The following is a 57,671-nucleotide window of genomic DNA, read 5'->3' as shown; positions in this document are numbered from 1 at the left end:
CACACCTTTTATCTCGTTTTTCGTAGCAGCGGCTATATGCCGCGACATGGGTGAGGTAGGAGAGATACGAGAATAAAACGCGATGTAAAATCGCTGCTACATGCTCGCATCTCGCTTCTCGAAACTTTACTCTCTCTAACTTTCCCCTCGCAACTCGTATCTTTCCCCTCGTAACTCGTACCTTTTTACTCAAACCCTTCCAATACCAGCTTTCCGCGAGCCTTATGAGACTCTAAAATCCTATGGGCTTTAATAAGGTTTGCTACGTTTATCTTACCTAAATGTTCACCCAATGTTGTTTTGATTGTGCCGTTATCAACTAAGGTGGCTAGCTCTGAAAGAAGCTGATGCTGGGCAATCATATCATCGGTTTGGAACATTGAGCGGGTATACATAAACTCCCAATGCAACGAAATACTTTTACGCTTTAACTTTAAAATATCAAAGCTTGCAGGGTCGTCGATCAGTGCCAATTTACCTTGTGGCTTGATCACTTCCATAATGCTATCAAGGTGTTGGTCGGTGTGCGTTAAGCTAATTACATAATCAAATTCACTAAGTTCAGCTTCAAGGCGTTGCTGGTTAAGGTTTTTGCTATGATCAAGCACATGATCAACACCTAAATCTTTAAGCCAGTTGGCGCTTTCTTCTCGTGCGGCGGTACCAACAACTGTTAAATTGGTAAGCTGTTTGGCAAGTTGCACTAAAATTGAGCCTACACCACCTGCGGCACCGATCACTAATACAGAGGCTGGTTTATTGTTCTTAGATTTTTCAATCTGTAAGCGATCAAACAATAACTCCCATGCCGTGATACTGGTTAATGGCAGGGCGGCTGCTTCACTATTGCTGAGGCTTCTTGGTGCAAGACCGACAATGCGCTCATCAACAAGTTGCAGCTCAGCATTACTGCCTTGGCGCGTTAAGTCGCCAGCATAAAACACACGGTCACCCACATTAAATAACGATACTTTGTCGCCTATAGCTTTAATCGTACCCACAGCGTCCCAGCCAATAACCTTATAGCCACTCTCGGGTGACACATTAGCGCGAATTTTAGTATCAACTGGGTTTACTGAAATTGCTTCTACGGTTACAAGAATATCGTGACCTGTGGCAACTGGATCAGGTAATTCAATCGCTTGTAGTGATGAGTCAGATAACGTTGGGGTTGCTGTGGTGTATCCAAATGCTTTCATGATGGTGTCCGTATTGATGAGTTTTGAACACTATAGCGCATAGAATTATATTAAAAAGAGTTGTAATCCAAATTCACTTTCAAATAATTTTTGTTAATTAAGGTCACCATTTACTAAATCGAGTAACTCAATCAGTTGCAACGCTTGTTGATCGTTAATGCTTGGGAAGCGACAACGAATTTTCGACGGTATCTCAGCGGCTTGATCTTGCATCGCTTTGCCTTTGGCTTCGAGCTGAACGAGTCGTTTGCGTTTATCTTGGCTATCTTTGATGATCGATAATAATGCTTTGTCGCTCATTTTTTTTAAAATTTGCGTCATCGCACCGCCATCAATGGCGGTTTTTTCAAGTAGTTCAGCAATGCTGATCTGATCTTTTTCCCACAGCGCCATCATCACTACGTATTGCGGGTAGGTTAAATCTAATTGATTGAGAGAATCTCGATACGCACGGGCAATCCCATTCGATGCCATATATAAGCGATGGCATAGCTGGTTATCTAATTTTAGTTGTGGGTATTTCATACTCGATCCTCAAAACTTAATAAGAGTATTTTAATTTGCATGCAAAATATTTGCAATCCCGAAAAAGCTGATCTAATATATTTTGCATGCAAAATATATTTCCACTTAATTAGGAGAGTAACCATGAAAGAACTACAAAGCGTCGCATACACAGCAAAAGCAACAGCTACGGGTGGTCGTGAAGGTACAGCAAAATCAGATGATGGCCGTTTAGATGTGGCACTATCAACACCTAAAGGGTTAGGTGGTGATGATGGTCAAGGTACAAACCCTGAGCAATTATTTGCAGCAGGTTATGCGGCGTGTTTTATCGGCGCATTAAAACTAGTTGCTGGCCAAGCAAAAATTAAATTACCAGCAGATACTCACATAAACTCAGAAGTATCAATTGGTCCTATCGAAGGCGGTTTTGGTATTGCCGTTAAGCTTGCGGTATCAGTGGGTGATCTTGATAAAGACACAGCCCTTGCTCTAGTTAATAAAGCACACGAAGTATGCCCATACTCAAACGCAACGCGCGGTAACATTGCTGTAGAACTATCAGTGATCTAATCATTGTTGATCAAATTAAGCCGTGCTTTAAGTACGGCTTTTTTGTTTTTCAGCAATCGATTTTGCTAAATCGCCTGAGTCAGTGAGCGCTGATACTAAGCCTTCGCGCGGCTCACTAAACTCTATTGGCTTAATCTTACTTGCTCGCTCTTTATCGAATATTGGTATTTGGCTCATCGCGTATTCAGATAAGGCGGTAATGGTTAATGATGGGTTTACCCCTAAATTACCCGGTATGATTGAACCGTCGATAACACGCAGGTTTTGATAGCCAAATACTTCCCCCGAGCTATCAACTACGCCGTTGGAAGCATCAGTACCCATAGCGACCCCACTCATGATATGTGCCGTCATCGGTACACCAAATAGCACTTCAGATAAGGCTGAGCCTGGCACACCGCCAAGTTTTTCGGCGTATAGTTTGGTCGCTTCTTCTGCTTTTGGAAAACTAACGCTAAGCGGCGTATCATTTTCTTTTTGCACTGCAGTTATGCTCTTTTTAAAGAAGCGATACCATTTGCGTCGCCACTCAAGGTGAATAAACGCCTCTGATTTTTGCATTACTAAAAATAGAATGGAGCTGCGGGCTTTGCCTTTTGGGCGCAGAACTCTGGCTGTTTTTATTGGATGGCGCAGTGTGTTAACTAAAAACTTAGTAATACGCTTTAGACCTTTTCCTGTCACCATGGGAACGTAAGGTAAATATAGCCATGTGCCATCGGCACCTTCTCTAAACCGGCAAATTTCAATGTTAGTGTCTTTGTCGACCGAAATAAATGAGCTGATGGCAACACCATCATCAACTTTTTTAGTGGTGTTGTTAGCGGTGGTGAGGGTTTCTGAGTTAGTGCGAATTTGCTTCCCAAGCCAAGCTGAAATATTGGGCAATGTTTTGTTTTTATCACGCATTTTTAAAAGCAACGGAACGGTGCCCATTACTCCTGCACTTAGCACAACCCCTCGTGTTGTCAGGGTATAAATATGGCTATTGCGATGACTGGTATCTTTAATTTTGATTTTGTATCCGGCGCTACCATCTGCACTGAGCGGGGTGATTTTTATTACTTCAGAGCTTGGTCTTATTTCTACGCCGTTGCGCTCGGCAAAGTAAAGATAGTTTTTCATTAAAGTGTTTTTAGCATTATGGCGACAACCAATCATACAGCTACCACAGTAATGACAGGTATTTCGCCTTGGACCATCACCGTTAAAGTAAGGATCCGGTAGCTCTTTGTTATAGGCTTCGCCGGGTTTTGCAAAAAGCACACCTGTGTTCACGGTTTTGAAGGAGTCACCTTGACCCATTTGCTCAGCAATGTCTTTAAGCGCGTGATCGGCAACATTGGTGTAAGTATTTTTGGCACTGCCTAACATGCGCTGTGCAAGACCATAGTAGGGCATTAGGGTTTCCTTCCAGTCTGATTTTATTCGTGTCCAAGCTGGAGATTGAAAGACTTCATCATCAGGAATAAGGTGCACATTGGCATAAATTTGTGAGCCACCCCCAACACCGACGCCATGCAGCACTGTGACTTTGCTGGTAAACGAAAATTGAATGCAGCCTTTTAGGCCAATTTCTGGCTGCCACATATAGTTTTTGATATCTAAATTGGTTTTTGGAAACTCTTTATCGTCGCGGCGCAGGCCTTTTTCGAGTACTAATACCCGGTTACCTTTCTCGCTTAGGCGTAGCGCACTAACAGAGCCACCAAATCCGGAGCCTATAATAATTTGGTCAAAATCAAATGTGTGTTGCTGCATTATTGTAACCTGTTGGTGTTACCTACTATTAAAGACTTGGATTAGTAGTGGTGGCATGTTTAATTTCTCTACCTGCAATGCTTTTTATTATTAGTACTTTTTTTGCAATTAATCTAATGTGATCAAACAAATGGTCTAAACTATTAGTTAATCAATGATAATAATAGCAGGAAGAATCAATGCGGCAGTTAGCATTAGCGAAAAAGTTGTTATGGCTCACCGTAGGCAGTATTTTTATTACGGTGTTTGTTTTATCAAGCATTTTATGGTGGCAGCTTTCAAGTAGTAATCAAGAGTTAGCTAAACAATCTGAAAAGCTGATTGTTGCTGAAGTGGAAGAGAAACTTTCCTCAAATGCAACAGCATATGGTGAACAAGTCGCCGGCTTTATCAATGAAGCATATCGAGTACCTTACTCATTCGCTGCTATTTTAGGCGACCCTGATGCTGCAGCGACTCTAACGCGCGATGCAGTGGTTGAACTTAATCGCTCTATACTGAATAAAAACACAATACTCTCATCTATTTACTCGCAATTCGAAGCAAATGCATTTGATGGTCGTGATGCTAACTTTATCAGTGGCTATGACCACTCTGTAGCCGGTGCTGGTACATTAGAAATCTATTTCACGCGCAATCGAGATGGTGTCATTGAGCAACAAGTTGTTGACGATGTCGCAGAAAAATATGTAGACACGTTAAATGAATTTGGACAGCGTGAAGCTGAGTGGTACTTGTGTGTAAAAGACACGAAAGTGCCATGCATTATGGAACCTTATCTATACGAAATCACCCCTGGTTACTCTGAAATGATGACGTCTTTAACGGTGCCAATTCTTCGAGGTAGCGAATTTATTGGTGTTGCTGGTGTTGATTTAACCCTGCCTGTGTTTCAAAGCATGACCGAAAAACTGTCAAAAGAGCTGTATAACGGTAAAGCTCGAGTCACTTTATTAAGCTCACTTGACTTAGTGGTAGGTAGCAGCCATTACAAAGATAAGCTTGGCAGGCCGCTAAAAGAGGCAGTGACTAAAAGCACTTTAGACAATTACGTAAAAGCGAAAAATCAAAGTGGCGTATTTAAAGTCGGCGATCAGTACTTAGTTAATTATCCAATTACAATTAAGCTTGCTAAAACACAGTGGAACTTGTTGATTGAAGTGCCTGCTGAGCTTGCTCTTGAAGGCCCTCAAGCACTTGCAAATAGCATGAGTGAAAATGCTAATACCTTAGGTGGTTTAATCTTGGTTACAGGTATTATTATTGCTGGTGCAGCCTTTGTTATTATGACTTTAGTGATCCGCACTATCGTGGCGCCATTACAACAAATTCAACAGCGTGTTGATAACCTCGCCAGTGCTGAGGGGGACCTAACACAAACTCTACATGTTGATACACATGCTGAATTAATCGCATTGGCAACAGGCTTTAATGCGTTTCTTACTAAATTACGCGACTTAATTGGTGAGCTTAAAAATGTATCGACACAAACTAAAGAGCAGGCTCATTTGGCGACAAGTGTTGCAGTTGATACTAAACATAACGTTCAAGCTCAGTTCCAAGAAATAGAGAGCGTAGTGACGGCAATGAACGAAATGAGCGCAACAGCGCTTGAAGTGGCAAGAGCCTCAGAGCAGTCAGCGCAACAAGCCGATGAAATAAACAGCCTAGTTGTGAGCAGTGAATCTAGCTTGTCGTCTGCGGTTACTCAAGTTAAAACCATGTCGGATGAAATCAAGGAGGCTAATCAAGCGGTTGAAAAAGTGGCGGCGCGAAGCAACGATATTACCCAAATTCTTGATGTGATCAGAACGATTGCAGAGCAAACTAACTTGCTTGCACTTAATGCGGCAATTGAAGCGGCAAGAGCCGGTGAGCAAGGCCGTGGTTTTGCGGTGGTTGCTGATGAGGTCAGGGCACTTGCTTCAAAAACACGCTCATCAACAGATGATATTAGTGGCCTTATAGATAGCTTACAGCTAGAAGTTGGTAATGCTTCTAAAGTCATTGAGCAAGGTGTAGTGCGCGCACAAACAGCAGTGGATGAAACCTCAGTTGCCTTCGATGCATTGCATGAAGTCGTGGTAAAAGTAGACGAAATAACGCAACAGATTACCCATATTGCAACGGCGGCGGAAGAGCAAAGTTCTGTCACAGAAGAGATAAACCGCAACCTGACGTTAATTTCAGATGCCGCATCGCAACTAGCTGAGCTATCGACACAGGCCGGAGATGGTAGCCAAACTCTCAGTGCACTCGTCGCGCAACAGGATGATGAGTTGAACAAGTTAAAGACGAAATAACTTTAAGCTGCTAGTTGCAAGAGTAAAGGAACTAGTTGTGAGATACGAGGTTCGAGAAAAAACGCGATGTAAAATCGCTGCTACATACTCGTACCTTTTTCTCGTAACTTTACTCTCGTAACTAGCAACTCGTAACTCTAACTACACTGCGCTTGATTGCGGCCTCGGTTTTTGGCTTGGTACAATGCTTTATCGGCGCGTTTTAACATCGACTCTATGTGCTGATCGTTTGCTTGCAAGGTGCTTACGCCAATACTCACAGTGAATTTAACGTGATTGTTGTCGACGATGATGTCTTGTTGTTCAATATCGACCCTGATCTTTTCTGCAATAGCAAATGCTGTGTGTTTGTTTGTCATGGGCAAAAATAATACAAACTCTTCACCACCAATTCGCCCCGCAATATCTGATGCTCTGCTATGTTGAATGAGTTTATGTGCTGTGGTTCGTATTACTTCGTCCCCAGTGGCATGGCCGTACTTGTCGTTTATGGCTTTAAATTGGTCTAAGTCCAATAGCAAGAGTGAACAGGCATTCTGATGGTTAATGTATTGCTCAAACTGTTTATTAACTGTTTCGAAAAAGCCCCGGCGATTATAAAGCTGTGTCAAATAATCTGTTAAAGATAACGCTAATGCTTCATGCTTTGCGCGCTCTAGTTCATAGGTTCGTTCTTCTACTTTTTGTTCGAGCATGGTGGTCAGCTTTTGTTGTTCTTTCTTGCGCTGAATAAACACGGCTTGAATAAGTAATACCGCTGAAAGAGTAAATAAAAAGAAAAACTGCATGGTCACTTCTGCTGTTTTAGGATGATGATAATAAAAATAGCCCCAGCCTTGATTACTTCCGACCCAAGCAGCAAAAAACACCAACATATTCATGCAGCTGGTGGCGGTTGGTGATAACCGCGTGGCAGCATAAAGAAGCGGAAACAACAGTAATGCAGGTTGTAAAAATGGTAATGTCATTGTTGTGTATGCGGGGCCAAAAATAAAATAACACAACAAAACCACGGTCAAAGTAAGCAACAGAAGCTTAGAAAATTCACTAAGGGTGACCGGATGCGGCCAATTTCGCCATAAAAAGTAAAGGGCAGGGGTGAATACAATCGCCGCTAGGGCATTGCTAATGCTCCAATTTAATATGCCTACATATAAGCCATCAAACCACTCAATACCTACAACTGAGTAGATGCCAACACCGAAAATCGCTGAGATTACCCCAATAGCAATACTGGCAAGAATAAATACTCTGGCTAGACTGGTGACGCTCGTCAGCAGCGTGTGTTGTTTAAGTTTTCGGTTAATTAGCCAAAATGCAGTTAAAGCAGCGAAAGTATTTCCTGTCGTTGTCGCGGCATTTATTGCTATGTGTTTAAAAGTGAGTGGATTTAAGCCGCTGAGATAAAAGTAGAAAAGCACGACTAAACAGGTGCCTGATGCAACGCCCAACCAGGCTTTGCGACCAAATAACATCAAGCCAGCCAATGCGACTCCTGCAGGTGGCCATACCGCCAGTGTTTTTAACACTTGCATGGTAAACAAGCCAAACAGCAGATAAACAGAGCAAACAATGATATTAAATTGCCAAGGTTTGAGCTGTGTGTTCATACATCCCTTTAAGTGCTTTTGTAATAAACCCATGAGAAAGGCGAGTTAGCATTATTTAAAGTACTAATAAATTAGTATATTAGCAGTTGGGAAATAGGCAAATTCGATTAATCTAAAAGTGGTTTTACATATCTGTTTGCTATTCATACAATTTATTAGACTAATAGTTAATGTGCTTAAAAAGTAAGCGAGCCTTACTCTTTATTGGCCTTTTTATTTTTAAAAACATTAAATATCAAAGTGTTAAAGTATTTTTTGAGACCCACTTTTTATTAAAAACCCCATTTTTATAAATTCATACCCTACCTTTTGCCTAATCGTGTTTTGCAGTTGGCTGCTTTACCCTAACTGCATAATAAAAACTCACACAATTTTTCAAGATAGGTAGTAGGAGAACTCATGAATACGAGGCAGCAATCAGCGTCTGCTGAACAAGGATCGGATGCTCATACCGACCAGCAAAGCTATCAAGCTCTTCATAAACCCAGCAGTGAATTTTCGAGTCGCGACGAATACCTTGAACACGAATTACAAATTATGCAGCCCAAGCGCTGGCGTCCTAACTTACCGTTCCGTGATTATCGGTTTGAATTAGAAGACTCTATCCCAGCCATGGCAGGCACCATAGGTAAGGTGGTCATGGTGGGTGCAATTGCGGCTACATTTGCAGCACCACTAGGCTTAGGTGAAGGCTTTATTCTAGAAAACGTGCGCTATGAACTGTTAATTGTATCGATTTTCATTTTACTATTTTCGGGCTTCTTTTTACCAACAGCAAATTTAGCGGGTACTCATGGACCGCTTATTCCTTTGATCCCGATTGTTGTTGCAGCGGGTGGTCACCCAATGGCCTTTGGTTTACTGATAGGGGCGTTTGGTCTGTTACTCGCGCTTAGTAAAGGGGGGAGTTTACTGGCGGGGCTAACCAGCCGAGGCGTGTGTGGCGGTTTATTGCTCTACCTTGGTTTTATTGGCACGATTTCGCAGGTTAAAAAGCTGTTTGCATGGGCTGAAGGCATTGATATGACCCATATCGCTTTTATTGTGATTTTATCGACAATCGTGTTGTATGCCTTACTTGAGCACTACAAAAAACGTTGGTTAGCTGTGCCATTAAGTTGCTTACTTGGCGGGTTAATCGCATTTTTACTGGGAGCACCGTTTGAGTTTAAAACAGCACCGGGCTTACCAAATATGAACCCGATGTATTGGTGGGGTGAAAATACTGGTTGGATGTTGGGTTTGCCTACACTTGAGAGCTTTGTGGTGGTATTACCATTTGCGGTGCTTGCGGTTGCGATGTGGTCACCCGACTTTTTAGGGCATCAAGTATTCCAAAAAATTAGTTACCCTGAGCGCACTGAAAAAGTACAAATGAACATTGACGATACTATGTTTAGCGCTTCAATCCGCCAGACTTTTGGTTCATTGTTAGGTGGCTCTAACTTTACCTCGTCATGGGGAACCTACATTGTACCTGCAGCCATTGCTAAGCGCCCAATTCCTGCAGGGGCGGTGTTAACTGCATTATTTTGTATCATTGCCAGTATTTGGGGCTACCCAATGGATTTAGCTATTTGGCAACCCGTATTATGTGTAGCCTTGATTGTTGGTGTGTTTATCCCACTTCTTGAAGCTGGCATGGAAATGACCCGCGAAGGTAAAACCACGCAATCGGCCGCTATTGTGGTATTTTCATCGACTTTAGTGAATCCTGCATTTGGTTGGTCATTAACTATGTTGCTAGACAATCTGGGCTTAATTGGTTGTAAAGAGCGAAGCTCTGAATTATCCCCAATGAGTCGTTGGATCATTCCATTAATAATGTTTATTATTTTAACAAGCGTGATGGCAATGGTAGGTATGCTGCCAGGTATCCCTGCGTTAATGGCAGACTTTAGGCATTAATATAGATTAGGGTAAGGTGATAAACACCTTACCCTTTTTTAAAGCTCTTATTTAAACTTAACTGTTTTTTCGCTGCGGGTGTAAGTACGGGTATCGGGTTTTGTCCATTGACCCTTTTTAAGGTAAGAGGTCGATACCACAAAGCTATTGTTTTTAAACTCGCTTGTCGATTTTACTTTAGTGATCCCTTCTTTGCTGCCTGTCACATTTTCATAAGCAACAAACCGAGTAGGGCTAAGTACATTCATTGTGCCTTGGGTATAAAAGCCTGCCGTAGTGAAGTAATAAAACACCAAAGACTGCTTTTTATTGTCCCAAAAAATCATCGATTCACCACCATATTCACCTTCATTGATAGAGTGAATGGTTTTAATGGCGGTGCCATTGAGCGCACGTTGCCAAGTGCTCACATCTTGCACCGCAGGTTTACCTGCTGCGACATTAAAGTCAGACTGCCACGTGCCTAAGTAAGGCTCAAACACTTTTAGCTTGTCATCAAGTTGTTGCTCTGCTGCCATAACAGAAAGCGAACATAGGCAGATTGATAGTAAAAGTGATTTGAGGTATGCCATAATAACGCCCCGATATAATTTAATTTATTTTGCAAAGTATAGGTGATAATTCTTTGATTAAGAAAACATTAGTTACATTTTCATTGTTGTTTTTAGCGTTATTATGGCTGATATCGTGGCAACTTAATATTACCTACTTTATTGCAGGCACTTACAGCGTAGCGAGCTTAATAAGCTTTTTGGTATATGGCTGGGATAAACGGTTAGCGATGCAACATGGCGAGCATGTGATAAGAGTGCCTGAGCGTACACTGCATATTTTAGGGTTAATCGGCGGCTGGCCAGGTTCATTAATTGCGCAGCAATGGCTAAGACACAAATCTAAAAAACGCAGTTTTATTGCTGTACTTTGGTTAACAGTTATTGTTAATTGCAGTGCACTGTCGTCACTGTATTACTTGCAGTTAATTTAAAAGTAGATTAAAAAAAGGAAAGCAGTTGCTTTCCTTTGGTGGGAAGTAATTTCACATTATTGCGTCGATTGATTAGACTTTATGCTGTCCAAGTCTACAGTCAATATTGTTTTTTTATCTATAACAATCCACTTGCGATAGGTCAAATAGCCAGGTTTTGTTACTTCAATATCGTATTTACCATTATCAAGTTCGATACCATCTTCGTACACAGGTTTAATATTCATAATACGAACACGGGCATCGTTAGGTGTAGTAACGACGGTTAATGAAGTTGCAGGCATTTCTTCTATCACTTCAGCTACAGGCTCTACAATAGGCTCTGGTTCTGGCGAAAGCTCAGTGGTTGATGAACAGCCTGCTAGTATCATTAATGCACAGGCAAGACTTAATTTTTTCATAATTACTCCATTAAATTACACTATTTATTAAACGTTAAAGAAAAAGAATGGCGTTCAAAAATATAATTGTGCAAATTCGTTCTTCCGTGACGTTTGATTATTTAAGTTTTGAGCTAAATTGTATTTTCTAGACTCTTTCTGATTTCTTCGCTACGTTCGACAAGTCTTTCGGCTGTTCTGTACATTTTTCGTTTCATTAAGCTACTCGCCATAGAAATATAAGTCGTTGCAATTTGATCTTTGATTAATAAAATGGGCTCAAAAGATTCGGGGAAAATTTCAGCTTCCTTACTAAATGATTCATCAAATTTCATAAGTTGTTTATAGTCAGAAACATTGGCAAGTTGAGTATTAAATCTTTCTAACTTTTCTTGATAAAATATTTTGGCATCATCGTCAGGGTAGCTTAAAGTCATCCCTTCACTTGTTTTTCTCTTATACTCAGCTAATGCAACCATGGCTGACTCTTTTTTCCGCAATGCCGTAACGAGTGGTTCAAGTTCTGAAATATTAGCAAAAACTAATTCACCTACATCAAGTAACGTTTTTTGTGTGACGAAATCTTCATTTTCAATAGACGTTAAAACGGCCAGTTTGAAATTATTTATATGTTCTTGGTTAGGTACATAGCTATAACTAGAGTCGATAATTTTTAATTGAGATACAAGGCCGTGAATATTGTTTTCTCCACTTTCATCATATCTAGACTGCGATAACAGTACATCTAAACGATAACTAAGATCAGAAAGGATCGACTGTCTTTCAGTAAGTAAACTTTCGAGTTTATTATTTAATGTTTCTGAATCGGGATAGATTTTTTTTGCTTCCTCATAAATATCAATAGCATCATCATAGGCCTTTGTATTTATGGCGGTTCTTGATAAACCTTCAACTTGTTCAGTAAACTTTTCCACAACTTTATTTTGATGAACAGCTAAAAGTCCTTCTTTCAATACTTTGTATTGTGGTGGAATTTCATTTAACCGTTGCGGTAAACCATCACTAGGCCAATTCATCCATGTTTCAAGCTGTTCTACTTTTGCGAGCGAGTTTTGATAGTTTGCTTCAATCAATTGCTGTTTATCACTTTGAGATAAAAACTGATACCCAGCACCAGCAATGAGTAACGTGTAGCAAGCAACATGGATCAATAGAGATGTTCTATTGTTGTTTAGTTCAGACCTAACTTCGAGCAATGATTTAGGGCGCATTGCGGCATCAAGTGAGAGGCATTTTTTGAGTTTAAGCCACACACTGAGTGAACAGTTGCTCGGTTTATTTACGCTTGTTTCTTTTGCTACTTGATTTGCAGCGACTCTATTGTATGGGTGCTTACTCGTTAATAACTCAAATGCGATACAGCCAAATGCAAATATATCGTCTTTAGCTGAAGATTTGTCCCCATTTAGTTGTTCAGGGCTCGCGTATGTGGGGGTGTAACCATTGCTATTTGGTAACTCATTGTTATCCGGCGCTGCATATTTATCTTCGTGAAGATTTGTTTTTGCAATCCCAAAATCCAAGATTTTTAAGTTTCCTTGCGAATCAAGAATAATATTTGAAGGTTTTAGGTCGCTATGAACGATTCCTTTTGTGTGCGCATAAGTAAGGGCATCAATTAATTGATTTAAAATTGGTTTAGCCCTTTTTTGAGATAAACCACTGGGCTTATTTCTTTTGATCAACTGTTCAAGAGTTTCACCTTCAATCCATTCCATTACAACGAAATGATAGTTGTCACTTGATGAAGCTGAAAACACTTTAATAATGTTAGGATGAGAAAGAGAGCGCGTTTTTATTGTTTCATCTTTTAGCAACAGTAGCGCATCTTCAGAGTCTGCCAGTTCTGGATGCAATACTTTGATAGCGACGATATCGTCTTGATTTGAATTTGTATTTAGATAGGTATCTCGCGCTCGATAAATATACCCCATTCCGCCTTCGCCAATTAATTCTTCAATTAAGTAGCGCTTTGCTAGATATTTACCAATTAAGAGAAGCTTGCTTTCTTTCGATACTGCATTTTTATTTTTTATTGAAGCAATACGTGTTTTATCATTTTCAGCAGTCATTATAATTCCTTTTATAAAAATCAATATCCTTTTGATTGGTGCCATATTTTACAAAAAATACATCAATAAGCAATCATTCAGTTTATATTAATGAGCTGGTACTTAAGGTTTAGTTTAATGTTTGATTATTGTTTTATCCTTTTTATTCTGTTTTTTGAAACTATTTTAAATTTTATTTTTGGGTATTTTTCCGCGTTGACTTTATTCCGTGAAGTATTTTATCCTAATAGAATGTTTGTATTTATGGGACTAACAATCAAATGGAAGTGATTCTAAATGTTACCAGTTATCACAGGCTCTCTCCTGAGATAGATGCGAAAAAAGTAGTAAAAAATGAATTAACTTTTGGTCGTTCAGAAGATTGCGATTGGTATTTACCTGATCCTGAAAAAGTAATATCAGGTCGCCATGGCAAAATCGTAAAAGAGACCGATGGATTCTATGTATATGACTACTCTACCAATGGATTGTTTATAAACTTTTCAGTTTCACCGTTAGGAAAAGAAAACAAACACCGTCTAAATGATGGTGACATTCTCACGATTGGTGATTTTCAAATAGAATCAACTCTACAGCAAGTTAACCAAGTTCAAGATTTTGAGCCACAAATCAATTCTTTCAACACCTCGCTTTCTGAAACGCCAAAAGATTCAAGCGATGATATTAAGGGGTTTGCTGAACAGCAAATGGCTTATGGCAGTGCAAACGAACTTGAAGAAGCAATGATTGCGCCTACTTTTCAGAAAACACCGAGTGATAATATTGACATATTTTCACAACAAAGTCTGAGTCAACCTATTCCTGAGGATTGGGATGAACTCGCACAACTATCAGCTAAGGTAGAAGAAAAAGAAAATAGCGTGCCTGTATTACCGCTAGAAGAGCCTGTAATTAGCACTCCAGCTGTTAATGATAGTAAGCCGTTTAATAATGGCAATAGAGCAATGGCTGCAAATAACGCCCCAGTTAGTGCACCTATAAAAGATAATCAAATTCCAAACTCATCGAAGTTAATCTCTTCATTTTTAAATGGTTTAAGTGTTAATGAAAAGCTATCAGTAGAGCTGCAAAATGAAGACACATGGCAGCGTATGGGTGAGTGCTTTAAGCTTTTCCTTGAAGGCTCGATGGATTTGATTCGCCAGCGAACAAATATTAAGAACCAACTTAAATTGAATCACACAACGTTTAAAGTTGAACAGAATAATCCACTTAAGTTTTCAGCAACCATTGATGATGTAATGCAGAATCTTTTTGTTCGCAATAGCGCAAGTTTTTTGCCAGCGAATGAAGCAGTTAAAGAAAGTTTTGTTGATACAAAACTTCACGAGCAAGGGTTATTAGCAGGTGCGACTGGGGCACTTAATGGTCTTTTAGAGCAATTATCACCCGATGGCATAAAAGCACAAAGCAATAATGGTGGGTTACTTAGCTCATTGCCTGCTTATGGTGGTGCTTCAAGCTGGCGTATATATAACGAATTGTATGCTGACATTACAGATGATGTTAAAGCTAAAGGAGTTTTAGCATTTTCTGATGATTTTCTGAAGGCTTACAATCGTGGAAATTAGCTGTATTACAATGAAGGAATAATGCAATGTTGAAGTTCAAGCTTACTTTTGTAGGTGCTTTATGGGTATTTTTAACAGCCTGTACAACAGTAAACAAGTTTGTGCCCCCATCTACTGATTTAAATATTTCAGTGGCCTCAGATGTGAACCCAGATATCTCTGGTCGTCCTTCACCTGTTGTTTATAAAGTGTTTGAACTGAGCTCTCGCACCATTTTTGATACGCAAGATTTCTTTAGCCTATATGAAAATCCTGAAGCAGTACTTGGTCCAGATCTACTTAAGAAAGATGAGCTTGAATTACAACCTTCGGCAAACATTGAATACAAAATGAACTTGAACAGAAACACACGTTTTGTTGGTGTTGTGGTCGCTTACAGAGATATTGAAAAGGCCCGTTGGCGAGCTGTTATAGAAGTTGACCCAACAGGCTATGATGACATTGACGTAAATGTTGAGTCGTTAGCTGTATATATGAAAGATTAAAGGAATAAACATGAGTGATTACACGCGGGTCGCATGGACAGAAGGAATGTTCTTAAGGCCTCAGCATTTTCAACAAGCAGATAAGCATGTTTCTAGTGTAATTAGAAGAGTTATAGAGGGCACTGTTGCTGATTCATGGGGAGTCATTGAACTCGAAATTGATAGCGAACTACTTGTAACCGGTCAATTTGCTATTGATAAATTGTCGGCTATTTCGCCAGATTTATGCCCAATTCAGATGCCAAGTGATGAGTTTCTTCCTGATCCCTTAGTGGTAGCGAAAAGTGCCTATGATGAAATTATATGCCTTGCAATTCCAGCCTTGAAGGGAAGTGGGATCAACATCTCTTCTAGTGAAGACGAATTAGTGACACGTTACAGGATTGCAGACTTATCAGTTAGTGATGACAGTTTAGGCTCTCAAGCTCAAGAAGTAATCCAAGTAGCAAAGCTTCATAGCCGATTGATGTTAATGTCTGATGATACATCGGGTTATGTCTTGCTGCCGCTTGCAAGAATTACAGAAGTCACGAATGAGGGAGCAATTAAACTTGATTCTAAGTATATTCCTCCTAGTTTGTTTGTCACCAGTAATAAGCCTTTAACAGCGCTTGTCAGAGAGGTCTCAGGTTTAATAAAGCAACGTGCTGAAAGTATTGCGGTGAGACTATGCCAAGGGTATGCAGGTAGCACATCCGTGGCTGATTTTTTGATGCTACAAACACTCAATAAATATGATGCTATATTTCAAAGCCTATTAACGCATTCTTGTGTTCATCCGCGAGAGCTTTATGCACGGTTAATTGAGCTTGCTGGCGAACTTGCAACATTTAGTGCTGTAAATAAACGGGTGCCGCAACTTCCGAAATATGACCATGCAAATTTACAGTTTGTTTTTGCAGAGGTTGTGAACTTCCTATACCAATCACTAAGCCAAGTGATTGAACAAACAGCCACTGAAATTAAGTTAGAACAAAGTAAGTTTGGTATCTCATTCGGTGCATTAAGAGATAAGTCGATTCTCGACTCAGCTCAATTCGTACTGGCTGTTAAAGCGAGTATTCCGCATGAAGAATTAAGAAAGTTGCTTCCTTCGCAAATTAAAATTGGTAGCGTAGAGTCGATTCGAGATTTAGTAAATAACCAGCTACCAGGGATCTCAATTAATGGCTTACCTACAGCGCCACGTCAAGTACCTTACCATGCTGGATATCATTATTTTGAGCTTAATAAAAACAGTGAACACTGGAGCAAACTAAAATCCAGTGGGGGTATCGCTATTCATTTATCGGGTAACTACCCTGACTTAAACTTAATTCTTTGGGCAATTAGAAGCTAATAAAGGAAGCGTTTCAATGGATGAAACAATAATTAAACCACGTCCAGGACGTTTGGGCCGTAACAAGTCAAATTCAGAAGCATCGCAAGGTTCGAGTGACAAAACCGTGGTCTCGTTTAGTCACTCTTCACCTGAAAAGGCGAATGTTAGTTCTGTATCAATTTTTAAAAATGAATTACTCGATGCGGCTAATGACAGCTTTTCATTGATCATTTTTATTAATCAGTCATCGCAAATAGACAGTTTAGCGGCTTTAAAGCATCGTGCAATTGAATCAATCAAGCGCTTTGAGACGAATCTGCGCGCGAAATCAATTGAGCTCACGGTCATTAATAATGCGCGTTATTGCTTATGTGCTGCAATTGATGAAGCCGTATTAAATGCAAAGTGGAGTTCGTTAGAATGGGCAGAAGAAAGCTTATTATCCACTTTTCATAAAGAAACATTTGGTGGTGAGTACTTTTTTACCTTGCTGGATGAAGCGCTAGCGCATCCAGAAATGAATCGAAACTTTTTAGAGCTACAATACCATTGTTTAAATTTAGGTTTTAAAGGTAAGTTTCGAGTTGCAGCAAGCGGTGAAAGTAAGCTAGAAGATTATCGCAATAGAATTTATCACATCCTCAATCAGTTGGATGGGCCTCATAGTCAATTTTTAACACCTAGTTGGAAAAGCCGTGTTGCAGCAGGTGTAGAGCTCAGAAACCAAATTCCACTTTGGGTTGTGATATCGGTTTTGGCTTTAATTGCACTCGTGGTTTATTTATTTTTTAACATGCGCCTTAATGAGCAAGTTGACGCTACAGCTGAAAATTTGAAGTCAGTTCACCCTTTGTCATCTTCACAAGTTGAAGGTAATAGAAGTAAGCAACTTGATTTGTTAACTCAGTTATTACACACAGAAATACAACGCGGTATAGTCAGCGTTGAACAACAAACAGACAGGATCAGAATAACAATAAATAATGAGAGTTTGTTTAATTCTGGTGAAGCAACACTATTGCCCTCTTTCCAACCCATTTTAGAGAAGTTAGCACTAAGCCTTGAAGGAACAAAAGGCAAAATCTTAATCACAGGTCACACCGACGATAGCCCAATAAGTACCAGTCAGTTTCCTTCTAATTGGCATTTATCATTAGCTAGAGCTACACAAGTAGCAAATTCAATGGCTAAGAATACTGGCTTAATGGGAAGGTTATGGCCAGAAGGAAAAGGTTCTGCAGAGCCTTTAGTGAGCAATACGAATTCAGATAAGGCATTAAACCGCCGAATTGAAATCGACTTACTTTTTTAATGGAGTTGTGATGAGTTTTATTCAAAAGTGCAAGCGCGCTATGTACGCTGCTACTTCTCGTAAGGTAATGATTGTAGTTGGCTTTATAGCTCTCTTCCTACTTATTTGGTTTGGTGGTCCACTGATTGCGATCGCCGATTATAAGCCGTTTGAAAGTGTCGCTGCTCGTGCCATCACTATTTTAGCAATTTTACTGGTTTATACCGTAGTTAAACTGATTGAGTTTAGAAATCAAAGCAAACGAAATACCAGCATGACAGAAGAGCTGATAGAAGTTGATGCTAATTCTGCAGATGAAGTCCAAGAAGAGATTAAAACCTTAAAAACTCGTATGGTTGAGGCGATAGAGTTGTTGAAGGATGCTAAGCTTTTTAACGGCCGTAATATCTATCAGCTTCCTTGGTATATTATGATTGGCCCACCGGGGTCAGGTAAAACAAACTTCATTAATAACTCAGGTCTCGACTTTCCTTTAAAGGAGAAGCTAGGTACTGACTTAATTCACGGTGTTGGTGGTACGCGTAATTGTGATTGGTGGTTTACCAACAAAGCTGTGATTATCGATACCGCAGGGCGTTACACTACACAAAACAGTCATGCTTTGCATGATTCTAAAGCATGGCAAGGCTTTTTAGGGCTACTTAGAAAATACCGCCCAAAACGACCTGTAAATGGGGTGATCATCAGTATGGGTATATCCGAACTGATGAATCAAACGAAAACTGAGCGTAACTTGCATGCCCGTGCGATAAAACAACGCTTGCAGGAGCTTCAGGGTCAGCTTGGTATGACTTTTCCTGTATATGTTATTTTTTCTAAAGTTGACTTAGTTGAAGGCTTTAGAGAGTTTTTTAGTGAACTGAGTGATGAAGAGACGGAGCAAGTTTGGGGGGTTACTTTTGAACTTGATGCTGATTCTGACAATCAAATTGAAGTGTTTAATAAAGAATTTCATGGGCTAATTTCAAATTTAACCTCGCTATTAAATCGACGTTTGATTAATGAGCATGATTTGGCGAACCGTTCTAAAGTGTTTGAGTTTCCAAAACAACTTCGTGCTCTTCAAAGTGTTGGTTACTCTTTTTTAAAAGAAATATTTACGCCAAATGCGTATGAAAGTCTGCCAATATTTCGTGGTGTATACCTTACCAGTGCAACGCAAGAGGGAACACCTTCTAATTTGCTGACTGAGCAAAACTCGACGAAAAAAGACTATATCAATCAAACGAGAAGCTTCTTTATAAAGCGTTTATTAGAAAGCGTTATTTTTCCTGAGCAAAACTTAGCAAGTACCAACAAACATCATGAAAAGCAAAGTAAGTGGCTACGGGTATCATGTTTAGCAGTGACATGTATCACTCTGATAGCATTAAGTATTTCTTGGTTTATTAGCTTTTCATGGAATAGTGAGTTGATAGATGAAACAAATCAAGCGTTAGCTGAATATCAAGTATTAGATCAAAATACGGTAGATAAAAGTAACTTACTTGTTTTGAATCAGCGCTTTAATAAGCTAAAGAACTTCCCTGTTAACGAGATTAATGCTGAAGACTTTGAAGCGTATGGTTTTAGTAAGGTCGAAGAGCTAACAGAGGCCTCAAAAAGTGCCTACTTGCGTTCACTAAAAACATACCTAGAACCATTTTTACTCAATGCGCTAACATCTGAGATGGAGCAACAAGCTGATTATTTGAGTTATTTATACGAGACTTTGCGCAGCTATCTGATGCTATTTGAACCTAAGCATTATAATCAAGATGATTTACTTGCTTGGTTTAGTGCCTATTACGAAAGAGCTCTTCCAGGGGATGTGAACGTAACTAATCGTAGTGATCTTATGGCGCATACGCGAGCACTACTCGATCATGGTTTCTCTGGGCAAGAAATTGATCATCAAGCTGTTCGTCTTGCTCGAGCTGAATTAACAAAACTGCCGATTGCAGAAAGAGCTTATCAGAGACTGCAAGCTGATTTTATGGAAAGCAGCATTCCACCAATAAAATTAACAGACATTATAAGTTACGAAAGCGCAAGAGAATTTAGTTTTCAAAACCCTGAAGCTACGATGAAAAGTATCCCAGGTCTTTATACTTACAATGGTTATCATGGCATTTTTAATGTCGAGAAAAGCAAGATGTTGGGTAACTTGATGGCAAGTAGTTGGGTTTACGGTGAAGAAGCTGCAAACACATACGATATTTCTAAAGCTGAGATCGAAAAGAAATTAGAGCAAAAGTATTTTCAAGATTATATCTATTACTGGCGTTCGTTTGTCGATGAACTGACTTTAAATGAGTTCAACTCACCAACAGAAGGTGTTCGCGTTACTAATGTTTTAGCTGGACCAGAAGCGCCAATAAAAAATATTATTACAACTGTTCAAAAAAATGTTCAGTTGACTAAGTTGCCTATTTCGGAAAATCAAAAGGCTGCCGGTAAAGTGGCTGCAAATGCAGCTGAAGTCGCTATGCATACTAAGGCTAATAGACTTAAGCGTTACTTACCCAATGAAACACCGAAATTTGAGGTGAAGCTTCCTGGCTATCAAGTAGAAGAAGCATTTAGTGATATTTTAGAAATTGAACCACAGCAACTTGAAACAATTCAAGCAAGTTTAAGAGAGCTAAATATTTACTTAAACCAACTTGACCGTGGAGGGTTACTTAAGTCTTCTGTAAAGAACCAATTAAGTGGTAAAAATAAACCAGAGTTTCTGAGCCAGCTTGAGTTTCAAAGTAAAGGGCTGCCTTATCCAGCCAGTAATTGGTTGTTGAACATAAGCCAAGATACGTCAAATATCACAAGGAAAAGTGCCAATCAGCACTTAAACGAAATCTGGAGAAGCAGTGTTTTACGTGAGTACAACGCAGCAATCGTAGGGCGTTACCCGTTGGTACCTCACTCAGATAAAGAAATTAATCTTAAAGATTTCTCTGACTTTTTTGGCCCTAAGGGCACAATTGATAACTTCTTTACTACCTATATTGCGCCAAGTGTCGATACCAGTAAGAGTCCATGGCGATTTGAAAAGAACATAGGTGTAAGCGAATCCGCACTTAAAATGTTTGAGCAAGCAGCCAGAATTCGTGAGGTGTTCTTCGATGGCAACAGTAATACGCCACGCATAGAGTTTGGCTTAAAGCCGATAAAACTCGACCAAACAATTTCCAGTTTTATGATCGAAGTTGATGGTCAGTCAATGGTTTATCGACATGGTCCACCGAAAGTAAAAAGTATTGTTTGGCCGGGAGACGTTGCCCAAAGTAAAACCAGAATTGTGTTTACACCACCTTATGGTGGCAGGACTATCAATACGAGTTACAGTGGCGAATGGTCTTTCTATCGAATGTTAGATGATTTAAAGGCTCAGCGAGCAGAAACTCAAAGTGACTTAGAGCTGCACTTTTCGCTGCAAGGTAATAATGCAACCGTTGAATTATTACCAAACTCAATTAGACACCCATTTTGGAACGCAAGTATAGAGAGTTTTTCATGTCCGACAAGGCTATAGGTATTGGCTATTTGGGCAAGGTTCCATTTTTGGGTGACTTTGTACAAGAAGGGATCTGCCAACAGTTTTCAGAGCATTGGGAGCATTGGTTACAGGCTGCAATAGCAGTAAGTAAAGAGCAGCTGGGCGCTCAGTGGCAAGAACGTTATTTAACAAGTCCAGTATGGCACTTTGCATTGTCTGAAAACTTAATTACAGAAAGCGCAAAAGTGGGGACACTTTTACCAAGTGTTGATGCAGTTGGGCGCCATTACCCCTTTACGGTTCTCATCGATAGCGATAGTACACCCATTTCAGCGTTAAATTCGAACCAGCTTTCGCTTGATTATGAAGACGCTGTGTTATCAGTACTTGATGACAGTGTGGACTTAAGTGTTTGGCAGAAAAAGGTGTTGAATACGCTTAAAGTTCGTCATTCAACTGCTAAAAAGTTCAGTAAAAGCCTTTCGCCAGATGAAAATAAATCTGCTGCTGTATTTGAGTTTCAAGGAGATGAATTAGCTGTTGGGACTCTAGATGATGTCTTGCATTCACTTTTACTCAATAAGTATGGGGATTACAGTGTTTGGTGGACCCACGGTTCTATCAATATTAAACCTGTTGTTTTTGTGACAGCAGGTTTACCACCGGTAAATCAGGTGGCTGCAATGCTAGATGGACGTTGGCAGCATTGGGAATGGAATTATACCCAGGTAAGTAAGTGTGAATAAAAATTTTATTAGTTATGCCGTGTCTCATCGCGGAGTCGTTCGAGAACTTAACGAAGATGCTTATATAGAGCTTAATAAGTATAACATTTGGGTTGTTGCAGACGGTATGGGGGGGCATGAAGCGGGCGATTTTGCAAGCCAGCTAGTGGTAGATGTTATCAAGGCTGAAGTCGAAGAATTACCTGCGTCATCAATTTCGACCGAGATGTTGATCAAGGCAATAAAAAGTGCCAATACAAAACTGCTTGAATATAGCAGTGATTTTTTGGCTAACAAAACGGCCGGCACAACAGTTACCGTACTGTTTTTCAAAGATAATAAGTATTCAGCAATTTGGGTAGGTGATAGCAGAATATACCTTTACAGAGCGAATGGGTTGTTACAGTTATCTCGAGACCACAGTCAAATTAATGATTTAATTGATGAGGGGTTACTCACAGAGCAAGAAGCAGTAAATCACCCTTTAGCTAATGTTATTACACGCGCGGTAGGGGTGCAAAATGAGCTGTCTGTCGACTCTGTAGAAGGCGACTTATTAACTGATGATATTTTCTTACTTTGCTCAGATGGGTTAACTGGTGAGCTAAATGACTCAGAAATTAGTATTGCCTTAGGTCCTAAAAATATTATTGATTCAGGCTTGGCTTTAATTCATTCCACTCTTGTGCGTGGCGCAAGAGATAATGTTACTTTTATTTTAGTGAAAAATGAAAAGTCAGATAATTCTAATGATAAAACATTAACTAATAATGATTTGACTGTGCCCTTATTATTGAGTAAGTAGCCATTATTAAAATAATGTGGATGATGGTTTGTTTTATTATTTTATTTTTTGTAATTTTATTTTAATTAATTGTTTTGTGGCTTGAAATTAAAAATAAGGAATGTATTATTTTACGTCGTCTCTATTTTGGGTGTAAAAGGAATTTGTAAGGCAATGGAATGTTTGTATTTGATGAATATATAGCTCCAATTAGTGAAGATGCATTCGCAGGCATTGAGCCAAGATCTGATGTGTCTCCTACCTCAACGTATTATTCCTTAAAAGATATGCGCAATCAGTTACGTGCTGCTGAACGGCTTGCACTCGTCGATGACGAAGGCATCGCTTCTCTTGCTCGTGATTGGCAGCCATTGTTGGAACAATGCAGCGCAGCATTAAAATCAGAAAGTAAAGATATAGAGTATTTAGCTTGGTTTACTGAAGCATTGTGTCGTGTTCATGGTTTTAAAGGTTTGGCGTTTGGCTTTCGCGTGGCACATGAACTAATAAGTCATCATTTTGAGGCGCTCTACCCATCGCTTGATGAAGGTGATGAGATATCTGATAAAGTCTCTGCCATTGTTGGTTTAAATGGTGTAGCGGGGGATGGGGCACTGATCATCCCTATCAAAAGTATTGCATTAACCGATAGCCAAAACTACGAACCATTTACTTATTGGGAATATCAGCAAGCTTACGATATATCTCGACTTAATGAAGAGAAAAGAGAGAAGAAAATAGCGCAAGGGGCTATTGATTTTGAGTTGATAGAAAAAAGTGCTCAAGAAACACCAGCAGAGTTTTTCCTCGATATAAAAAATGGCATTGAAGAGGCCCTTGCAGAATTTAGTGCTTTGAGTAGTGCACTTGATAATGCTACAGAACAATCGCAGCCTACTTCAAATATCAAGCAAGCACTCGAGGAATGCTTAAATGCAGTTTTACATTTAGGTGAAGACAAATTTAAGTCCCTTGAAGCGAAGTCGATTCAAGAACCGCAAGAAAATGAGCAGGTTGAAGGCGAAACACCTGTCGGAGAGAATCCCTCTCGAAATGATACCCAAATCAATAGCCGAGAAAATGCGATAAACAAGTTGCAAGAAATTGCACAGTTTTTTAGAAAGACAGAGCCACATTCACCTATGTCTTACACCATTGAGCAAGTTATTCGATGGAGCGAATTATCGCTACCAGAATTATTAAATGAATTAATAACCGATAGTGATGCTAGGACCGGATACTTTAAGCTGTCTGGCATCAAAGTTAGCGAAACAGAAACCGAGTAAAAGGAGTTTTGAATGAGTATCCATGACAAATTAAAACGTGTACGTAAACCGAGAGTGCATATTACCTATGACGTTGAAACTGAAGGTGCAATTGTAAAAAAAGAGCTGCCTTTTGTGGTTGGGGTAATGGGCGATTTTTCAGGTCATAATCAAGAAGTATTAAAACCTTTAAAAGATCGTCGTTTTATTCAAATCGACAGAGAAAACTTTAATGATGTTTTAAAGAAAATGAGCCCTTCGCTGAAGTTAGATATTGATAATACTTTAACTGATGACGGCACCAAATTTAGTGTTGATCTCAACTTTAAAAGTATCGATGACTTTGAGCCTGCTGCTGTCGTAAATCAAGTTGAACCATTACGCAATTTGATGGAGACACGTAATAAACTTCGAGACCTAATGACTAAGATTGACCGCTCGGAAGAGTTAGAAAATGTCTTAGAGGAAGTGTTAAGCAACACGGCGAGTCTTGATTCAATTGCCAAAGAGCTAAAGTTAGAGGAGTCTGAAAAATGAGCACCGAAACACTAGCACAAGAATTAGACACAGCAACAACGACAGAGTCAACGTCGTTATTAACTCAAGCGATTGGCGCAACTAAACAAACAGACGCAAGTCGAGCGGAAGAGCTGTTACGCACTTTAACTGAAGAAGCTTTAAAGGGCACTGTTCAATGGAATAAAAACATGACAGTGACTTTCAATGAAGCGATTCAGTTGATCGACCAAAAAATATCGAAACAACTCAGTGTCATTATGCACCATGAAGACTTTCAAAAATTAGAAGGTTCATGGCGTGGTTTGAATCACTTAGTAATGAATTCAGATACTGGTTCAACTCTAAAAATTCGCGTGCTTAATATGAAGAAGAAAGAGCTTCATAAAGATTTAAGTAAAGCGGTTGAGTTTGATCAAAGCCAAACATTTAAAAAAATCTACGAGTCAGAGTTTGGTACACCAGGTGGTGAACCTTACGGTACTATTGTTGGTGATTTTGAGTTTACGAATCACCCCGAAGACGTTGAAACTCTGGGCTTAATGTCAAACGTTGCTGCAGCTGGTTTTTGTCCGTTTATTTCGGCATCATCACCTTCACTCTTTGGATTTGATAGTTGGGAAGAGCTCACTAAACCTAGAGATCTAGAAAAAGTATTTGAGTCACTTGAATACACTAAATGGCGCTCATTTAGAGATAGTGATGATTCACGCTTTGTTTCACTCACAATGCCAAGGTTTTTATCTCGTTTACCTTACGGTGCAGCATCTAAACCTGTTGAAGAATTCAACTATGAAGAGTTTGAAGTTGATGAGCTTGCCGGTCGCTCTGTAAGTACTGATAACGCAGATTATTGTTGGAGTAATGCAGCCTATGCGATGGCGACGAATATGACAAAAGCATTCTCTCAATATGGTTTTTGTACTGCTATTCGTGGCGCAGAGGGCGGCGGTAAAGTAGAAGGTTTACCTACTCATATATTCACTAGTGATGATGGTGATCCTGATCTTAAATGCCCAACAGAGATTGGTATTACTGACCGACGTGAAGCAGAGTTAAGTAAGCTTGGTTTCTTACCACTGTGTCATTATAAAAATACAGATTACGCGGTGTTCTTTGGTGGACAATCGTGTCAAAAACCGCAAGTTTACTCAACGCCTGATGCAACTGCGAATGCTGCTATTTCAGCCCGCTTGCCTTACCTAATGGCTACTTCTCGCTTTGCTCATTATTTAAAAGTAATGGCACGCGATAAAATCGGTAGCTTTATGGAAGCAGAAGACGTTGAATCTTGGTTAAATCGTTGGATTCTATCTTACGTAAATGCAACAGAGGGTGGTGGTCAAGATATCAGAGCACGTTATCCTTTAGCAGATGCAAAAGTTTCAGTTAAAGAAATTCCTGGTCAACCTGGTGCCTATAATGCTGTTGCGTGGTTAAGACCATGGTTACAAATGGAAGAGTTAACGTCATCACTTAGATTGGTTGCCAAAATCCCTGAGATTGGTTAACCCTTTCTGCATTAAGGATGATGCAAAATGAATTGTGAAGAGTTTTCATTCATAGGAGCTGACGCTGTATTTTCTCATAGTACAGCGTCAGATATCTTCGAAAATAGCGCTTTATTGGAACGCTTTCTAAATGAGAAAGAGACATTTAAAGCGCTGTTATTATGGCTTGAAGGCTCTTCTGATTCGCCACTGCAGTGGGATAAAGAGTCAATCAGTTCATATTTGCAACTGACCATTGTTAAAATAGATTCGCTCATATCTGATCAATTAGATCAGATTTTACATCACCCAACATTTCAACAATTAGAAGCCAGCTGGCGCAATTTATGGTGGTTAACTTTACAAACAGAACTTAGCGATAAAGAAAAAAAAGTAAAGTTACGCTTGTTAGATTGTGATTGGAATACATTATCGAGAGATGTTAATAAGGCAATCGATTTTGATCAAAGTAGCTTCTTTCAATTAATTTATCAAAATGAGTTCGATCGCCCTGGCGGAGAGCCCTTTGGTGTATTGATTGGTGATTACGAAATTACTAACGGGAGTGCACCGGGTACCATTTACAACGATATAGACACCTTAAAAGAAATTTCGAAAGTAGCCGCAGCCTCCTTTTCGCCATTTATTACTGCTGTGTCAGCAAGCTTATTTGGTACAAACAGCTTTACTGACCTAGGTTACCAATTCGATTTATATAATCAATTTGAACAGGTCGAATATACAAAGTGGCGTAGCTTTAGAGCCATGGAAGATGCGCGTTTTGTTGGTCTTGTATTGCCGCATGTTTTAGTCAGAGCACCCTATAAAAACGACGGTACCCGTCACTTAGACTTTTTATATACAGAAAAAATAACAACACCAGAAACAGACATGTTATGGGGAAACGCCGGTTACCAATTTGTGTCGACTTTAGTGCGTGCTTATGCTGAAAGTGGTTGGTTTGGTCAAATAAGAGGCATTGAACCAGGTAAAATATCTAAAGGTATCGTTACTGGTTTGACGAAAAATTACTTTTCAACTGATGTGTACAGAAAAGAAGCTAAACCACCAATAGATTTGATTGTAACCAGTAAATTAGAAAAGCAATTTTCTGAACTTGGGTTTATTCCAGCATCATCCGTGACTAATACTGAGCATCTGGTTTTTTATAGTAACGCTTCGGCTCAGCAAGCCAAGCACTACGATAGTGAAGCATCGACAGTAAATGCCCGCTTATCGTCTATGCTGCAATATATTTTATGTGTGTCACGTTTTGCTCACTATTTAAAGCTCCTAGCACGTGATCGGGTTGGTTCTTACAGTACAGCTCAAGCTTGTGAACAAGGCTTGCAAGCATGGGTTAATAACTACACGACAGCATCGGACTCTGCCTCAGAGCAAATAAGAAGTAAGTATCCTTTGGCAAATGCGAAAGTGAAAGTGACTGAAAATAAATCGAAGCCAGGCCACTACTTTTCTGTCTTACAACTACAACCTCATTTTCAGCTTGATCAAATGGTATCAAGTATCAAATTAGTGACTGAACTAAGTCCTCATCATCAAATAAAGGAATAAAAATGAAAAAGATCCATGAGTGTATTCGCAATGGAAAATTAGCTGATGCATTAGAGTACTGCGCACAAAAACTAAAAGATGATCCACTGAATTTTGATATTCGCAGCGCTTATACGGAATTGCTGTGTGTTAATGGTGAACTTGAAAAAGCGGATAAACAATTAGATTTTATGGTGACTAAATCACCTGAGCTAGCGGTAGGTGCTGTTAATTTAAGACACTTAATCAGGGCCGAGCAAGCACGACAAGATTTTTATGAAGGTAAAGCGGCTCCTAAACTATTTCATGAAGCAGATGAACTCGATGAGATATTTCTGCAGATGCATATCGATTTACGTGAAGAAAATTTAAAAGAGGCTACTGATAAAGCAGCCAAAGTTGAGTCTTTCAGAACCAATTCAGCAAATGAGCAACTTACTGCAATCAGAGATATTGATGATTTATTAAACCCATTTCTGGAAATTTTGGGGACCAACGGTGAGTTTTATTTAGCTCGCTTTGATGAAATCGAAAAATTTGAAGTCCAGCCAATAGAGTCAATCGTTGAGCAAATCTGGCTACGTGTTGAGGTCACTATCAAAGATGGACCTTTAGGTACTGCTCATATCCCAGTTGTTTACCCACACTCAAAGAGTGAAATAGAAAAACTAGGCCAAGTGACTGAATGGCAGGAACTAACTGAAGAAATGTACTTAGGACGCGGAATGAAAATGCTGTTTATAAATGATGAAGCAGTCTTATTGTCTGAACTTGGCTCTTTCATCAATTGAGTGTGAAATTTTCATGATTGCAAGCAAACAGCCGCTCAAAGCATCGATTTTAGATCGTTTGATAGATGACGAGCCAGATGTACAGGATTCGCCACAGCGAACGGATGGTATCAGCTTATCACTTTTAAAAAGTTACGTAAGACGAGATATCGAGGCGTTGCTAAATGCTCGGATCCAGTGGCACACATGGCCAAGTCAATACAGTGAGCTTGCAACATCGTGTTTATCATATGGATTGCCTGATTTTTCGAGCATGGTTGTAAGTTCGCATGAAGGGCGAGCTGCATTGTGTGAAAAAGTTAGAGATGCGATTTTACGATTTGAGCCTAGGTTTATTGAAGTTGAAGTATTAGTTGATGAAGAACTACCCCTTAACCGAGTATTAAACCTAAGAATTAATGCCTTGTTGTATGCCGATCCAGAGCCAGAATACATCAGTTTTAACTCTGAAGTTGAGCCAGTTAGTTTAGGTATGAAAATCTATGAGACTTCACTATGAATGATGAATTATTAAAATATTACAATCGTGAATTAGCGTATGTGCGCCACCTTGGGAAAGACTTTGCAGAAAAATACCCAAAAGTAGCAGGCAGGTTAAAACTTACAGACGAAGTGATAGAAGATCCCCATGTTTCAAGGTTAGTCGAATCATTTGCATTTTTAACTGCCAACATTAGGCAAAAACTTGATGATAGCTTTCCTGAGTTAACGGATGCGCTTTTAGGTCAACTCTATCCAGACTACCAAGCACCTATCCCTTCATTATCAATTGTAAAGCTAGAATCAGAAAACCTATCAACGACAGGGGTCATTATTCCTCGCGGGAGTGAGCTTGAAACCAATGTAGAAGGAATGAAACAGTGTAAATTTCAAAGCTGTTTTGATACCAATTTATGGCCCGTAGAGATAACAGCTGCCCAGTTTGATAACAGTCCTTTTATTGCGCCTAAACCAAAGTTTAATGAACCTGCTAAAGCGATATTTAAGTTACAACTGACAGGTGAGTATGATGGCGTTTCATTGCATGAAACAGAGCTAAATGATCTAAAAGTTTATATTCATGGACAATGGCATTATGCGCTCAAAGTATACGAGCTATTGTTTAAACATTGCATCGGAATAGCAGTAGATAATGGCGATGAGGGAGTGCATTACCTCTCGAAAACTCATTTAAAATCAGTTGGATTTGAGGAGCATGAAGCTGTTGTTCCTTACTCAATGCGCTCATCATCAGCATATAGGCTATTAGTCGAAAACTTTATTTTCCCTGAAAAGTTTAAGTTCTTTAAGTTACAAAATATTCGCTCGGTACTCCCTCGCAAAGCCAGTGCGACAACACTTTATTTTTATTTAGATGTTGAGTCGAGCGAGTTGGAGAAGCAAGTAGATAAAGACATGTTCTTGCTGGGTTGCACGCCAATCATAAATTTATATGAACAAGAACTTGAACCGATCCGCCCAGAGCTAAGCGAATATGAGTATAAACTCGCACCACGCTATATCGACTCTGAAATATCTGAAGTTATTAGCCTTGAAGAGGTGGTTGCATTTGACCACAAGGGGAATAAACAGATAGTGACGCCTTTTTATGCGCAAACACACCCTAAATATCAAGAGCATAAAGATCTCTATTGGCATACTCGACGAGAAACAGCACTTTGGGCTGGTGGCTATGCTGAGGCGGGAACCGAAACCTATTTATCATTAGTAAATGGTGGCTTCGAAAATAGTGCGCAAGCTCTCAGTGAGGGAAATACGGTGGTAACAGCGCGGGCTCAATGCAGTAATCGTAATCTACCAGCTAGTTTACCATTTGGTGATGATGAACTTGGTTTTACATTGCCAAAGCGTGGCGATGTAATAAAAAAAATCAGGTGTTTAGTTGCACCAACTCATGCGGTAAGACCTGTGCTTGGCAGTAATACTCGCTGGCAATTGATCAATCACCTGACTCTTGATTCATTTAGTGGTGAGCAAAGTGCAGAGAAATTAAAAGAAACATTGAGGCTATATGATTTTAAAGCAACACCGCAATCAAAAGGGATGATAGATAACATCTATAGCGTCAGAATTGAACCTGCAACTGCGCGTGTCATGCAAAACGGTCGGGTCGCTTTTGCAGCAGGAACTGACATTGAAATTACGTTTGCAAATGATGACTACGCTGGTAGTGGGGTGTTCTTTTTTGCTTCAGTTCTTGATTGTTTCTTCTCGCAATTTGCATCAATTAATAGCTTTACACGCTTAAGTCTAAAGTTAAAAGAACAAGACCGAGTTTATCATCAGTGGCCAGCTAGAGTAGGTTCCGGAGTGCTACTATGATTGCACAATTGCTCGAGAACGCGACAGAAATAGACTTTTACAAAGCTGTGTTTGTGATCGAGTCTCAGTTGTCGAGTGCGGCCCAGCAATACCGGAAAGTTGGCTATGATTGTCAGCCAAAACTAGAGCTGATCAAGTTCAGTTCAACACAAAAGTTTGGCTTTGCGGGTAATGCGATAACTAAATTAAAACCAGCTAAAAGCATTGAAGGGATTACTCAGTTTGATATGGAAATATCGTTTATGGGGATGACCGGTTGCTCTGGCGCTTTGCCGCATTTTTATAGTGAACTGGTGATGCAACGATTGCGCTATAAAGACAGTACAATGAGAGATTTCTACGATATGTTTAATCATCGTTTGATTTCGTTGTACTACCGAGCTTGGAAAAAGTATAAACCCGCGCTTAATTTTGCTAATAGCAATCAAGATAACCACACAAAAATTTTGGTATTTTTGAGTGGGGGCAATGCCCCTCATCAGCTTTATTTCAGTGGTCTTTTCAGTCGAAAAACGCGAAATATTGCTGATCTGCGAAATATTTTAACTTTCTATTTAGACTGTGATGTCAGCATAAACCAATTTGTAGGTCAGTGGCAGCCGCTAAAACAATCTGAGCAAACGCGCATAAATAGTGGGGGCTTTGCAGGTCAACATGCAAGGCTTGGTATTGATGCGATTGCCGGCAAGCAAGTTTGGGATATATCAACAAAGATCGAAGTTATTATCGAGCCCAAAAATGAGCACCAAACAGCCTGTCTTCTACCACAGCAAGAACTCTGGAATTTAGCCAATCAAATTGTGAGTGATTTTGTTGGTAATCAAATTCAGCATGCACTGATAGTAAAAGCAAACTTTTATAAGCTTGGTGCAAAGCAACTATTAAAAGAACGATGTCAATTAGGCTGCAATAGTTTTCTGTTACCCGAAAACGCTGCTCAAAATGGCAAAGTCACTGAACTTTCGCTCAAAGGATAAATAAATACAAGGAAATATTATGTCTACAATGACGCTAAATACACTCGTAGAAAAACTAAGCCCAGAGTGCAAAAAGAGTCTTGAACAGGCTGTTGCAATTTGTAATAGCCGAAGTCATTTCACTGTTGAATTAGAGCATTGGTTACTAGCGATGCTTGAGCAACAACTAGATGACTTTAGAATTATTTTGAGCGCTTACGATATTGATCGAGACTCATTAAAAAATGATTTGAATAAGTCTTTAGAAATGCACAAAACAGGTTGTAACTCATCACCGAGCTTATCGATGCATGTTACCAGTTTGCTCAAGCAAACGTGGCTTAGTACGAGCATTGATTTTACAGATACACAAATTCGTAGTGCTTACTTAACTTACACGCTGGTAAAAGATGACACTTTAGCAAGTTTAGTGAGTCGTTGTAGTAAAGAGTTTAATAAGATAGAAGCAGGGCAATTATTGCATGCTTGGCCTGAAATGGTCGCAAAGTCACAAGAACAAAGCCCTGTGGTAAATAGTCAGGCTGAAAAATCGGTATCTACAAGTTCTAAAACGCCGAGTTTAGATCAATTTACAGTTGATCTAACGGCTCAGGCAAAAGCAGGAAAAATAGATCCAATTTTGGGGCGTGATTTTGAAATTAGACAAATGGTCGATATTCTTACTCGACGTAGACAAAATAACCCCATTCTAACTGGTGAAGCAGGGGTAGGTAAGACCGCAGTTGTTGAAGGGTTAGCGCTAAGAATTGCTCAAGGCAGTGTTCCAGATGTTTTAAAAAATGTAAAAATTCACACCCTAGATCTCGCTTTATTACAGGCCGGCGCCGGTATGAAAGGTGAATTCGAAAATAGACTAAAGTCTTTAATATCGGAAATTAAAAATACCCCAAATCCTGTTATTTTATTTATCGATGAAGCGCATACAATGATCGGTAGTGGTGGCCAAGCTGGTCAAAATGATGCTGCAAATCTTTTAAAACCGGCGCTAGCTCGCGGCGAACTCAGAACAATTGCAGCCACAACATGGGCTGAATATAAAAAGTTCTTTGAAAAAGACGCAGCATTGGCTCGCCGATTCCAAGTCGTTAAAGTGGAAGAGCCTACACCAGAAAAAGCAATTGCGATGTTACGTGGTTTAGTGCCTGTTATGGAAAAACACCATAATGTGTTCATTTCCGAGCAAGCACTAGAAAGCGCAGTGCATTTATCACACCGCTACATTACTGGCAGACAACTTCCTGATAAAGCTGTTGGTTTACTTGATACAGCATGCGCTCGGGTTGCAATGAGCCAAGCATCAACACCTAATTCAATCGAAACGCTTGAAAATGAACGCTCAGAAATAGAGTCGCAAATTAATATGTTAACTCGTGAGCAACGCACAGGATTAAATCACAGTGAGGTGCTTGAGAATTTAACAAATAAGTGCCAGCAAATTACTGAGCAGCTTGCACCATTAAAGTCGCAATTCGAAAATGAAATGTCACTTATTAAAGATGTAAAAGAAGTCATCACGGGCCTGAATGATGAAACAGAACAGCCAAGTGCAGAAATTGAAAAGCTTCAACAATGCAAAGAAAGCTTAGCCAAATATGATTCGAACATGGTGCATTGGCAGGTTGATGATGAGTTAATTGCGCAAGTTATTTCTGACTGGACTGGTATCCCTGTTGGCAAAATGCATGAAGATGATGTGAAGAGTGTTCTTAATTTAGCAAGCACAATGAAAGAGCGTGTTGTTGGCCAAGATCATGCGTTGGAGTTAATTGCAAAAGTTGTACAGACATCCAAAGCGCAATTAGCTGACGAAAGCCGTCCGAATGGAATTTTTATGCTAGCGGGTCCAAGTGGTGTTGGTAAAACGGAGACGGCACTTGCATTAGCGAATGAGGTATATGGCAGTGAAGAAAACATCACAATCATCAATATGTCAGAATACAAAGAAGAGCACAAAGTATCGTTACTACTTGGATCACCTCCTGGTTATGTAGGCTACGGCGAGGGTGGCGTATTAACAGAGGCGATCAGACGTAAGCCATACAGTGTTATTTTGCTAGATGAAATTGAAAAAGCGCACCCAGGTGTACATGACATCTTTTACCAAGTATTTGACAAAGGTACAATTAAAGATGGAGAAGGTAGAGATATCGACTTCAAAAACACGATTATCATCATGACCTCGAATGTGGGTACTGATACAACAATGAGCTTATTTGAAGACGAAGAAACAGCGCCAAGCGTTCAGGGTCTGCAAAAGGCTATTCAAAGTGATTTACTTGACGTATTTAAAGCTGCATTCCTCGGCCGCATCAATGTCATACCATATTTGCCACTAAATAAAGAAACTCTTGCAGAAATTACAAAACTGCAATTAAGTAAAATAAAAAATAGAGTTAACAAAAATTACAAATCTGATTTTTTATATTCAGATCTTGTTGTAGATTATATAGTTGACAATTGTAATGACTCTGGTTCGGGTGCAAGAAATATTCACGCATTATTGCAAAATAATGTCTTGCCATTATTATCTGAATCTTTACTTGATAGTCTTGTTAGTGGTAGTGAAATCAATAGTATATTATTAGATTTAAATGATTATTCATTTGTTGTTAATATGAATTAATATATTTAAATTAGTTTCTTGTTTCTTTTTTGGAGTCGGATTATAATTTGTCCGTCTTCATTAGTTGATGGAACATTGAGACATTGTCTTCGTCTAGGGAAAGGATATTGAAGACCTTTTCGTTGCACAGTTAGAGATAATGATTTCAAAGGAATTTTGGGAAACCAAAAGTAAATGATCCAATATAATGGATATTATTTATAAATTAAAAGGAGCATTATCAAATGCAATCAAATACATATTTAAAATACGGTTCAATTAAAGGCGAAACTACTGCTGAGTCTTTTAAAGATTTAATCACAGTTTTATCATTAGATTGGAACGTTAGTCGTGAAATTTCAGCACACACTGGTACAGCAATGGACCGTGAATCTAGCTCAACTCGCTTAGGTGATGTAACTATCACTAAACTTCAAGATAAAGCGTCTCCAGACCTTTTCAAAGAAGCGACAATTGGTAAAGGCCTACCGGCTGTTTTCCACATCACTAAGCAAGGTGATAAAGTTGAAGAAATCATGAAAATCGAACTTACAGATGCAATGATTTCTAGCTACTCGGTATCTGTTCAAAATGACCGTCCAGTTGAAACAATCACTATCAGCTACACAGAAATGATGATGACTGTTACTCCTACTGACGACAAAAATAACATCACTGCACCACTTGTTTATGGTTACAGCGGTGTTAAAGGTCAGCAAATGTAATTTTTTGCAGTACCTAATAGCTCTGAGTTTTGCTCAGAGCTTTTTTGATCTTTAGGAATAGGAAGCATGGAATGCAAAAAGCAACACAAGATAACAATGTAATTCAGATTAATACGCCAGCTGGTAAAGATGCACTTTACTTAACTCGGCTGGTGGTACAAGAGTCTATGTCTGATTTGTTTGTGATGTCAGTGAATATGTTCACTATAGGCACGCAAATAGCGCATGAAGATCTGGTGGGAAAACCTGTTTCTATTAAAGTAAAGAATGCCGATAGCGCAGGTGAGCGTTATTTTCATGGCATAGTTAGCCAATTAGTATCTAATGGTAGCCGCACAGCTGATATTGATGAGCAAAAAAATTATATAGATTACCACGCCACTATTGTGCCTTTCGCAGCATCAATGCGAAACCGCAAAAACAGTCGGATCTTCCAAAAGAAAACAATAAAAGATATTTTTGCCGATTTATTTGGTCAACATAGTGTCACTTTTAAAGATAATACAACTAAAACGTATCCTAAGTACGAGTATTGTGTTCAGTACCAAGAGTCAGATTTTGACTTTATTCAACGCTTATTTCAGCAAGAAGGTATTTTTTATTTTTTCGAGCATAGTAACAGTGCACATACGCTCGTACTCGCTGATGATATAACAGCTTACGAAGAGTGCGGTGAAGCAAAAGTAGAGTTTACCTCTGGTCACCTCAGTGAGTCACACATTAATAAATGGCAAGGTGGTTTAAGCATAGCGCCTGGCAGCTACAAGCGTATTGGCTATGATTTTAAACAACCACCAAGATACCCAGATGGCGATCACAAAAAAGCAGATTTACCGACCCAGTCAGTTGCTGAAATTTTTGAATATACCGCTGAAGCCGAAACCCACCCAAGAGCTGCAGGTTTGGCAGCCGTACAACTTGAATCATTACAGCGTAATATGAAGTTAAGTAGCGGTAGAAGTGATTGCCGTTCATTCTCAGTAGGTAAATTATTTAGCTTTAAAAAACATGAAGACCCGCGCCTAGAAGGTAAAACATTTGCTATCACATCTTTACTAACGTCTATTACGGTGCCAAATCAATCGGGTGCTCAGCAATCTGGCGCGCAAGAAGTATTTACCAATCACTTTGAATGTGTACCAAAAGATGTGCCATATCGTGCAGCGCACAGCATGCGCAAGCCTGTTATTCATGGTGTGCAAACAGCCATAGTGACGGGCGACAGCGCAGATGAAATTATGGTTGATCAATACGGACGTGTGAAAGTGCAGTTCGATTGGGACCGAGAAGGTAAAAAAGACTCGCAAAGTTCATGCTGGATCAGGGTTGCACAAAACTGGGCCGGTAAAAAGTGGGGCGCATTTTTTTTTCCTCGTGTAGGGCAAGAAGTGTTAGTCGACTTTATTAATGGTGACCCTGATCAGCCAATCATTAGTGGTGCAGTATACAACGCTGACTTAATGCCTCCTTATGCGTTACCTGCAGATAAAACACAAAGCGGTATAAAAACACGCTCAACAAAAGAGGGTGGTGCAGATAATTTTAATGAACTGCGTTTTGAAGATAAAAAGGGCAGTGAGCTTGTTTACATGCAAGCAGAAAAAGATAAGCAGCTGTATGTAAAAAATGATCAAAAAGAAAAAATTGATAATGATCGTTTTCTTGAAGTGGGCAACAACGATGATGCCAAAGTAAAAGTGAATCGCACGGTTGATATTGGTGAAAATGACACGCTGAAAGTGGGTAAATCACTCAATATCGAAGCTGGGAAAGAAATCGTTATTAAGACCGGATCGGCAAAAATTACTATGAGTAGTAGCGGTAATATTTCTATCGAAGGCACAAATATCAATATTAAAGGCAGTAACGTAAAGGTTGATGGGAGTGCAATTACCCTTTCTGCCGGCATGATCAAGTTGAACTAGCATGGAATTACATAATACGCTTCAACCAGGTGTCGTGCATGGCGCAGCAAGTAATGGCTTTACCGTTTATTGCCGTTATGGGCTTCCTCATTTGGTGTGTCTTTGTGTAAACCGCCCAGATGATCCGTTTTTGAACTTGCCAATAGATTATTTTAAGAGCCTTGATGGTTATTTTGCTGAGCAATTTTTTATAAACCTTCACCCTGTACTCAATAGTTGCAATGTGTTGTCGCATATTTACCAATACGCTACACACACAAGTTCAATAATAAATGATCTTTCGTACGACGAAATAGCGCAGGAGTTGGCAAAACTCGTGTGCACAAATAAGTTACAAGTTATTCCTTTAAACGAATAGCCAACAACAAGGAAGGCATTATGGGAAAACCCGCTTCAACGTTAGGGCATATGCATGTTTGTCCAAAAGTCACAGCACAGGTACCTCACGTAGGTGGACCCATTGTGGCAGGATCTGCCAATGTATTAATAGGCAATATGCCTGCTGCAAGACAAGGTGACATGCTTGTTTGTATAGGCCCGCCAGATAGTATTAATAGCGGTTCGGGTACAGTCAAAATAAACGGGAAACCCGCTGCTCGAATGGGAGACAGTACTTCACATGGCGGCAAAATTGTTTTAGGTAACCCGACGGTTTTAATCGGTGGATAAGGTGTTATCACTCATTTTAAATGAGCATAAAGCAGCTCTTTCAAATTTAAATGTGATGCAGCAAAGTGCTTTTTATAGCATTGGGTTTATTGCTCAAGTTCGTCAGCAGTTAGCTTTAAAAGTAGAGGCATATCAGGGTACTAGCAATGTGAAGTTTGAAATGGTGCAACGCATTATTGAAGAACTTGAGACGTTAAAGCAGCAGGAAGCTTTATCAGATGACATTGCTGAAGTGTGCTTGGTTGCGCTGCAATTAATGTCGAACTCTCAAAAGCAGAGGTTTTTGGGGTTATTAAACCGACATGAGTTTTCGCTTTTAAAAAATAAGCTTTTGGAGAAAAGCTTAACAATAAGTGGGTCCGCCAATAGCGACTTTTTGAATTGGGCAAATGTATACGGTAATTCAGATACAAAGGCGATTATTTATAAAGCAATAAAACGTGCTGTAAAACAGCTGCCAGATATGCCTGAAATGCAAGAAACAGTAAACGCATTTGAAAAGGCTGCGATGATTAATTCACCGTTAATGTCTGTGTACCTATTATTGCTAGATCCACAAAGGGTGAACTTTGTTTGCAACTATGTGAGCCAGCAGTTTTCTCGAGAGCAAGCTATTGTGGTGCTATTGCAAACTGGGGCAACAAAATATGTCCCCATGGCTGTTGCGCTGTTGACCGAAGTGAGGCCGGCCAAGAATCTTGTTGCTGGTATTAAACGCTGCTTAGGTAGTCAGCTCGATGAATTAGTTGCATTTAATACTCAAATTCAGGTTGGCAACTGTAAGCAAGCGGTTGTTGATTTTCAGCGCCAATTTGCATTGAGTTGGCCAGAGCAAAAGATCAAATTTAATGATCAAACACTGGTTTATGGCTTTGCGATGAATAGACCTGTCAGTGTAGCAAGCCTGCAAGGTGTTGATTTTTTCAGTTGGCAAGTGATTACAATTTTAAATGCGCTTAAATATGACTGTCGAAATAGTCAAGCGAGTTAGCATTGAGTGCATTTAAAATTTCAATACAGCAGTTTGATACACCTTATAAAGTAGCCCCAGAAGTATTAATACTAGAGGGGAGCTCGGGTCATGAGCAAGTGCAAAACTGGCATTCATTTGATGCCTTTATTTATGACTGTATTGTAAAAGCAAAGTCAGTATTGAAAGAGTCAGACGTGCAGCAACCGTTAATTTGGTTATTACCGGCACTGCCTTTTCAAACTGATCATAAGACACTATTTATAAATAGCCTTCAGCAGCGTTATGGCATTGCTGTCGAACAGATGATTTTTGAAGGCGCAAACGCTATGCACAGTGCGATTGCATTAGCTAAAGAGCAAAATTTTAGTGCTTTTGATGTGGTAGCAATTGATGGTGTGTTTAAAGCCTCAAAGCATAACGGCTTTGAATATTTAGGTATAGCGGCTTGTAAGGCATGTGTTGAATTTACTCAGGTAGGCTGGGCGTTGCAATCTACGAGCATGTGTTCTTCTGTGGATATAGCAAAGCATCAGCCTATACATGCAGAGCTTGAACATATTTTATCGCTAAATGAACAAAAAATAGATTTAGTGTTTGCCCCAGGTAATGGCCTAGAAAGTGATGATTGGGTAAGTTATTTACCTGTTTTAAGTAAAAAAATTAATGAACAAACGATGTTCCAACTTCCTAATTATAAATTAGGCAAAATGGGAGCAATAGAAGGGGTTGTAAACCTCGCAAGCCTGACAAATAGCTCACTTTATGCTGAGCGTTTTGGGCAGGCGTTAATAATTTCGCAAGAGTACAACAAGTACCAAGCCGTCGCGTCATACTTATGGATAAGTAAGGAAATGTGCAACTAATGGATAGTAAAGCAGTTGTGTTACAGGGAACACGTTATCCCATCTGCCTCGTGTTAGCCAAACAGCCAGCCCCCAGTGGTTTTATTGCTGTCGCAACGAATACGCCGGATAGTGCCTACAAATTTGTAGCAGAGGTTGGCGCGGTATTAAGTGGCGATGCTGCTAAACGATTAGATCTTATTCAATTGTTAAATGTTGCTGGTATTAATTGTCCAAGGCAAGCAACAGCGCGCGAAACTGCATCGGCTTTGATAAAAGCCTTAACCTCAGGTGCCATTACGAGCTACCAGCAGCAAGTAAAAAGCACCATTCAAGTCAGTGATAATACGCGCTCATCGCAAAGTAGCAGTTCAGCGTCTTCGGCTGTGCCAAGTAATGCCAAAAAAGCAACACAAGCTCCTGCTAGCAATAAGGGCAGTGCCAGTAACACAACCGCAAGTGAAACGCCTATAACAGAACAAGAATGCCGTTCAGACCCGGTTTCGATGCTAACAGGCGAAGAAATTCTTCCTTTAACTGACTTCTCATTAGCCGCAAATAGGCCTTTAACGTGGCGTCGGTTGTATCGTTCGTCGCACTGTAATCAAAAAACAATACTGGGTAATGGCTGGCGTCACGATTATTTAGTGCAATTAACCGAGCATTACCTACCACCGCCGAAAGTGGGCCCAAAGAAAAAGGGCACCTACTGGCTTGAGTATCACGACGAACATGGTGCGACTCATAAGTTTGAAAAAGTGAAGCCGGGGCAATCGAGTTATCAGTTAAGTAGTAACTTGGTGCTTCATTACAAAGAAAATGGCAAGCAAGTATTAGTAACACCAGATGATAAACACCTGACTTTTATGCCGGGTGGATCAGCATGGTTGCTCGAAAAAATCATCAATGAAAAAGGTCAAAGCACCCGTTTTTATTATGATTCGATGGAGCGTTTACAACGTATTGAAGTAAACAAAGTACGCGGCTGTGTACTGAAATATAATAAGCACGGTTTGCTCAAAACGGTGCACGCTTATCGTACTAATGAACAAGGAAAATTAGTTCTTTTAGATCAGCCATTAGCCAGTTATGAGTATGATGAACAGTCAAACTTAGTGGCGGCAACAAACCAATTTGCTGAACAAGAGCGTTATAAATATAACGCTGCAAATTTACTAATAAAGCGAACCAGAGCAAGCGGTTTTAGTCATCACTTTGAGTGGGACTCGTATGGTTATGATGCCAAATGTATTAAACAGTGGGGGGATGACAACACCTATTGTTATCGGTTCGAGTATCAAGGCAATAAAACAACCAGTATAGATTCACGCGGCAACCAAGAGCACTTTGTGCACAATGAGCAAGGTAAGCTGATTGAGCACACTGATGCCAACGGTAATATCACGCGCTATGATTACAACTCGCTAGGGCAAAAAGTAGCGCAAACTGATGCTCTAGGTCATCAAACGCTTTATACCTACACTGAATACGGCCAACTTGAATCAGTCACCCAAGCTGATGGTAACCGCACTCAATTTGGTTATAACCAACTTGGTCAACAAGTCGTTGTTATTTTGCCAAATGGCGAGAAGATTAAACGCCAATACAGTGCCTCAGGGTTATTACAAAGTGAAACCCAAGCAGATGGGCGAATTGCACTTTACAGTTACGACAAACAAGGTAATTTGACCCAGCATGTCACGCCAAATGGTCATGTATTAAAATACACGTGGAATGAACAAGGTGAGCTACTTGCAAAGCAGCATAATGATGAGCTCATTCGTTATAGCTACGATAACCTCGGTCGTATAAATGCAACCATTAACCAAGCAGGTCTGCTTACTCAATATAAATATAATTCGCAAGGGCAACTAGTTGAAACAACCGCGTTTGAGCAAAGTAACCCTGATAACAAACAACAACAGCTTTATTCTTATGATGATGCTGGTAGGTTAGTTAGTTCGAAAAACGGTAATGGTGATACCACAGAGCAGCACTTTGAGGGACTAAGCCAACCTCACTGCGTGATACAGCCAGATGGCAGTGCACTGCATTTAACGTATGATAAAGAGCGAAATTTAACCGCAATCGAGCGTAGTGACGGCCATATTTATCGCATCAATTACGATGCAAACGAAAACCCAACACAAATCACGGGGTTTGATGGTACTGAGCAGCAATTTAAGTACGACGCATGTAATCGTTTAGAGGCTGTCACGCAAAGCGACAAACGCCATGTAAATATTAAGCGTGATAAGCTAGGCCGCGTTATTTCGCAGCACGCAAGTCTAGCCACAAATAAACACATCGTTAATAACGCTAACCATTACAGTTATACGCCAGAGGGTAAAATAGCGCGTGCTCATAATGAGCAATCAACGATTAAACAGTCGTTTGATAAAGGTGGACGACTACTCAGTGTTGAGCAAATTCACAACCAGTCTCAAACCCATAAACTCGCATACAGCTACGATGACTATGGCAGACGACAGTCTCTTACCTTGCCAGACTCAACAACCCTTTATTATAACTACAATAGTTTTGGCCAGTTAAGTGTTATACAGGTAAAGCGAGCGGATGGTGAGTTAGCTAAACTCGTCGAGCTTGGCTACGACAGCCAAAATAATATCAAAACTCAACGTTTCGGTAATCAGGTTACCCTTAATCAGACATTTGATGTATTTGGGCGTTTAACGCAGCAGCAACTAACGCATCCAGAGCACACATTATTTGATAGCTGTGATTATCAATATGATGCGGTTAATCAACTTATTGCGCGTGATGAACAAGGCATTAGCTGCCAAAATACACAGTTTGAATACAATAGCCTTGGCCAGTTAATTCAGCAAAATCTAGCTGATGCAAAGTCGGATACACAAGCGCCAGAAACCGCCAAGCAATTTCAGTGGGACAGCTTTGGTAACCCGATTAGCCAAACTCAAGCGCAGCATGATGAAGCAGTCAATAAACAAGAAGCTAATGATGCTGTTACACATAGCCAAGTCGATGCCGACAGGTTAACCCATTTTGGCGATAGCGATTTTGAATACGATGACTGTGGTAACCAAGTACGTGAAACGGGCAAAGGTATAAAAACGCACCGTGAATACAATGCGTTCAACCAATTAAGCAGCTTTAACAACAACGGCACGCTAACACATTACGACTACGACCCACTGGGTCGTCGTATCGCTAAGCAGACTGAGCATGGCAAGATTGATTATATTTGGGATAACGACCAACTAATAGGTGAATACCAGCACGGCGAGTATACTTGGTACATCAACTTACCCAATCAATTTCACCCGGTCGCACTGATTAAGCAAGGTGAGCTGTTTTACTACCACCTAGACCAACTAAATACCCCACGTTTTGTTACAAACAATAACGCAGAAGTTGTATGGCAAAACCACGCCGATGTGTACGGCTATGAAGAACCAGAAACCCATGCTGACTTTTATAAAGAAAACAGCTTCACTCAGCCAATACGTTTTCAAGGACAATATTTTGATGAGGAAAGCGGCCTACACTACAACCGCTACCGCTATTACAGCCCCAAACAACAACGCTTTATAAACCAAGACCCGATAGGCTTAGTGGGTGGCATAAATCACTATCAATATGCGCCGAATCCGGTGAATTGGGTGGATCCGTTAGGACTTAGTTGTAAAGAAACTAAAGCAATTGAAGTGCCTGCGTATGATCATAACGATCCTATGGCTGATGCAATAACCCCTGTTGCTATTACACCAGTTGAATGGTTCGTTGAAGGGCTTGCAGATGCTGCCGAGGCAATAAGCCAAATGGTAGACACAGGTGTAACAGCTACTGGGGTTGCGACAGCGGGTATTGCACTTATACCAGGTAAAGTGGCAGATAAAGCACTCGAGCCTGCGGTTAAAAAGTTAGACGATGTAATAAAATTAGACCCAGGTAAAAAAGGTGGTTGGAATAAAGCTCTTAATGGCAAATTACAGCCAAATAGCAAGTATGAAGTTGGTAACTATACATACGGCACCGATGAACTTGGACGTGTAAATTCTGTTAGTGGTAAACTGGACTTGTCAAAAGCCGATCGGAATACATACCAACAAGCTAAAGCAGGTAAAGTTGATGGTATTAAAGATGGACTGGACGACGATGAAGGTGGACATTTAATCGCTTCAATTTTTAATGGTCCGGGTGAGCAAATTAATTATGCTGCTATGGATGGCAATCTCAATAAAGGTGCTTGGAAGAGCATGGAAAATAAATGGGCAAAGGCTTTAAAAGAAGAACCACCCAAAGAAGTCGAGGTTGATATACAAGCTGTATATGATGGGGAATCTAAACGCCCTAGCAAATTTGTTGTGCGCTATAACATAGATGGAAAGCCATCAAAACGAATATTTAAAAATAAGTTTGGAGGTTAAGGTGGGAAAGCGAGAGATACAAGATATCTATTTATCTATTGCAAGAGGTATGACAGAGAGTATCAATGTAGATTGGGAACAAGCAAGCATCGATATTGAGTGGTTTGGTGATGCAGGCGATTTCTCTGGACAATATCAAAACGGTGAATCTGTTAGTTATTTTGAGGTTGATGATAATATTTTTGATGATGTTGAAGAGCTACATGAAATAACTACTGAAAATGATTCGAACATGTGGAATCGTGCTGTCTTTCATCTGAAACCAACTGGTGAATTCAATATTGATTTTTCATGGGATCAAGAATTGGCAGACGAAATAGAACGGTTAAAGGACGAATAAATTTTTTGATAACTTTTACAGTTATGCGGGGTTTGGTCCCGCGATAAAAGCAACAATGCCAACCAATGAAACGCTTGAATTTTTTAAAGGCAAGCTTCCTGACCGTTTGTTGGAATACTGGCAAGAATATGGTTTTTGTGGCTGGGGTGATGGTATTTTCTGGCTAGTTAACCCGCAGGAATACCATGATATTTTGCAAATTTGGCTTGGAGGAACTGAATTCGCTGAGCGTGAAGAAAAAGGATTAGATAAATATTATGTTATTGGCCGCGGTGCCTTTGGAGATTTAATTGTTTGGGGCAAAACCTCTGGTCGAAGCATAAAAATTAATGCAAATTTTGGTATGTTTTTACCCAGAGATGGAACTAAAAAGTTGAAAGAACGAGGAGAAGAGCGTTCGGTTGAATTGTTTTTTGCTACGATGAGCAAAGAGTCCTACGATCAAGACGATGTTAGTGAATCTCCATTGTTCGAAAGAGCACTTAATAAACTTGGCCCATTAGAAGCCGATGAAATGTATGCATTCGTTCCTGCGTTGGCTCTTGGTGGTGTAAATAAGCTTGAAAATTTGCAGAAAGTAAAAGCGATTGAGCATTTGAATTTTCTAGCTGAATTGGGCGAGAAACGCATAATGGCTGATATTGTCGCTATGTCTAATGAACTACATAAGAAGTAACGCAGTAGCGATTAATCACTTCAACTAAGTAATAATCAATAGAGTATCCATTGGGTACTAAATAAGCCATTTTGTTGAACGTTAATATGAAATGGCTTTGAAAATAAATACATGAAAAGGACTTTCATATGTCAGCAATAAGAATAACTCAGTCAGTTGGTCTGAGTGGTGTTAATACCCCGGCCGAAGTAAAAGCAATACAAACAGCATTAAATAAATTACTTAAATTGCTCCCTTCTATAAACGCATTGGTCGTGGACGGGCGTTTAGGTTCCCGCCCTGAAAACTCTAAAACAGTTGCTGCAATTAAACAGTTTCAAAGCAAAGTTGTAGGTATTGTGCGTCCAGATGGGAAAATAGACCCAAATGGCCGAACTCACAAAAAGATTAACGAGAAACTAATAATTAAAAGCCATCAACTACGCTTTAAATTACCATTGGCATCATCGAATGTTCAAGAGTTAACTGAATCTGACTTTTTGAGTGTTGCTAAGGCATTGAATTGTAAAGTTGCTGCGATTAAAGCTGTAGCTGAGGTTGAATCTTCTGGTGATGCCTTTTTACCTAATGGAAAACCAAAGATTTTATATGAAGCGCATATTTTCTCGCGATTCACAAACCATCAGTATGATTTGAGTCACCCGTCTGTTTCTAGTAGGACTTGGAATCGAAGCTTATATGTTGGAGGTGCTCTAGAGTATAAAAGGCTCGAAAAGGCTATGGAGTTGGATGCAACAGAAGCTTTAAAATCAACTTCATGGGGGCGTTTTCAGATTATGGGTTTTAATTTTAGAGCTGCAGGATTTGCGAGTGTAGAGGCTTTTGTTAAAACAATGTTTACTTCGCAAAGGCAGCAGTTAGATGCATTTGTGAGCTTTGTTAAAAGTAAAGGTTTAGAAGAGTATCTCAGAACATTGAATTGGGCTGCATTTGCCCAAGGTTACAATGGCTCACAGTACGCCCAAAATAATTATGATATTAAATTAAAAAAGGCCTTTGACAAATATGATAAAAAATAAGCTTTTTTCTGTTTTGCTCACTTTGCCGCTATTGTGTATTAATGCGTGCCAAGCGAATCCAAGTGACTTTGTTGTTATTTTTAAGTGCCATTCAGATACGCCAACCAAGATCAGTGTGGTAGTTAAGGAGCATAAAGGCCTTTTTGAACTAGAGCAATTTAGTCATTCGCAATTTAAGCACTCAATGCCTGAAAAAGTAATTGCTATCGGTAAATTTAGCTATCACCGCCCGTTGGTTACAGAACATAGTATGGAGTTTAAAGTCGGTGAAAATAAATTAACACTGAGTGATTATCACAGTGAAGAACTAGGTATGAATATAAAAGAAAAATCGGTCACGTTAGTCCAAGGCGGTAAGAAAGAGTATTGGCTTTGTGATGATTTGAGCTCTAGTCAGTTACCTTCTGTAGATGATTTTAAGAAATAAGGTATTTCTGTTATGGGTTATGGAGATACATTAGGCGAGAACTCTGAAAGTAACTTGCGCTAGAAAATGATAGGTGGTCGATATTTGCACTTTAGAAGTCATTGAAAAAGCAGTATCTAGAAATAGAAATTAGATTCGAAATCAGGACTATACAATTTTTAGTCGTGAATTAAAGGGAGGTTTAAGCATATGTTTGGCTTAATAAAAAAATACGATGTTCATATGTGCTCTGAGGTTAAGGGAGTTATTACTTTAAAGGGAAAACCTGTAGAAGGAGCTGTTATTCTTCGAAACTTGAAGTTTGCCCACAGAGTTGAAAAAGAGGATCAAGTTTTAACTGCAGCTGATGGCTCATTCTTCATGCCAGAAGTAGTGATCGACTCTAAAATTCCTGGAGATATGTTTTCTCATGAAGTTACTTACCAATATATAACAGTCTTATACAATTCAAGTGAATACGAATTATGGAATTGTGAGTTAGTAGGAATTGAAGAGCGAAATGAATATAAAGAAAAGTTAAATAGCTTGATAGCTGACTTATCATCTCAAAATGTAGATTTCATATTTACAAACCATTCTAATAAGAACTTAAATTTTTATGGTTCGACAATTTGTAGATGGAAAAATGACTTTGAAATATACGAAAACGAGGATGACACGGATTATTTTAAAGATTTTAGATAGTAAAAGGAGATTACATGAATGTTTTATCGCCAAGTTTAGCGGCGCAATTGGCTAACTTTGCTTATAAAAGCTTAGAAGCAAATAATACTTCTAGAAAAATAAATGCCAACCCAATCATTACTAGCCACTTTGCATTTGATCCATCAGCTTCAACGTTTACAGGCATTAGCGGAACTGCTGCTGAGCATATTTTGGATCATTGTACAGGGTTTGGCTTTTTTGGAATTGGTAATAATAAAGGAAACCATAAGGGTGAAGTAGTGTTAACTTTTCGTGGTACTGCAGGTATTGCTGACACACTAACTGATTTACACTGCGGAATGACTGTGGGGCCAAACTATAAAGCCGTACATGCAGGTTTTAATCGTACTTTTGAATCTATTAAACCACAATTATCAAAGATACTCAGTAAACTAGGTAGCAGACCAGTTCATTGTGTCGGTCATAGTTTAGGTGGTGCTCTTGCAACATTGGCTGCTAATTGGATAAAGTCGCAATTTAAAATGCCGGTAAAGTTATATACATTTGGTGCTCCAAGAGTCGGCTGCAACCCATTTGCGATTCAAACTGAAACAAATTTAAATGGTATTTATCGTGCAGTACACAGGAGTGATCCAGTCCCTATGGTACCTGTTTGGCCATTTGTACATGCTGGGAGCGAGTATAGGCTTAGTACTTGTGTCTCTTTAACTGGGGCTGCTCACAAAATGGCAGGGAATGCACCAGGTTATATTAATACCGCATCTCGTTACCCAGACTATAAAAGTATGGAAAGAGGCTCATTATCTAATTTGACGATGACACGTTTAAAGTACGTTAATCGCCACCATGCATCATTTAATGCTCTCTGGGCAGATAAAATCACTAGCGCACTGTTAACGCTCTTACGAGAGAGTGGCAAAATAACAAGCATATTAGCGCAAGGTGTCGTTGCTGGTACTTTAACTATATATGATGCTTTAGCGCGTAGCTTGGTTGAAATATCAAAAATGTCCTCGAAATATGCAGAAGATTGTAAAGGGGTGCTAGGCCATATACTTAACTTTGTTGGTAAGTCTGGCGTTACTTTGGTTGATATTACCTATTCCAAAGTGAAGAAAATACTTTATTGGATGCTAGAGAAACTCAATCAGTTAGTAATAGCAGCAGTAAAAGTATCTCCTTATATTGGAATTAGTTAAACAAGGTCATATTGTATGAAGCCCATATACGCTAATTTAAAACTCATGGGCTTTATTCACCTATTTTAAATCAAGAAGTTTAATCTCACAGCAAGGAGCTATAAACGCTATTAAATGCGCTATAGAAACAGTATGGAACAACAACATCAACAAACACTCACCCAACTAGTTAACGATGTTTATAACAAACCGGACTTAATCGAAGAACATCAGGTTCTTATTCAGCCCTTATTAAAAGACTTGGTGGCCAGTGCGCCAGCGGGTTTTGAGGGGATGGCTACGATGATCCACAGTCATTTTGTCAATGGCCTTAAATCTACCAACCCAAATATTCAAAAGTTTGAGCTTGAGTCAGGGCTTTTAAAGCTTAAGCCTTATTTTCAACGAATTAATCAGTAAGCTACAAAAGCTTGAGTTTAGGTAAACAATTACAAGGATGGTTTATGTCATTAATGAATGCGTGCATTTTAATGCTGCTGTTACAGCCACTGTTTGTTTACTTTGCGTTATTTGCAAAAGAAGTTGATCTTAATGAAGACTCGCAAGATTCGACTGTCATGCTATTTAACTTTGGTCTTTTGGGTATCACGCCTAGTGTTGCTTATTGTTACATGGAGCAGTTTTGGTTTGCAGTTGGGATGTTAAGTGGTGTGACAATATTAGGTTTAACACTTGCTAAAACTTTAGAATCAAAGGGCAAAAGGTCATTGGATCTCATCCTAACTTTGCGTTTTTTGACGTCGTGGCTGCTTATTTTTGGCGTTATATATTGGTCAATTTCATTATTTACAGGCTCACCAGAAGTTCAGCCAACAATTGCTGATGCTGATCAGCAAGTTGAGCCGTTTTATCAGCTATTTTGGCCTTCATTTTACTATTTAGGTTTAATGGTTTTTACATTTTTACTTAAAGTACTCGAGTTTCGCTTTCAATTAAAGCCAGCATTATCTGGTACTTTTTTGATACTTGCGGCAGCGTTAATAGGTATATCACCACTCGTTGATGGCAGTTTTATTCTTGGCTTGTTTATAAATATCGCCATATTTTTTATTTTTTGCTCTATGTGTATAGAAATTAATAAAATAAATGACCCCTCTGGCGGAGCGATTGCTTTTTTCTATGCATATATATTATCAATGGGAGTTGGGGTGGCTATTATCATAAAAATTATACGTGTAATATTTTTTAGTACTTCGGTTTGATTTTTAACCTTGCAAGGGAGGTTGTTTTTTAGTTATTATTTGTACCTGTTTTGTTGTTTTTATTCTGCGTAAATTAATAATGTATAAATCAGCATAATACGGTTTTTGTTGCCATAAATTGCATTGCAAGGAGGCTTGGTGTGTTCTCATCAAGGGTTAGGCAGTTAGCTATATTAATTGCTACATTATTTGTTTTATTCACTACGACACAGGTATTTGCGAATATGTTTGGTTTTTTTAATAAAAGTGATTTTATTTTGTCTGCCCCTGTTAAAGGGCAGCTATTTGATGATGGGAAGCCTGTTGCAAATACCAAAGTGATGCGTTCACTTACTTACGGTGATGAATATATCGACGAAACAGTAACTGATGAACAGGGCTATTTTACGTTTTCAGAAAAAACAATTAAAACCAGTAAACCAGCTAACATGTTCGATAATGACTCATTGGTACAGCACATTTATTTAGAAAATGGCACGCCAGAGGGAATAGTATTGTGGTATACACTTGTTTCACTGCATGAAAATAGTCAAACCCTCAAACGATTACTTGCTGATTTAGAATGCGATATTTCTAAAGAGCCAGAAACATACGATATTCCTATCGAAGAAGATACAAGCCATACTTTTGCGATTTATACATCATGTAAACTTTAACCTAAAACGACTCATACAAAGGGAACTTATATGAAAACCTTGACGCCTACTCAAGCGGTGCAACTCGCTGAGCTTGCTTATAAAGCAAAAAGTATTAAAACAACTAATTTACTTAATCACTCATTGCATGCATCTTTGCGAAATAATTTTAATTTCTCAATTAATCCAAGTGCTGTACAAGGTGTGTCGGGTGGGTTTTTCTCTCATTTATTTGGTTTAAGTACAGGCTTTGGTTTAGTTGCACACGGAAAAAATGAGTTTCAAGGTGATTCTGTTATCACCATTCGTGGCACAGCCTCTTTAAGAGATGGTTTAACAGATGCAAACTTCGGTTTAAGTGGTGGTGCAAACGGTAGTATGGTTCATGCGGGTTTTAATAAAACGTTTTACACCATGAAGCCGGGTTTGCAGGAGTTTGTAACAGCAAATATACGAGATAAAGTAACAGGGTGCGTACATTTAGTTGGTCATAGCTTAGGTGGTGCACTTGCAACGTTAGCGGCAGATTGGATCAAAGCTGAATATTCGTTACCTGTAAAACTGTATACATTTGGCTCTCCTCGTGTTGGTCTAGATAACTTCTCAAGAGCCGCAACAGGCAGAATCGATAAGATTTATCGTTGTACTCATGGTGCCGATCCTGTCACTAAAGTGCCGTTATGGCCATTTTCTCATGCTCCTTATCAGGGCCAAGAAATTCGTTTAGACAGCGGGCAAGGTTTAAAAGGTGCTGCACATAAACTCAGTGGTACACCAGGCTACATCAATACCGCAAATAGTAATGATTGGGGCAACCTGACAATCCGTGCGAATCATTATTTGAATACACCTGTGCGTTTAAATTTTGAAGATCGTAATCAAGCATCATTCAATTCACACTGGGCTGATAAATTAGGTGCGGCGCTTGTTACCTTATTAAAAGACGCTGGTTATTACAGTGCTGTTGCAGCACAAGCAGCGATTGGAACAGGCCTGACATTTTACGACATGCTTGCTCGAACTTTAGATAAAATTGCGAAAGCATCAGCATCATTTGCTTCACAAACACTGGGTCTTATTGGTCATATGTTGGTGTTTGCTGGCAAAGTTGTTAGCAAAGCTGTAGAACTAACATACAGTGTTATTAAATGGGCTTTTGACTCGACTCTTGGTGCTCTTTATCGCGCCGCAAAAGACGGCCTAAATGGCTTGGATTAATAACAAACTGGGCATGCTAATTAGCATGCCCAATTTTAGTTAATTTTTACTTCATGTAAGTTAGCTTAGCTGCACTTATGGCTTAAAATAGGTCAGAGTAATAAACTTAATTTCTGTCTAATAGCACTGCGCCATTTTGCTCTTCACCTAAATAATCGTCTTTATTGTAAATAGGGCATTTGGCCATTGATAAGCAGCCGCAGCCAATGCAACCGTTAACGCGCTCGCGCAATCGCTGCATGTATTGAATGCGTTCATCTAATTGGATTTGCCAGCGCTTCGAAAGTTCTGCCCAATCTTGTTTAGTGGGTGTGCGCTGCTCAGGTAGAGTGCTTAAAGTTTGTTTAATGTCTTCAAGGGTTATGCCCATGGTTTGCGCGGCTTTTATTACGGCAATTCGGCGTAATACATCGGGTTTATAGCGGCGCTGATTACCGTTATTTCGCCAGCTGCGAATAAGTCCTTTCGACTCATAAAAATGCAAGGTTGAAACTTTTACGCCACTGCGTTTTGCCACAAAGCCAACCGATAGGTTTGCATCAATAAGTTTCTTATCTGACATAATTTGCTCCAAGGTGTTGACCTAAAGTTAGCTTGAGGTTTTACGCTGCGCACATCATAAAAAAGGAGTGATAGTCATGCAACAAAAACCAATAACAAATACGGTAATTATTTATTCAAGTGCGCGAAAACAAGGTAATACGAGTTTACAAGTTAATGATTATAAAACGCAATATGGTGGTGATGTGGTATGTCTAGATGACTATGTTATCTCGCCTTATTGCTACGATAAGCAATATAAAAATGATGATTTTTATGCGGTATTTGAAGCGCTGTTGAATTATCAACATTGGGTACTTGCATCTCCGGTGTATTGGTATAACACCACACCGCAGTTTAAAGCATTTTTAGACCGGATCACTGATTACATGGATGATGAAACACTCAGGCCTAAACTGAGAACACTTCGTGAAAAGCAGTTTTCATTGCTCTCAAACGCAGGATCTTCACACGCACCTAACGCGTTTATCGAGATGTTTAAAAACACCTTTAATTACTTAGGCATGACCTTTAAAGCGCATCAACATATTGATGCTAGTTAAACGCGTTTAAACAAGGTAGGCTAGAGTAAAAAACAACAGGAACTTTTATGAAATCAACACTGTTAGGTTTATCTTTAGCCTTATTATCTTCGTTTAGTCATGCAGAGCAAGCTGAGCCTGCTATTAAAGGTTTTGGTTTTTATTATGATGTGCCAAACCATGCGCCAATCTCTGATCAAACGGTTTTCAAAGTGGCATTTGATGTAGCTGATGCGGCAGAAAAAGGGGGGCAGAATAACAAAATGAACTCATTAGCACGATTCATTAATATGCACATAGCTCATGGTGTGAAACCTGAGAACATTCAACTTGCTTTAGTTGTGCATGGCGGCGCAAGTGTTGATGTACTGGAAAACAGTTTTTATAAAAAGCGCTTTGACAGCGACAATAAAAATCAGCAATTGATCTCACAATTGTTAGCACAGAACACTGTTGTGTATTTGTGCGGGCAGTCTGCAACGCACATGAAGGTAAAGCAACAGCAGCTTATACCGGGTGTACAAATGGCTTTGTCGGCAATGACCGCACACGCACAATTGCAACAACAAGGTTACACACTGAATCCATTCTAATGAATATCTTATGTTTTGGTGATTCAAACACCTATGGTATTTCGCCCGTTGATGGTAAACGCTTGGCTGCCGAAGAGCGCTGGCCAAGTTTGCTTGGTATTAAATTAGGTGCTGGCTATGAAGTGATTGAAGCCGGACAGCCAAACCGTACGCTGGTGAACGACCCGCCTTTTAGTGGCGATAAACTGGGTATTAAATACCTCGAACCCTACCTCGCGGCTTATCATTTAGATGTGATTATTATCCAGCTCGGCACGAATGATTTAAAGCGCCGTTTTGCACTGTCGCCTGCTGATATTGCCAATGCCCTCGAAACGCTCATTTTAGATATAAAAAACTACTATCTGCACCGCGAATTGCCCAAAATAATGATACTAAGCCCGCCTGCGGTGTATGAAGTTGGCGCGTATCAATCTATTTATGCAGGAGCAGAGCTAAAAGCAAAACTGTTAGTGGAAGAATTTAGAAATGTTGCTGAGAGCAACAACTGCTGTTTTGTTAATTGCTTTGAACTTATAACGACATGTCCTTCGGAAGGAATTCATTTGCCAATCTCACAGCATGAGGTTCTTGTAGAACACCTGATAAGTATTCTCTAAAGTAAAACTTTGCAGTGCTCTTTAAAAGATTTGCCAATTTTTATCTTATCACCATTATCTAGCTCTACATGCTCGTTTGTAATAGCTATGACTCTGTTGTTATTCACTATGTATGATTTATGGATTTGAGTGAATGAACCTATTAACTGCTCTAAAAGCTGTTTTAGAGTTGTTGTTGCGAGGATCGTTTGGTCGTCTTGGTGTACTTTTACATAATTACCATATGCCTCAATATATTTAATTGTATCTAAGCTAAGCTTGCGTTTTTCGCGATCTATTTTTAAGGTGATTGATTTGCTTTTAGGAGCCAGGTAAATGCGCTCGCGCACTTTATTTATTGCTTGCTGAACACGTTTTGCAGATACAGGCTTGAGTAAATAATCAGTAACATTAAGTTCAAAGCCCGTGATTGCATATTCTTCATAAGCACTCACAATGATAATTTGAGGTGGATTAGCGAGTGCTTGAATGAGCTCTAATCCTGACAATTCTGGCATGTTTATATCTAAAAACACGACATCTATAGTTGATTTTGCTAATTCGTACAAAGCATCTTTAGCGCTGAAATGCTGAGAAACTACTTTGATATCTGAGTACGACTCTAAATGATGAAGAATTACTTGATGAGCAAGTGGTTCATCATCAACAATAATTGCCTTAATCACTTGATAGCTCCAAATAGAGGTTGGTTTGCCAAAGTCCATTGTGATTGTGCACCAATAAAGTATGTTTTTCGGGATAAAGCAGCTCTAAACGGCGCTTTAAATTTTTTAGTCCCATACCTGAATCATCGTTATCGCTTTTGCGAGGAATACTATTTTCGCAATATAAAGTTAAAACGTTGTCGTTTAATGTTAGTTTTATCGTTACTTCAGCGTTTTCTTGTGCGTGTTCAACACCGTACTTTATGGTGTTTTCAACTAAAATGATCAGAAGCAGTGGTGCTATAGAAAGAGATTGAGTAGTTTCAGGCCATGCTAGGTTGAATCTACAGTTATTTGCATGCCTTATCTTGTGCAGTTCAAGAAAGTTTTTAATGTAACTTAGCTCTTTTTCGAGTGGAACGAATGGTTTTTGCCCTTCATAAACGGTATATCTCAGTAAGTCAGCCAACTGTAATACCAAATCAGGAGTCTTTTCTGATTTTGTTAATGCAAGTGCATATAAGTTATTTAAAGTATTAAATAAAAAGTGCGGATTAATTTGCTGCTGCAGTAGCTTTAGTTCTGTTTTTATTTGCTGTTTGGCTACTTCTTCTAATTTATGGTGGTGCTGTTGGCGTTCAAACGCCAAGATAATGGGTGTAGAGATACTTAAAAATAAAAACATAAACTGATAATTGTACTTATTGATAATGTTTTGGCTGCCTCCCGGAGTTAGATTGGCGACATATGAGGGTAAGTCATTAACAGGTAATGTGAGCACAATAGCGACAAGTAATGGTGTAAAAATAACCATGCTAATTAAGCATGCAGATACAAAAATGAGCACTCCATGTCTGGCTAATAATTGACGTATTAAAATGTAACGATTAAATAAAAAAATGCCGTGAACGATAATTGCGTAGACCAGAAGCTGAGAAAAATACCAAATAAATTGATAATAGTTTGTAAGTAGCTTTTGAGTATCAAATATCAATGCGAATGGTTGATTTAGCAGGGGGGATTCATGGCTATTAAGTATGCCAGCCATGATAAACGCCCAGGCAAAACATATAAAAAAAACAACTTTATTTAATGTAAACAATGAGCTAATCCAACTGGTAAATTTAGATTTTTGGTTCTTCTTAAAACGTTGGGATGAAAGCCAAAATAAACTTGCTAGGCTGCAAAGTAACCAACATTGTTCTTGTAAGTAATGCCATTTATCATAAGTTGGCAAGCCGTTGCTTAATAGATAAGTGATTATTGGATAACCAATAAACCCAGACAACCACCACAATGAAGCTTGCTTTAAAGAGTGTTGAGATGCTATCCAGTGAGCGATTAAGAAGGGGATACACTCAAAAATTAGCTGTAAATTTACTTTTAGATAAGTACCTGGTGAATCAATTCTCAGGGAAAGATAACGAATATGGCTTTCAAGTAGTATCGCAGCGATTAATGGTAGTAAAGCAACCATGCTTTTTGTGTTTTTAGTTGATGATAAATAGCTAATAGCTGCCAGCAAAATCTACTCCGTTCATTTTTTATTTTTGCAACTTTACATTGTTGTTTTTTCGAACATTTATATATTACCCTAATTTCTAAATAATGTGGAAACTGAGGGCGTAACATACTGATAAAGGGTTACTAATAGATTTAGCTTAACGTTTTTATTGCTTTATTCATCCACATTTTGATGAAAGTTCTTTTTTTGATGACGAAAGCAGAATATTTGCTTTCATCATCAAACTTGACTCATTGATCATTACTTCATAGTAGCGAGCTTTGCCATTCCTTAATCTAGATTTGTGCTAATTAAGGAGCCAATAAATGCTAACACTTGAACATATTTCGAAAACATACCCTGATGGAACTCAAGCACTTAATGATATAACCATTGAGTTACCCAGCGGCATGGTAGGTTTATTGGGGCCAAATGGCGCTGGTAAGTCTAGTTTGATGAGAACCCTTGCATGCCTGCAAACTATTAATTCTGGCCGTATACAGTTTAGTGGCTTAGATATATTAAAAGACCCTGAAAAGTTACGTAAGCAACTTGGTTATCTACCACAACAATTTGGTGTTTACCCACATATAGGGTGTAGAGCACTACTTGAACACATAGCCATATTAAAAGGGCTTGAAATTAAAAAGACAAAGCAACAGATTGATGACCTGCTTACTGCGTTAAACTTAACTCAACATGCAAATAAAAGAGTCAGTCACTTTTCGGGGGGAATGAAACAACGCTTTGGTATTGCTCAAGCATTGCTGGGTGATCCCAGATTAATTATTTTAGACGAGCCTACTGCGGGGCTTGACCCGGCTGAGCGAGAGAGTCTCAATAACTTATTAGTTTCAATGAGTAAGAATCGACTGATTTTGCTCTCAACACACATTGTTGAAGATATAGAAAACCAATGTCACTTTGTGGCGATGATTAAAGGAGGTCAACTGATACAAAGTGGCCATATCGATACCTTAGTAAGTCACCTCAAAGGTAAAGTATGGACATTAAAAACTTTGCCAAACGAACTGCCCAAAGGTGCTTTAGTACTGAGCCAAAGTTATCGATATGGCAGGCCTGTCTTTCGAGTTTATGCCGCAGAACGCCCAACTATAGGAGCTGTTTTGGCGACAGAATCATTACAAGATAAGTACTTCTTTGAACTAAAATCTCAAAGAGGCGAATTATGTTAATAATTAATGAGTTAAAGTATCTTTTTCGTCAACCAATAGTTTGGGTGTGCTTGCTTATTGCGCCAAGTTTTGCATTTTCACTTTCTTCAGGGCTTGCAACAAGTAATGTTGACCCGTTACAGCAGTATCAATTGCATTTAGTGTCATTACACATGATGCAATTGGTTTTATTGGTTGGAGCATTATCGCCAGCAATTTTCTTACGTGATCACCTCTTTCATATGGACGAAATTATTGCTGTTGCATCAGTAAGTTCAAGACAAAAAAACTATGTTCGAATAGGTGGTTTTGTAAGTCTATTAATGATGGTTTCATTAAGCAGTACGTTGGTTATGAGTTTCGTAGATTTTCAAAAATATGGATTTAGTTGGCAAATACTTGGTTATACAATTTTTTATAGTGGTTTTGTTTTACTCATAAACTGTTTTTTACTTATTGCTTTGGCATTTTGGCTTTGTCAAAGGTTTCGAAGCTCAATGATTATCTATGCCGTTTTTGCAAGCATTTGGATAGCTTATTTGTTCGCTGCGAGTATAACGGGTAATCCAATTTTAGCAGGTAGTAATGTACTTAACGAAACGTTTTATAAGTTATTCATCTGGTTAGATCCATTTGCCTA

The 57,671-nt window shown here is 39.3% G+C and carries 52 protein-coding genes (1 of these 52 running past the window's edge); 42 read left to right on the top strand and 10 right to left on the bottom strand.

Translation table 11 applies throughout. From position 1 onward, the window contains the following. Positions 1-185: 185 nt before the first annotated feature. Both QUE86_RS17100 and QUE86_RS17095 read right to left on the bottom strand, forming a co-directional pair. Positions 186-1,199, bottom strand: a complete 1,014-nt coding sequence (locus QUE86_RS17100) for a zinc-binding alcohol dehydrogenase family protein (protein ID WP_130052815.1) — start codon at positions 1,197-1,199, stop codon at positions 186-188. 93 nt (positions 1,200-1,292) lie between these two features. After that, the gene (locus QUE86_RS17095; protein ID WP_130052814.1) at positions 1,293-1,724 is read right to left on the bottom strand and encodes a MarR family winged helix-turn-helix transcriptional regulator; all 432 of its coding nucleotides are present in this window, start codon (positions 1,722-1,724) and stop codon (positions 1,293-1,295) included. Between the two features lie 123 nt (positions 1,725-1,847). Between QUE86_RS17095 and QUE86_RS17090 the strand changes: the two genes are divergently transcribed. Then, positions 1,848-2,276, top strand: a complete 429-nt coding sequence (locus QUE86_RS17090; protein WP_054553604.1) for an organic hydroperoxide resistance protein — start codon at positions 1,848-1,850, stop codon at positions 2,274-2,276. A gap of 27 nt (positions 2,277-2,303) precedes the next feature. Here the strand turns inward: QUE86_RS17090 and QUE86_RS17085 are convergent, their stop codons facing one another. After that, on the bottom strand, positions 2,304-4,037 hold the full coding sequence (locus tag QUE86_RS17085) for a GMC family oxidoreductase (RefSeq protein ID WP_286260723.1): 1,734 nt from the start codon (positions 4,035-4,037) through the stop codon (positions 2,304-2,306). A 179-nt stretch (positions 4,038-4,216) separates the two neighbouring features. Between QUE86_RS17085 and QUE86_RS17080 the strand changes: the two genes are divergently transcribed. After that, a complete protein-coding gene (locus QUE86_RS17080) occupies positions 4,217-6,340 on the top strand; it encodes a methyl-accepting chemotaxis protein (RefSeq protein WP_167657456.1) in 2,124 nt (707 codons plus the stop codon). Positions 6,341-6,477: 137 nt separating this feature from the next. Here QUE86_RS17080 and QUE86_RS17075 read toward each other — a convergent pair whose 3' ends face one another. Then, the gene (locus tag QUE86_RS17075) at positions 6,478-7,950 is read right to left on the bottom strand and encodes a sensor domain-containing diguanylate cyclase (RefSeq protein ID WP_286260722.1); all 1,473 of its coding nucleotides are present in this window, start codon (positions 7,948-7,950) and stop codon (positions 6,478-6,480) included. A gap of 399 nt (positions 7,951-8,349) precedes the next feature. Between QUE86_RS17075 and QUE86_RS17070 the strand changes: the two genes are divergently transcribed. Further along, on the top strand, positions 8,350-9,858 hold the full coding sequence (locus QUE86_RS17070) for a DUF3360 family protein (protein WP_250662283.1): 1,509 nt from the start codon (positions 8,350-8,352) through the stop codon (positions 9,856-9,858). A gap of 47 nt (positions 9,859-9,905) precedes the next feature. Here the strand turns inward: QUE86_RS17070 and QUE86_RS17065 are convergent, their stop codons facing one another. Beyond that, positions 9,906-10,430: a hypothetical protein gene (locus QUE86_RS17065; protein ID WP_286260721.1), complete on the bottom strand. Its 525-nt coding sequence runs from the start codon at positions 10,428-10,430 to the stop codon at positions 9,906-9,908. A 53-nt stretch (positions 10,431-10,483) separates the two neighbouring features. Between QUE86_RS17065 and QUE86_RS17060 the strand changes: the two genes are divergently transcribed. Continuing rightward, positions 10,484-10,843, top strand: a complete 360-nt coding sequence (locus QUE86_RS17060) for a DUF1294 domain-containing protein (protein WP_167657460.1) — start codon at positions 10,484-10,486, stop codon at positions 10,841-10,843. 56 nt (positions 10,844-10,899) lie between these two features. Here the strand turns inward: QUE86_RS17060 and QUE86_RS17055 are convergent, their stop codons facing one another. Both QUE86_RS17055 and QUE86_RS17050 read right to left on the bottom strand, forming a co-directional pair. Continuing rightward, on the bottom strand, positions 10,900-11,244 hold the full coding sequence (locus QUE86_RS17055; protein WP_256853989.1) for a hypothetical protein: 345 nt from the start codon (positions 11,242-11,244) through the stop codon (positions 10,900-10,902). A gap of 113 nt (positions 11,245-11,357) precedes the next feature. Continuing rightward, complete coding sequence (locus QUE86_RS17050; RefSeq protein WP_286260720.1) at positions 11,358-13,316, bottom strand: serine/threonine-protein kinase; 1,959 nt, start codon at positions 13,314-13,316, stop codon at positions 11,358-11,360. Positions 13,317-13,576: 260 nt separating this feature from the next. On the opposite strand from QUE86_RS17050, the gene tagH reads away from it, so the two are divergent. From tagH to QUE86_RS16885, 33 genes are all read left to right on the top strand, one after another. Then, on the top strand, positions 13,577-14,887 hold the full coding sequence (tagH, locus tag QUE86_RS17045) for a type VI secretion system-associated FHA domain protein TagH (protein WP_286260719.1): 1,311 nt from the start codon (positions 13,577-13,579) through the stop codon (positions 14,885-14,887). Positions 14,888-14,913: 26 nt separating this feature from the next. Continuing rightward, on the top strand, positions 14,914-15,372 hold the full coding sequence (gene tssJ / locus QUE86_RS17040; protein ID WP_105181720.1) for a type VI secretion system lipoprotein TssJ: 459 nt from the start codon (positions 14,914-14,916) through the stop codon (positions 15,370-15,372). A 10-nt stretch (positions 15,373-15,382) separates the two neighbouring features. Further along, positions 15,383-16,711 carry a type VI secretion system baseplate subunit TssK gene (gene tssK, locus QUE86_RS17035; RefSeq protein ID WP_256853986.1) on the top strand — a complete coding sequence of 443 codons (1,329 nt, stop codon included), beginning with the start codon at positions 15,383-15,385 and terminating at the stop codon, positions 16,709-16,711. Positions 16,712-16,727: 16 nt separating this feature from the next. Next, on the top strand, positions 16,728-18,005 hold the full coding sequence (tssL, locus tag QUE86_RS17030; RefSeq protein WP_286260718.1) for a type VI secretion system protein TssL, long form: 1,278 nt from the start codon (positions 16,728-16,730) through the stop codon (positions 18,003-18,005). 10 nt (positions 18,006-18,015) lie between these two features. Beyond that, a complete protein-coding gene (gene tssM / locus QUE86_RS17025; protein WP_286260717.1) occupies positions 18,016-21,516 on the top strand; it encodes a type VI secretion system membrane subunit TssM in 3,501 nt (1,166 codons plus the stop codon). Next, positions 21,498-22,226 carry a type VI secretion system-associated protein TagF gene (gene tagF, locus QUE86_RS17020; RefSeq protein WP_256853983.1) on the top strand — a complete coding sequence of 243 codons (729 nt, stop codon included), beginning with the start codon at positions 21,498-21,500 and terminating at the stop codon, positions 22,224-22,226. Before tssM ends, tagF begins: the two co-directional genes overlap by 19 nt. After that, a complete protein-coding gene (locus tag QUE86_RS17015) occupies positions 22,219-23,010 on the top strand; it encodes a PP2C family protein-serine/threonine phosphatase (RefSeq protein ID WP_286260716.1) in 792 nt (263 codons plus the stop codon). The genes tagF and QUE86_RS17015 overlap by 8 nt, the downstream gene beginning before the upstream one ends. A 158-nt stretch (positions 23,011-23,168) precedes the next feature. After that, positions 23,169-24,275, top strand: coding sequence for a type VI secretion system protein TssA (gene tssA, locus QUE86_RS17010; protein ID WP_286260715.1), 1,107 nt, complete (start codon positions 23,169-23,171; stop codon positions 24,273-24,275). Positions 24,276-24,287: 12 nt separating this feature from the next. Next, entirely contained in the window at positions 24,288-24,791 is a 504-nt protein-coding gene (gene tssB / locus QUE86_RS17005) for a type VI secretion system contractile sheath small subunit (protein ID WP_166338536.1), read from the top strand. Continuing rightward, positions 24,788-26,281 carry a type VI secretion system contractile sheath large subunit gene (gene tssC, locus QUE86_RS17000; RefSeq protein ID WP_286260714.1) on the top strand — a complete coding sequence of 498 codons (1,494 nt, stop codon included), beginning with the start codon at positions 24,788-24,790 and terminating at the stop codon, positions 26,279-26,281. The genes tssB and tssC (QUE86_RS17000) overlap by 4 nt, the downstream gene beginning before the upstream one ends. 27 nt (positions 26,282-26,308) lie before the next feature. Next, on the top strand, positions 26,309-27,835 hold the full coding sequence (tssC, locus tag QUE86_RS16995; RefSeq protein WP_286260713.1) for a type VI secretion system contractile sheath large subunit: 1,527 nt from the start codon (positions 26,309-26,311) through the stop codon (positions 27,833-27,835). Between the two features lie 2 nt (positions 27,836-27,837). After that, entirely contained in the window at positions 27,838-28,605 is a 768-nt protein-coding gene (locus QUE86_RS16990) for a type VI secretion system accessory protein TagJ (RefSeq protein ID WP_286260712.1), read from the top strand. 13 nt (positions 28,606-28,618) lie between these two features. Further along, the gene (gene tssE, locus QUE86_RS16985) at positions 28,619-29,104 is read left to right on the top strand and encodes a type VI secretion system baseplate subunit TssE (RefSeq protein WP_286260711.1); all 486 of its coding nucleotides are present in this window, start codon (positions 28,619-28,621) and stop codon (positions 29,102-29,104) included. Continuing rightward, positions 29,101-30,927: a type VI secretion system baseplate subunit TssF gene (gene tssF, locus QUE86_RS16980; RefSeq protein ID WP_286260710.1), complete on the top strand. Its 1,827-nt coding sequence runs from the start codon at positions 29,101-29,103 to the stop codon at positions 30,925-30,927. The genes tssE and tssF overlap by 4 nt, the downstream gene beginning before the upstream one ends. After that, the gene (gene tssG / locus QUE86_RS16975) at positions 30,924-31,904 is read left to right on the top strand and encodes a type VI secretion system baseplate subunit TssG (protein ID WP_286260709.1); all 981 of its coding nucleotides are present in this window, start codon (positions 30,924-30,926) and stop codon (positions 31,902-31,904) included. Before tssF ends, tssG begins: the two co-directional genes overlap by 4 nt. 19 nt (positions 31,905-31,923) lie before the next feature. Continuing rightward, entirely contained in the window at positions 31,924-34,527 is a 2,604-nt protein-coding gene (gene tssH / locus QUE86_RS16970; protein WP_286260708.1) for a type VI secretion system ATPase TssH, read from the top strand. 224 nt (positions 34,528-34,751) lie between these two features. Next, on the top strand, positions 34,752-35,231 hold the full coding sequence (locus tag QUE86_RS16965) for an Hcp family type VI secretion system effector (protein ID WP_105181734.1): 480 nt from the start codon (positions 34,752-34,754) through the stop codon (positions 35,229-35,231). Between the two features lie 71 nt (positions 35,232-35,302). Then, complete coding sequence (locus QUE86_RS16960) at positions 35,303-37,156, top strand: type VI secretion system Vgr family protein (RefSeq protein ID WP_256853973.1); 1,854 nt, start codon at positions 35,303-35,305, stop codon at positions 37,154-37,156. Between the two features lies 1 nt (position 37,157). Beyond that, on the top strand, positions 37,158-37,514 hold the full coding sequence (locus QUE86_RS16955; RefSeq protein ID WP_256853972.1) for a hypothetical protein: 357 nt from the start codon (positions 37,158-37,160) through the stop codon (positions 37,512-37,514). 20 nt (positions 37,515-37,534) lie between these two features. Then, positions 37,535-37,825: a PAAR domain-containing protein gene (locus QUE86_RS16950; protein ID WP_105181737.1), complete on the top strand. Its 291-nt coding sequence runs from the start codon at positions 37,535-37,537 to the stop codon at positions 37,823-37,825. Position 37,826: 1 nt separating this feature from the next. Then, positions 37,827-38,816, top strand: a complete 990-nt coding sequence (locus tag QUE86_RS16945; protein ID WP_286260707.1) for a hypothetical protein — start codon at positions 37,827-37,829, stop codon at positions 38,814-38,816. Between the two features lie 2 nt (positions 38,817-38,818). Continuing rightward, entirely contained in the window at positions 38,819-39,661 is an 843-nt protein-coding gene (locus QUE86_RS16940; RefSeq protein WP_286260706.1) for a hypothetical protein, read from the top strand. After that, positions 39,661-44,052, top strand: a complete 4,392-nt coding sequence (locus tag QUE86_RS16935; RefSeq protein WP_286260704.1) for a DNA/RNA non-specific endonuclease — start codon at positions 39,661-39,663, stop codon at positions 44,050-44,052. Before QUE86_RS16940 ends, QUE86_RS16935 begins: the two co-directional genes overlap by 1 nt. 1 nt (position 44,053) lies before the next feature. Then, on the top strand, positions 44,054-44,392 hold the full coding sequence (locus QUE86_RS16930; RefSeq protein ID WP_286260703.1) for an immunity protein YezG family protein: 339 nt from the start codon (positions 44,054-44,056) through the stop codon (positions 44,390-44,392). A 43-nt stretch (positions 44,393-44,435) separates the two neighbouring features. Next, positions 44,436-45,068, top strand: coding sequence for a GAD-like domain-containing protein (locus QUE86_RS16925; protein WP_286260832.1), 633 nt, complete (start codon positions 44,436-44,438; stop codon positions 45,066-45,068). 128 nt (positions 45,069-45,196) lie between these two features. After that, on the top strand, positions 45,197-46,087 hold the full coding sequence (locus QUE86_RS16920; RefSeq protein WP_286260702.1) for an N-acetylmuramidase domain-containing protein: 891 nt from the start codon (positions 45,197-45,199) through the stop codon (positions 46,085-46,087). After that, positions 46,074-46,514, top strand: a complete 441-nt coding sequence (locus QUE86_RS16915; RefSeq protein WP_286260701.1) for a hypothetical protein — start codon at positions 46,074-46,076, stop codon at positions 46,512-46,514. Before QUE86_RS16920 ends, QUE86_RS16915 begins: the two co-directional genes overlap by 14 nt. A 189-nt stretch (positions 46,515-46,703) precedes the next feature. Further along, complete coding sequence (locus QUE86_RS16910) at positions 46,704-47,198, top strand: DUF6795 domain-containing protein (protein WP_235382697.1); 495 nt, start codon at positions 46,704-46,706, stop codon at positions 47,196-47,198. A gap of 14 nt (positions 47,199-47,212) precedes the next feature. Continuing rightward, on the top strand, positions 47,213-48,379 hold the full coding sequence (locus QUE86_RS16905; protein ID WP_166338562.1) for a lipase family protein: 1,167 nt from the start codon (positions 47,213-47,215) through the stop codon (positions 48,377-48,379). Positions 48,380-48,511: 132 nt separating this feature from the next. Further along, positions 48,512-48,778 (top strand): hypothetical protein, encoded by a 267-nt coding sequence (locus QUE86_RS16900; RefSeq protein ID WP_209327441.1) that lies wholly within the window; start codon positions 48,512-48,514, stop codon positions 48,776-48,778. A 44-nt stretch (positions 48,779-48,822) separates the two neighbouring features. Further along, positions 48,823-49,581, top strand: coding sequence for a hypothetical protein (locus QUE86_RS16895; RefSeq protein WP_286260700.1), 759 nt, complete (start codon positions 48,823-48,825; stop codon positions 49,579-49,581). A gap of 140 nt (positions 49,582-49,721) precedes the next feature. Then, positions 49,722-50,237 (top strand): DUF6795 domain-containing protein, encoded by a 516-nt coding sequence (locus tag QUE86_RS16890; RefSeq protein WP_105181748.1) that lies wholly within the window; start codon positions 49,722-49,724, stop codon positions 50,235-50,237. 30 nt (positions 50,238-50,267) lie between these two features. Then, the gene (locus QUE86_RS16885; protein ID WP_286260699.1) at positions 50,268-51,434 is read left to right on the top strand and encodes a lipase family protein; all 1,167 of its coding nucleotides are present in this window, start codon (positions 50,268-50,270) and stop codon (positions 51,432-51,434) included. Between the two features lie 106 nt (positions 51,435-51,540). Here QUE86_RS16885 and soxR read toward each other — a convergent pair whose 3' ends face one another. Beyond that, positions 51,541-51,996 (bottom strand): redox-sensitive transcriptional activator SoxR, encoded by a 456-nt coding sequence (gene soxR, locus QUE86_RS16880; RefSeq protein ID WP_286260698.1) that lies wholly within the window; start codon positions 51,994-51,996, stop codon positions 51,541-51,543. Between the two features lie 76 nt (positions 51,997-52,072). Here soxR and QUE86_RS16875 point away from each other — a divergent pair, with 76 nt between their 5' ends. The 3 genes from QUE86_RS16875 to QUE86_RS16865 are packed head-to-tail and all read left to right on the top strand — an operon-like array spanning position 52,073 to position 53,708. Further along, a complete protein-coding gene (locus QUE86_RS16875) occupies positions 52,073-52,537 on the top strand; it encodes a flavodoxin family protein (protein ID WP_286260697.1) in 465 nt (154 codons plus the stop codon). A gap of 47 nt (positions 52,538-52,584) precedes the next feature. Continuing rightward, positions 52,585-53,109, top strand: coding sequence for a DsrE family protein (locus QUE86_RS16870; protein ID WP_130052806.1), 525 nt, complete (start codon positions 52,585-52,587; stop codon positions 53,107-53,109). Continuing rightward, complete coding sequence (locus QUE86_RS16865) at positions 53,109-53,708, top strand: SGNH/GDSL hydrolase family protein (protein ID WP_286260696.1); 600 nt, start codon at positions 53,109-53,111, stop codon at positions 53,706-53,708. The genes QUE86_RS16870 and QUE86_RS16865 overlap by 1 nt, the downstream gene beginning before the upstream one ends. Here QUE86_RS16865 and QUE86_RS16860 read toward each other — a convergent pair. Next, positions 53,705-54,373, bottom strand: coding sequence for a LytR/AlgR family response regulator transcription factor (locus tag QUE86_RS16860; RefSeq protein WP_130052804.1), 669 nt, complete (start codon positions 54,371-54,373; stop codon positions 53,705-53,707). The two genes, QUE86_RS16865 and QUE86_RS16860, sit on opposite strands and share 4 nt — an antisense overlap. Next, positions 54,366-55,877 carry a sensor histidine kinase gene (locus tag QUE86_RS16855; protein WP_286260695.1) on the bottom strand — a complete coding sequence of 504 codons (1,512 nt, stop codon included), beginning with the start codon at positions 55,875-55,877 and terminating at the stop codon, positions 54,366-54,368. The genes QUE86_RS16860 and QUE86_RS16855 overlap by 8 nt, the downstream gene beginning before the upstream one ends. Before the next feature lie 305 nt (positions 55,878-56,182). On the opposite strand from QUE86_RS16855, the gene QUE86_RS16850 reads away from it, so the two are divergent. Then, the gene (locus tag QUE86_RS16850) at positions 56,183-57,052 is read left to right on the top strand and encodes an ABC transporter ATP-binding protein (RefSeq protein WP_167657463.1); all 870 of its coding nucleotides are present in this window, start codon (positions 56,183-56,185) and stop codon (positions 57,050-57,052) included. After that, positions 57,046-57,671 carry the 5' portion of a M1 family aminopeptidase gene (locus QUE86_RS16845; protein ID WP_286260694.1) on the top strand. It continues 2,527 nt past the right edge of the window, so only the first 626 of its 3,153 coding nucleotides appear in the window; the start codon lies at positions 57,046-57,048; the stop codon falls past the right edge of the window. The genes QUE86_RS16850 and QUE86_RS16845 overlap by 7 nt, the downstream gene beginning before the upstream one ends.

Origin of the sequence: Pseudoalteromonas apostichopi, from assembly GCF_030297135.1 — a bacterium.
GTDB classification, from domain to species: Bacteria; Pseudomonadota; Gammaproteobacteria; order Enterobacterales; family Alteromonadaceae; genus Pseudoalteromonas; species Pseudoalteromonas apostichopi.
This window is presented reverse-complemented; position numbering and strand designations above follow the sequence as displayed.

Excerpts from the sequence above, each read along its gene's own strand:
- tssG (WP_286260709.1), top strand. The coding sequence starts at position 30,924 with ATGATTGCACAATTGCTCGAGAACGCGACAGAAATAGACTTTTACAAA.
- QUE86_RS16950 (WP_105181737.1), top strand. The coding sequence starts at position 37,535 with ATGGGAAAACCCGCTTCAACGTTAGGGCATATGCATGTTTGTCCAAAA.
- QUE86_RS16875 (WP_286260697.1), top strand. The coding sequence starts at position 52,073 with ATGCAACAAAAACCAATAACAAATACGGTAATTATTTATTCAAGTGCG.
- tssH (WP_286260708.1), top strand. The coding sequence starts at position 31,924 with ATGTCTACAATGACGCTAAATACACTCGTAGAAAAACTAAGCCCAGAG.
- QUE86_RS16885 (WP_286260699.1), top strand. The coding sequence starts at position 50,268 with ATGAAAACCTTGACGCCTACTCAAGCGGTGCAACTCGCTGAGCTTGCT.
- QUE86_RS16870 (WP_130052806.1), top strand. The coding sequence starts at position 52,585 with ATGAAATCAACACTGTTAGGTTTATCTTTAGCCTTATTATCTTCGTTT.
- QUE86_RS17095 (WP_130052814.1), bottom strand. The coding sequence starts at position 1,724 with ATGAAATACCCACAACTAAAATTAGATAACCAGCTATGCCATCGCTTA.
- tssC (WP_286260713.1), top strand. The coding sequence starts at position 26,309 with ATGAATTGTGAAGAGTTTTCATTCATAGGAGCTGACGCTGTATTTTCT.
- QUE86_RS16920 (WP_286260702.1), top strand. The coding sequence starts at position 45,197 with ATGTCAGCAATAAGAATAACTCAGTCAGTTGGTCTGAGTGGTGTTAAT.
- tssB (WP_166338536.1), top strand. The coding sequence starts at position 24,288 with ATGAGTATCCATGACAAATTAAAACGTGTACGTAAACCGAGAGTGCAT.
- QUE86_RS17050 (WP_286260720.1), bottom strand. The coding sequence starts at position 13,316 with ATGACTGCTGAAAATGATAAAACACGTATTGCTTCAATAAAAAATAAA.
- soxR (WP_286260698.1), bottom strand. The coding sequence starts at position 51,996 with ATGTCAGATAAGAAACTTATTGATGCAAACCTATCGGTTGGCTTTGTG.
- QUE86_RS16900 (WP_209327441.1), top strand. The coding sequence starts at position 48,512 with ATGGAACAACAACATCAACAAACACTCACCCAACTAGTTAACGATGTT.
- QUE86_RS16960 (WP_256853973.1), top strand. The coding sequence starts at position 35,303 with ATGCAAAAAGCAACACAAGATAACAATGTAATTCAGATTAATACGCCA.
- QUE86_RS16850 (WP_167657463.1), top strand. The coding sequence starts at position 56,183 with ATGCTAACACTTGAACATATTTCGAAAACATACCCTGATGGAACTCAA.
- tssC (WP_286260714.1), top strand. The coding sequence starts at position 24,788 with ATGAGCACCGAAACACTAGCACAAGAATTAGACACAGCAACAACGACA.
- tssE (WP_286260711.1), top strand. The coding sequence starts at position 28,619 with ATGATTGCAAGCAAACAGCCGCTCAAAGCATCGATTTTAGATCGTTTG.
- tssF (WP_286260710.1), top strand. The coding sequence starts at position 29,101 with ATGAATGATGAATTATTAAAATATTACAATCGTGAATTAGCGTATGTG.
- tssL (WP_286260718.1), top strand. The coding sequence starts at position 16,728 with ATGGATGAAACAATAATTAAACCACGTCCAGGACGTTTGGGCCGTAAC.
- QUE86_RS16865 (WP_286260696.1), top strand. The coding sequence starts at position 53,109 with ATGAATATCTTATGTTTTGGTGATTCAAACACCTATGGTATTTCGCCC.
- QUE86_RS16905 (WP_166338562.1), top strand. The coding sequence starts at position 47,213 with ATGAATGTTTTATCGCCAAGTTTAGCGGCGCAATTGGCTAACTTTGCT.
- tssA (WP_286260715.1), top strand. The coding sequence starts at position 23,169 with ATGTTTGTATTTGATGAATATATAGCTCCAATTAGTGAAGATGCATTC.
- tagH (WP_286260719.1), top strand. The coding sequence starts at position 13,577 with ATGGAAGTGATTCTAAATGTTACCAGTTATCACAGGCTCTCTCCTGAG.
- QUE86_RS17065 (WP_286260721.1), bottom strand. The coding sequence starts at position 10,430 with ATGGCATACCTCAAATCACTTTTACTATCAATCTGCCTATGTTCGCTT.
- QUE86_RS17070 (WP_250662283.1), top strand. The coding sequence starts at position 8,350 with ATGAATACGAGGCAGCAATCAGCGTCTGCTGAACAAGGATCGGATGCT.
- QUE86_RS16935 (WP_286260704.1), top strand. The coding sequence starts at position 39,661 with ATGGATAGTAAAGCAGTTGTGTTACAGGGAACACGTTATCCCATCTGC.
- QUE86_RS17085 (WP_286260723.1), bottom strand. The coding sequence starts at position 4,037 with ATGCAGCAACACACATTTGATTTTGACCAAATTATTATAGGCTCCGGA.
- QUE86_RS17075 (WP_286260722.1), bottom strand. The coding sequence starts at position 7,950 with ATGAACACACAGCTCAAACCTTGGCAATTTAATATCATTGTTTGCTCT.
- tssK (WP_256853986.1), top strand. The coding sequence starts at position 15,383 with ATGAGTGATTACACGCGGGTCGCATGGACAGAAGGAATGTTCTTAAGG.
- QUE86_RS16915 (WP_286260701.1), top strand. The coding sequence starts at position 46,074 with ATGATAAAAAATAAGCTTTTTTCTGTTTTGCTCACTTTGCCGCTATTG.
- tagF (WP_256853983.1), top strand. The coding sequence starts at position 21,498 with ATGTCCGACAAGGCTATAGGTATTGGCTATTTGGGCAAGGTTCCATTT.
- QUE86_RS16910 (WP_235382697.1), top strand. The coding sequence starts at position 46,704 with ATGTTTGGCTTAATAAAAAAATACGATGTTCATATGTGCTCTGAGGTT.
- QUE86_RS17080 (WP_167657456.1), top strand. The coding sequence starts at position 4,217 with ATGCGGCAGTTAGCATTAGCGAAAAAGTTGTTATGGCTCACCGTAGGC.
- QUE86_RS16955 (WP_256853972.1), top strand. The coding sequence starts at position 37,158 with ATGGAATTACATAATACGCTTCAACCAGGTGTCGTGCATGGCGCAGCA.
- QUE86_RS17100 (WP_130052815.1), bottom strand. The coding sequence starts at position 1,199 with ATGAAAGCATTTGGATACACCACAGCAACCCCAACGTTATCTGACTCA.
- tssM (WP_286260717.1), top strand. The coding sequence starts at position 18,016 with ATGAGTTTTATTCAAAAGTGCAAGCGCGCTATGTACGCTGCTACTTCT.
- QUE86_RS16965 (WP_105181734.1), top strand. The coding sequence starts at position 34,752 with ATGCAATCAAATACATATTTAAAATACGGTTCAATTAAAGGCGAAACT.
- QUE86_RS16895 (WP_286260700.1), top strand. The coding sequence starts at position 48,823 with ATGTCATTAATGAATGCGTGCATTTTAATGCTGCTGTTACAGCCACTG.
- QUE86_RS17055 (WP_256853989.1), bottom strand. The coding sequence starts at position 11,244 with ATGAAAAAATTAAGTCTTGCCTGTGCATTAATGATACTAGCAGGCTGT.
- QUE86_RS17090 (WP_054553604.1), top strand. The coding sequence starts at position 1,848 with ATGAAAGAACTACAAAGCGTCGCATACACAGCAAAAGCAACAGCTACG.
- QUE86_RS16990 (WP_286260712.1), top strand. The coding sequence starts at position 27,838 with ATGAAAAAGATCCATGAGTGTATTCGCAATGGAAAATTAGCTGATGCA.
- tssJ (WP_105181720.1), top strand. The coding sequence starts at position 14,914 with ATGTTGAAGTTCAAGCTTACTTTTGTAGGTGCTTTATGGGTATTTTTA.